The following is a 57,671-nucleotide window of genomic DNA, read 5'->3' as shown; positions in this document are numbered from 1 at the left end:
GCCTCGATGCAGGCGCAGACGATTACCTGGTGAAGCCTTTTGCGCTCGCGGAGCTGCAGGCTCGGGTACGAGCGTTGATTCGCCGCTATCAGGGCCATAGTGATAACTTACTGACCGACGGCGATATTACGCTGAATTTGCAAACCCAGCAGGTGCTGCAACAGGATCAAGCCGTAGAGGTGACGCCAAAAGAGTTCGCCTTGCTTACGCGTCTGATTATGCGCAGCGGGCAAACGGTACACCGAGAAACGCTCCAGCAGGATATCTACTCCTGGCAGGACGATCCCGGGTCAAATACCCTTGAGGTCCATATTCATAACCTGCGGCGTAAGCTCGGCAAAGACAGGATCAAAACCGTTCGCGGCGTCGGCTACCGTCTGGAGAGCCAGAAATGAACAGCATGCGTCGGCGTTTGATGGTGCTGCTGGCGGTCATTCTGTTATTTTTCCAGCTGATAAGCGTCATCTGGCTGTGGCATGAAAGCCGTGAACAGATTGGTTTTCTGGTCAACGAAACGCTGTCAGCGAAAGCGCGCAATAATCACGTTGAGAAAGAGATCCGCGAAGCGATTGCCTCGCTGCTGGTCCCTTCCCTGGTGATGGTCGGTTTTACCCTGTTCTTCTCCTTCTGGGCCGTCACCTGGATAACCCGGCCGCTGAATAAGCTCCGCGACAGCCTTGCTAACCGCTCAGCCGATAACTTAACCCCGCTTCCTATGTATTCCGACATGGAAGAAATTGGCGCGGTGACGACCACCCTGAACCAGCTGCTGGCCCGGCTGGATAGCACCATTCAGCAGGAGCGTCTCTTCACCGCAGACGCCGCACACGAGCTGAGAACGCCTCTGGCCGGTATCCGGCTCCATCTGGAGCTGATGTCGCAGTCAGGTGCGCCTCAGGCCGCCACGCTGGTTAGCCGTATCGATCAGCTCATGCATACCGTTGAACAACTGCTGATGCTGGCCCGTGCCGGACAGGCCATGGCGAGCGGCCACTACGAAACCGTGAGCTGGACGGAAAATATCATCGAACCTCTCGGCCTTGGGCATGAAGCCAAAGAGCACACGGTGATTTGGCCCGCTAAAAGCGCGCTCACGGTTCAGGGAGACGCCGTTCTCCTGCGCCTGATGCTGCGCAACCTGCTGGAAAATGCAGGACGCTACAGCCCGGCAGGGACAACGATTACAGTGACGTTAACCGAGGTCGACGGGGGGACGCAGATCAGCGTTATCGATCAGGGCCCGGGGATTGATGAAGCGCACCGGCAGTCCATTACCGAGCCATTCCGCCGTCTTGACCAGCGCTACGGAGGCAGCGGTCTGGGCCTGAGTATCGTACAGCGCATAGTCCAGCTCCACCACGGCAGGCTGACGCTTGAGAATGGCGCTGAAGGCGGTTTAATCGCCAGCTGCTGGCTGCCCGCAACGCTGGAATAAAAAAGCCCCCATAATGGGGGCTTTGAACAGCAATTAGTGCTTGTAGATGAACTCGACGCCTTCTTCGTCGTCTTCATCCCAGTCATCGTCCCAGTCTTCATCGTCTTCTTCCGCTTCCAGCTCTTCGAGCTGCTGGCGGTGGTAGTCATCCCACATGAATTCGACTTTTTCAGGCTGTTTGACTTCTTCCGCCTGAACAATTGGGTTCTCAATGATGAAGGTCATCACATCCCAGCACAGATCTTTCACGCCGACCTGGCTTGCCGCAGAAATCAGGTAGTATTTATCTTCCCAACCCATCGCTTCAGCAATGGCTTTTGCTTTTGCTTCCGCTTCGGCTTTGTCCATCAGGTCGATCTTGTTAAAGACCAGCCAGCGTGGTTTATTTGCCAGTTTTTCGCTGTATTTTTCCAGCTCGCCCACGATGATACGGGCGTTTTCAACCGGATCGGAACCGTCGATAGGATCGATATCGATAAGGTGCAGCAGCACGCGGCAGCGCTCAAGGTGTTTCAGGAAGCGAATACCCAGACCCGCCCCTTCCGCGGCGCCTTCAATCAGACCCGGAATATCGGCAACCACAAAGCTCTTCTCGTTATCCATACGGACAACGCCCAGGCTTGGTACCAGCGTGGTAAACGGATAGTCTGCCACTTTTGGCTTGGCTGCAGAGACGGCGCGAATAAACGTCGATTTACCCGCGTTTGGCATACCCAGCATGCCCACGTCAGCCAGAAGCATCAGCTCCAGCTGCAGGTCGCGCTTATCGCCCGGCGTACCCATCGTTTTCTGACGCGGCGTACGGTTAACGGAAGATTTGAAACGGCTGTTACCCAGACCGTGCCAGCCGCCTTTCGCCACCATCAGGCGCTGACCGTGTTTGGTCATGTCACCCATGGTTTCACCCGTCCCCTGGTCAATCACACGCGTACCGACCGGCACTTTAATGGTGACGTCTTTACCGCGTTTCCCGGTACAGTCACGGCTCTGGCCGTTCTGACCACGTTCAGCGCGGAAGGATTTTTCGAAACGGTAGTCGATCAGCGTGTTGAGGTTCTCATCCGCCTCCAGCCACACGTCACCACCATCCCCACCGTCGCCGCCATCAGGACCGCCACGAGGGATATACTTTTCACGGCGGAAGCTCACGCAACCGTTGCCGCCATCACCAGCCACGACCAGGATCGTCGCTTCATCAACAAACTTCATTTTACTCTCCGTAACTCATTCGCCTGAACGGGGGACTACTACAACCGCTTCATTTTTGCGCCAACGTCCCCAAAGACGATGACCAATGGCGGAATACATCGCGCCCGCAACCACGACAAACGCACCGAGATAACCCAACAGGTTGAGCATCGGTCTGACGAAGACATCGGGCCAGGCCATTGATAACAAATCTGAAAATAACAGCGTAAACAGCGGAGTAAGCGTAATTAATGCGCTCACCTGTGCTGCCTGCCAGCGCGCCATCGCTTCGGCCAGCGCGCCATAACCGACCAGCGTGTTCAGCCCACAAAAAATGAGGCACGCCAGTTGCCAGTCGCTAAGCTGGGTAATTACGCCCGGCTTCGCTAATGGCAGTAATGCTATTGTACACAAAGTGTACAGCAAAAAGAGGATCTGCTGTGAGGCAAGCCGACGCAATAACACCTTTTGCGCGACGCCATAGCTCACCCAGACCGTTGCTGCCCCCACACCGAAAATGACACCCCATGTGTAATCCGTCAGGCGGGTAAAAATCTCGATCAGACTGGTGTTGAAGAACATCACCAGACCGCACAACAGCATGCTCGCCCCGATAATCTGCGTACCGCGCATCTTCTCCTTGAGGATAAAGACGCTGGCGACCATCATGCCCACCGGCGAAAGCTGACCAATCACCTGCGACGCCGTGGGGCTGAGATATTGCAGGGAAGAGCTGAACAGGATGAAGTTACCGAACAGACCGCCCGTCGCGATAGCCAGCAGCACCAGCCAGCGCGGTTTACGGAAGAGCCGCAAGGGTGGAAGCTTACCTTTGACGGCCAGAATCGCCCCGAGGCCGATGCTTGCCATCAGAAAGCGATAAAAGACCACCGTAGGCGGCTCCATCACTTCCAGTACCTGCTTCATTGCAATTGGCAGCGCACCCCAGCACATTGCGGTTGTGAGCGCCAAAAGAATTCCTATGCCGGCCTGCTGCTTCATGCCCGTTTTCCCTACAGAAAAAATTACCGGGTTTCCAATGTAAAAAGCCCCGCAACAGGGTGCGGGGCTTTAATCCGTTACCGGACCGAGAAAACCTTACTCAGCAACGATGCTGATGTATTTACGGTTGTTCGGGCCTTTAACTTCAAATTTCACTTTACCGTCTGCTTTAGCAAACAGAGTGTGGTCACGACCGCAACCTACGTTGTTGCCAGCGTGGAATTTGGTACCACGTTGACGAACGATGATGCTACCCGCCAGAACGGATTCGCCACCGAAACGCTTAACGCCCAGGCGTTTAGCTTCTGAATCGCGACCGTTACGTGTGGAGCCGCCAGCCTTTTTATGTGCCATTTAAATCTCTCCTCAGGTCTTAGGCGCTGATGCCAGTAATTTTCACATCAGTGAACCACTGACGGTGGCCCTGCTGCTTACGGTAGTGCTTACGACGACGAAACTTAACGATTTTAACTTTCTCGCCACGACCGTGTGCAACAACTTCAGCTTTGATAACGCCGCCATCAACGAAAGGAACGCCGATTTTGACTTCTTCACCGTTTGCGATCATCAGAACTTCTGCGAACTCAACAGATTCGCCAGTTGCGATGTCCAGCTTTTCCAGGCGAACGGTCTGACCTTCGCTTACTCGGTGTTGTTTACCACCACTTTGGAAAACCGCGTACATATAAACTCCGCTTCCGCGCACGTCCTCGTATGAATCAGAGTGCGCTATAAATATTCACAATAGGGCGCGAATATTACGCAAAACGCGAGCCTTTGACAAGTGCTACCGTCAATACATGAAGAAAAAAAACACAACACGTACGGTAACGTTTATCTGAGCCGTTTTTTCAGTACAATCAGCACTACTATTGATTAACCGAAACCCTTCGTTACCCCATTGAAGATGGGATCAACAGGATAAAAAGCCCGGCTTTTGCGATGAATTTAGAAAAAATCAACGAGTTAACCGCGCAAGATATGGCGGGTGTGAATGCAGCAATCCTGGAGCAACTCAACTCTGACGTTCAGCTGATCAATCAGTTGGGCTATTACATTGTCAGCGGCGGCGGTAAACGCATTCGTCCGATGATTGCCATTCTGGCTGCCAGAGCCGTTGGTTATCAGGGAAATGCTCACATCACTATCGCAGCGCTCATCGAATTTATCCACACGGCGACGCTTCTGCACGACGATGTGGTGGATGAATCGGATATGCGTCGTGGCAAAGCCACGGCTAACGCCGCGTTCGGAAACGCCGCCAGCGTCCTGGTGGGGGATTTTATCTATACCCGCGCCTTCCAGATGATGACCAGCCTGGGTTCCCTGAAAGTGCTGGAAGTAATGTCTGAAGCCGTAAACGTCATTGCTGAAGGCGAAGTGCTGCAGCTGATGAACGTCAACGACCCGGATATCACCGAAGAAAACTACATGCGCGTCATCTACAGCAAAACCGCGCGTCTGTTTGAAGCGGCGGCTCAGTGTTCCGGCATTTTGGCTGGCTGTACCGAAGCACAGGAAAAAGGCCTGCAGGACTATGGCCGCTATCTGGGCACAGCCTTCCAGCTGATTGACGATCTGCTGGACTACAGTGCGGACGGCGAAACGCTCGGCAAAAACGTTGGCGATGACCTGAACGAAGGCAAACCGACCCTGCCGCTGCTCCACGCCATGCGTAACGGAACAGCCGATCAGGCGAAAATGATCCGTGAAGCGATTGAGCAGGGAAATGGCCGCCATCTTCTGGAACCTGTGCTGGAAACCATGGCTATCTGCGGATCGCTGGAATGGACGCGGCAGCGTGCGGAAGAAGAAGCCGACAAAGCCATCGAAGCTCTCCAGGTCATTCCCGACAGCCCATGGCGCGAGGCACTGATTGGTCTTGCCCACATCGCCGTTCAGCGCGACCGTTAATCTTGCTTTGTCTCCCCGCGTTCCTGGCGGGGAGATTCCAGTACACACCCGTAAATTCCGCGTTCATCTAAATTCATCGGTTTAGAGACCGCATGAATAAAGCCGTGTCTTATTCTGAATATTCCTTCAAGTAACGCGAACTTTTTAGAACAAGAGTTCGAAATGGGTATAGTAAACCCGTCGTTTCAGAAGAAACGGCGTAGGTGAATCCGAACTTAAGGACGGCGTTATGGATACGAAATTTATCGACTGGCACACGGCTGATATTATTGCCGCACTGCGCAAAAGAGGCACTTCACTGGCAGCAGAGTCCCGCCGCCATGGACTGAGTTCTTCAACTCTGGCAAACGCCCTCACCCGCCCCTGGCCAAAAGGAGAATTAATTATCGCGACGGCGCTGGATACGCATCCGTGGGTGATTTGGCCTTCGCGCTACCACGATCCCGTTACCCATGAATTTATCGACAGATCGCGCATGATTCGCCAGAGAAAAGTAAAAAAAGAACCGCAGGAATAACGCGTTTTTGACAGGAACAGCAACCCCCCGGTCATGTCTGGCAGGGGGCTGCCGGAACGATTACTCGCCCTTCACACGCTCGATATTGGCACCCAGCGCGCGCAGTTTATCTTCAATACGCTCATAGCCACGATCGATGTGATAAATACGATCCACGATCGTTGTACCTTCCGCGATACAACCCGCCAACACCAGGCTGGCAGACGCACGCAGATCGGTAGCCATCACCTGAGCGCCGGACAGTGTCTCAACGCCATGGCAAATCACGGTATTACTTTCGATTTCAGCACGTGCCCCCATGCGGATCAGCTCCGGTACGTGCATAAAGCGGTTCTCGAAAATGGTTTCAGTGATGAAGCCAGTCCCTTCGGCGACCAGGTTCAACAAGGTGAACTGCGCCTGCATGTCCGTTGGGAACGCCGGGTGTGGCGCCGTACGCACATTGACCGCTTTTGGACGCTGTCCATGCATATCAAGGCTGATCCAGTCTTCACCGATTTCGATATCCGCTCCCGCATCACGCAGTTTCGCCAGCACCGCATCCAGCGTATCAGGCTGTGCGTTGCGACAAACAATCTTCCCGCCAGAGATCGCGGCAGCGACCAGGAAGGTACCGGTTTCGATACGGTCCGGCAGTACGCGATAGACACCCCCGCCCAGACGCTCAACGCCTTCGATGGTGATACGGTCTGTACCCTGACCGGAGATCTTCGCACCCAGCGCCACGAGGAAGTTGGCGGTATCCACAATTTCCGGTTCGCGCGCGGCGTTTTCGATGATAGTAGTCCCTTCTGCCAGCGTTGCCGCAGACATAATGGTTACCGTTGCGCCTACGCTCACTTTGTCCATAACAATGTGCGCGCCTTTCAGACGACCATTGACGGACGCTTTAACGTAGCCTTCTTCCAGCTTGATCTCTGCGCCCAGTTTTTCCAGACCAAAGATGTGCAGGTCAACCGGACGCGCACCGATGGCGCAGCCGCCCGGCAGCGAAACCTGACCCTGACCGAAACGCGCCACCAGCGGGCCAAGCGCCCAGATGGAAGCACGCATGGTTTTCACCAGATCGTAAGGCGCAGAGAAGTTGTTCACCTTGCTGGCATCGATCCAGACGGAACCGTTACGCTCGACTTTCGTGCCCAACTGGGTGAGCAGCTTCATGGTGGTGTCGATATCTTTCAGCTTCGGTACGTTCTGAATCTCTACCGGCTCTTCCGCGAGCAGCGCAGCAAAGAGGATGGGCAGCGCGGCGTTTTTCGCGCCAGAAATTGTGACTTCGCCCTGGAGACGCGTTGGCCCCTGTACACGAAATTTATCCATTGTGTGCTCTCTTATAAATTCAACCGTGCTGCGGGCCTGTCGCCCTCAGCTCAAAAACCGTTTAGTTTGCGATCGCGTGCCCACTCTTGCGGGGTGAACGCTTTAATCGACAGGGCGTGGATGCGGTTATCCGCAATATATTCCATCAGCGGCGCGTACACAGCCTGCTGTTTCTTCACGCGGCTCATACCGTCGAACATCTCACCCACAGCAATAACCTGGAAGTGACTGCCATCGCCAGTGACGTGGGCTTCCTGAAGGGAGAGTGCATTCATCAGCACTGTCTGGATTTCATGATTTTCCATGGGTTCTTAATCATCTGATAGTGAAAACAAGCCCAACATCTTAGAGCAAAGTGGCGTCGTCTTAAACAAGCAAAAAGCCCCGACGATGAAACTGTCAGGGCTTTCGGAAGTAACGCACTGAAAATATTAACGAGGCAATACGTCCTGAGGGAGATTGTAGAGCTGCGCAAGGGTCACGACATTCTCGCTCGCGCCGCGAAGCGTGACGCTCGCCCCCTGCTTTTTCCCTACTGCAACCAGATGGGCCAGCAGCGCAACGCCTGCCGTATCCACCCGCGTGACGTCAGTTAAGTCAATGAGCGTCACGCCCTGCATGGCCTCATGGCGTTTATCCCATAAGGGGTTCAGCAGATCCTGATCCAGCTCACCGGACAGCTTTAACGTCTCGCCTTCACGCGACCAGCTGAGTTGCTGTGACATTACTTCTTCTCGTCCAGCGTGATTTTCTGACGAGCAATGGACTGCAGCTGCGCGGTCAGGCCATCAATCCCCTTGGTGCGCAGCAGGTCACTCCACTCGTTCTGTTTGGTGGTGATCATGCTTACACCTTCGGCGATCATGTCATACGCCTGCCAGTGGCCGGTCTGGCTGTTTTTACGCCACTGGAAATCCAGACGCACCGGCGGACGGCCGTTAGGATCGTTGATCGTTACGCGAATAGGGACGATGGTCGCATCACCCAGCGGCTGCTCAGGGGCGATCTGATAGGTCTGACCGTGGTACATCGCCAGCGCCTGACCATAAGCCTGCTTCAGGTATTCACGGAAAGCGGCAAAATAGGCCTCACGCTGCGCCGGGGTCGCGTCTTTGTAATAGCGGCCCAGCACCAGCGCTCCCGCATATTTGATCTGCACATACGGCAGCAGCTCCTGGTCAACCACGTCACGCAGGTAATCAGGATTAGCACGAATCTTAGGCTGCTCGTTTTTAAGACGATCGAAGGTTTTCTTCGCGGCCTCGTCCATCAGTTTGTACGGGTTACTCTGATCCGCCGCGTGCACCGCGGTGAGAGGGGCGATGACCAGCATGGCAACCATTAACAGTCGTTTAAACATGAATGACTTCTCCTGATATTAATTCGCAGCACCTGGGGTCGGCGCGGCGTTGGTATGGTCTTCACTCTGCGCAGGGGCATTGTCAGACTTTTTATCATCCCCTTTACTGTTGTAAAGGAACTGACCAATCATATCTTCCAGCACCATGGCGGACTTGGTGTCCTGGATCACGCTCCCGTCCTTAAGGATAGTCGTTCCCAGCTCGGGGTCTTCAAAACCGACGTTAAGCGCCAGATATTGTTCGCCCAGCAGACCGGAAGTCCGGATAGACAGAGAGCTGGTGTCCGGAATGTGGTTGTAACGCTCTTCGATATCCATCGCGACGCGCGGCAGATAGGTCTTCTCATCCAGCGTAATGTCAGATACGCGGCCGATCACCACGCCGCCAATACGGACCGGTGAACGCGCCTTCAGCCCGCCGATGTTATCGAAGGTGGCATAGATGCGATACGTCGGCTCGGTGCGCACAGACGTGATATCTGCCGCTCTCAGGCAGATAAATAGCGCGGCCAGCAGCGCCAGCAGCAGGAATACACCGACCCAAATTTCATTTTTTCTCGTTTGCATGAACTCAATTCCCAAACATCAGTGCGGTGAGCACAAAATCCAGACCCAGTACGGCCAGCGACGAATGAACGACTGTACGTGTAGTAGCGCGGCTAATGCCCGCCGACGTCGGAATCGCATCGTAACCATTAAACAATGCAATCCAGGTAACCGTAATGGCAAAGACCACGCTCTTAATCAGGCAGTTAACCAGATCCATTCGCAGGTCAATAGCGTCCTGCATGGCAGACCAGAAGAAACCGGCATCAATGCCTTTCCAGTGCACGCCAACCAGCGAACCGCCCCAGATACCCACGGCGACAAACAGTATCGTCAGCAGCGGTAAAGAGATGACCCCCGCCCAGAAACGCGGCGAGATCACGCGACGCAGCGGATCGACCGCCATCATCTCCATGCTGGAGAGCTGCTCAGTCGCGCGCATCAGGCCAATTTCAGCGGTTAAGGCTGACCCCGCGCGACCGGCGAATAACAGCGCCGCCACAACGGGCCCCAGTTCACGCAGCAACGAGAGCGCCACCAGCATCCCGAGGCTGGTTTCCGCACTGTAGGTTGTCAGAACCAGGTAACCCTGCAGACCCAGCACCATCCCGATAAACAGACCGGAGACAATGATGATGAGCATCGACAGCACGCCGACATTATAAAGCTGGCGCACCAGCAGCGGCGCGTGCTTACGGAATTCCGGCTTGCCGACCAGCGCGTTGAATAACATCAATCCGGCACGCCCGAACGTCCTGATGGTTTTTATGCCACGGTGTCCGAGAGCGGCCAACGCATTTAACAGCATGAGTGGCTTAACTCCCTATTCCCAGTAAATCGTCACGATAGTCGCCCGCCGGGTAGCGGAACGGCACAGGGCCATCGGCAATACCGTCAAGGAACTGCCGCACGCGTGGATCGCAATTTTCCTGCAGCGCCTGGGCGCTACCGTGTGCGACGATCTTTTTGTCCGCTACGATGTAGGCGTAATCGGCAATGCTCAGCACTTCAGGTACATCGTGAGATACAACAATGCAGGTGACGCCAAGCGCACTATTCAGTTCAGAGATGAGCTTCACCAGCACGCCCATCGTGATGGGATCCTGCCCGACAAACGGTTCGTCGAACATGATTAAATCAGGTTCTAGTGCGATGGCGCGCGCCAGCGCGGCACGACGCGCCATCCCGCCGGATAGCTCCGAAGGCATCAGTTTCGCGGCGCCCCGCAGCCCGACGGCTTCAAGCTTCATCATCACCGTGCTTTTCAGCAGCGCAGGCGGCAGGCTGGTATGCTCGCGCAGCGGATAGGCAACGTTATCAAAGACGTTCATGTCGGTGAACAAAGCCCCCGACTGAAAGAGCATGCTCATGCGTTTGCGAACAGTATACAAGCGCGAGCGCGACATCTCCGGGATGTTTTCGCCGTCAAAGAGGATTTCACCGCTATCCGGTGGGATCTGCCCACCAATAAGGCGGAGCAGGGTCGTTTTACCGATCCCGGAGGGCCCCATGATGGCAGTAATTTTGCCACGCGGCACGGTCAACGAAATATCATCAAATATCAATCTGTTGGCGCGAGAAAAACTCACCCCGCGGACATCGACTAAATTCGCCATGGTTTGGCTCATTTATGGTTCCTTTCTTATCCTGCTCACGTTAAGGCATGTAGCCTGAATCAGCCCTAAACTCCGCATTTTTACAGAATAATAACCGTAGAGGTTAGCGAAAGCTGGCATTTGTTTTACTTTTCCGGCGCATAAAGTCAAAATTAGGAATTCGTTACGCCTCAGACTGTATGCAGTCCAGCCATTCCCGTGTGATGGACCGATGAGTATACCTGAAGAAAGGACTTTTGATGCTTTTAGCAACAGCACTGTTAATAATTGGTTTACTGTTGGTGGTCTACAGTGCTGACCGTTTAGTGTTTGCTGCATCTATCCTGTGTCGCCTGAGTGGCGTACCGCCAGTTGTCATCGGGATGACCGTGGTCAGCGTAGGAACGTCACTTCCTGAAATCATCGTCTCTGTCTCAGCATCGCTGCATGGTCAGGTAGACCTGGCAGTCGGCACCGCTATTGGCTCTAACATCGTCAATATTTTATTGATTTTGGGCCTGGCCGCGCTGCTCCATCCATTTCGCGTGCATTCTGATGTTCTGCGCCGTGAATTGCCGCTAATGTTACTCGTAAGCCTGCTGGCAGGGTGCGTATTTTACGATGGCGTACTGAGCTACAGCGACGGCATTTTCTTGCTGGCGCTGGCCGTTATTTGGCTGCTGTATAGTGTTAAAATCGCCCGTCAGGCTGAAAAGCAGGGTCAGGATAGCCTCACGCGTGAGCAGGTCGCCGAGCTTCCGCGAGAAGGCACGCTGCCTGTTGCCTTGCTCTGGCTGGGCGTGGCGCTGATCATCATGCCGATGGCAACGCGCATGGTCGTGGATAACGCGACGGTGCTGGCGAACTATTTTGCCATCAGCGAGCTGACCATTGGCCTGACGGTGATTGCCATCGGTACCAGCCTGCCGGAGCTGGCCACCGCCATTGCGGGGGCGCGTAAAGGTGAGGATGACATTGCCATTGGTAATATCATCGGCTCTAACATTTTTAATATCGCCATTGTGATGGGCCTGCCAGCCCTGATTTCGCCAGGGCCCTTTAATCCCCTGGCGTTCTCACGTGATTACGGCGTGATGTTGTTGGTCAGCGTGATTTTTGCCCTGCTCTGCTGGCGGCGGCAACGACAGATCGGTAAAGGCGCAGGCGCGCTGCTGACGGGTGGATTTATCGTATGGATGGCGATGCTGTACTGGCTCTCGCCTCTTCTCTCTGGGTAAACGGAAACGCATTATGTCGCAAATAGAATTGCAGCCGGGTTTTGACTTTCAGAAAGCAGGCAAAGACGTTCTGGAGATTGAACGTGAAGGTCTGGCGCAGTTAGATCAGTACATAAATCAGGATTTTAGTCTGGCATGTGAGAAGATATTCTACTGTGCCGGCAAAGTCGTGGTGATGGGGATGGGCAAGTCTGGCCACATTGGACGCAAAATGGCGGCAACCTTTGCCAGTACCGGTACCTCGTCCTTCTTTGTCCACCCGGGGGAAGCCGCGCACGGGGACCTGGGTATGGTCACGCCGCAGGATATCGTCATCGCACTCTCCAACTCCGGTGAGTCAAATGAAATCCTGGCGCTGATCCCGGTACTGAAGCGACTGCAGGTGCCGCTGATTTGCATGACCAGCCGTCCGGAAAGCAGCATGGCGCGCGCAGCCGATATTCACCTGTGCGTGAAAGTGCCCAAGGAGGCCTGTCCGCTCGGCCTGGCGCCGACCTCCAGCACCACCGCCGCGCTGGTTATGGGCGATGCCCTTGCCGTGGCGCTGCTGGAAGCCCGTGGCTTTACGCCGGAAGATTTCGCGCTGTCCCACCCGGGCGGTGCGCTGGGGCGCAAGCTGCTGCTTCGGGTAAACGATATTATGCACACCGGGGATGAGATCCCCCACGTCAGTAAAGAAGCCTCCCTACGTGATGCGCTGCTGGAAATCACCCGCAAGAATCTGGGGATGACGGTCGTGTGCGACGATCTGATGAAAATTCAGGGGATCTTCACCGATGGCGACCTGCGTCGCGTGTTCGATATGGGTGTCGATGTCCGCACGCTCGGTATTGCCGACGTGATGACGCCCGGCGGTATCCGCGTGCGTCCGGGTACGTTGGCCGTGGACGTGCTGAACCTGATGCAGTCCCGCCATATCACCTCCGTTATGGTTGCCGATGGCGACCAGTTGCTGGGTGTGGTACATATGCATGATCTGCTGCGCGCAGGCGTAGTGTAATGAAGGATAAGACAATGAGTAATGCGGGTGCATCCCTTGCAACCTGTTATGGGCCGGTCAGTACACAGATGATGGCAAAGGCGGAAAACATTCGTCTGCTGATCCTGGATGTGGATGGGGTCCTCTCCGACGGCCTGATTTACATGGGCAATAATGGTGAAGAGCTGAAGGCGTTTAACGTTCGCGACGGCTACGGTATCCGCTGTGCGCTCACCTCGGGGATTGAGGTAGCGATCATCACCGGGCGAAACGCTAAACTGGTAGAAGATCGCTGTGAAACCTTAGGTATTACCCATCTGTATCAGGGCCAATCCGATAAGATGGCGGCGTTCAATGATTTACTGGGTAAACTGGCTATCGCACCGGAAAACGTGGCCTACGTCGGGGACGACCTGATTGACTGGCCGGTGATGGCTGAAGTCGGGCTGAGCATCGCCGTTGCCGATGCGCATCCGCTGCTGATCCCGCGCGCCGACTACGTTACCCACATCAACGGTGGCCGCGGCGCTGTCCGTGAAGTCTGCGATCTGCTTCTGCTGGCGCAGGGCAAGCTTGATGAGGCCAAAGGGCAATCGATATGAGTAAAACCAGACGTTGGATTATCATTTTGCTTTCGCTTGTCGCACTGGTATTGATTGGCGTGAACCTTGCCGATCGCGACGATACGCAAACGGAAGTGATCAACAATACCGATCCAACCTATAAAAGCGATCACAGCGACACCGTGGTCTACAGCCCGGAAGGCGCGCTGAACTATCGCCTGATTGCCCAGCATGTTGAATATTTTTCCGATGATGGCGTTTCATGGTTTACCCAACCTGTGATGACCACATTTGATAAAGACAAAGTGCCGACGTGGTCAATTAAGTCAGATCGGGCAAAACTGACAAATGACCGTATGCTTTATCTGTATGGTCACGTTGAAGTCAACGCCCTGACCGCCGACTCGCAACTGCGAAAAATTACGACGGATAATGCCCAGATCAACCTGGTAACCCAGGACGTGACGTCGCAGGATCTGGTCACACTCTATGGCACAACATTTAATTCCAGCGGTTTGAGAATGCGCGGGAACTTACGCAGCAAGAACGCCGAGCTGATTGAAAAGGTTAGAACCTCCTATGAAATTCAAAACAAACAAACTCAGCCTTAAAGTAATTATCGCCAGCGCGATGCTGGCGACCAGTCTCCCCGCGCTTGCTGTAACGGGCGATACCGACCAGCCGATCCATATCGAGTCCGACACCCAGTCTCTCGATATGCAGGGTAACGTCGTCACCTTCACGGGTAACGTCGTCATGACCCAGGGCACCATCAAAATCAACGCCGACAAAGTGGTCGTGACCCGTCCGGGTGGCGAGCAGGGCAAAGAGATTATCGATGGCTATGGTAACCCGGCGACCTTCTACCAGATGCAGGACAACGGCAAGCCGGTGAAAGGCCGCGCCACGCACATGCACTATGAGCTGGCGAAGGACCTGGTCATCCTGACCGGAAATGCCTATCTGGAACAGCTGGACAGCAACATTACCGGCGACCAGATTACCTATCTGGTGAAAGAGCAAAAAATGCAGGCCTCCAGCGAGAAAGGCAAACGCGTCACCACCGTACTGGTTCCGTCGCAGCTGCAGGACAAAGGCAAAGGCCAGGCCCCGGCACAGAAGAAGAGTAACTAATTCGTTATGGCAACATTAACTGCAAAAAATCTCGCAAAGGCCTATAAGGGCCGCCGTGTCGTAGAAGATGTCAGTCTGACCGTCAACTCCGGCGAAATCGTGGGGCTGCTTGGCCCTAACGGTGCGGGTAAAACGACAACCTTCTACATGGTCGTGGGTATTGTCCCGCGCGATGCCGGCAACATTATCATTGACGATGAAGACATCAGCCTTCTGCCGCTGCACGCGCGAGCGCGTCGCGGGATCGGCTACCTGCCGCAGGAAGCCTCCATTTTCCGTCGTCTCAGCGTTTACGACAACCTGATGGCGGTCCTGCAAATTCGTAACGACCTGACCAACGAACAGCGTCAGGATCGTGCCAACGAGCTGATGGAAGAGTTCCACATCGAGCATCTGCGCGACAGCCTCGGTCAGGCTCTCTCCGGGGGCGAACGCCGCCGCGTTGAGATTGCCCGTGCGCTGGCCGCAAACCCGAAGTTTATCCTGCTGGATGAACCGTTTGCGGGCGTTGACCCGATCTCGGTTATCGACATTAAACGTATCATTGAACACCTGCGCGACAGCGGGCTTGGCGTACTGATCACCGACCACAACGTGCGTGAAACGCTGGCCGTGTGTGAACGCGCCTATATTGTGAGCCAGGGCAATCTGATCGCCCACGGCACGCCGCAGCAGATCCTCGAAGACGATCATGTTAAGCGCGTCTATCTTGGGGAAGACTTCAGACTCTGATAGGGTAGAGGTAACGTAACGCCGAACCGGAGAAAAATGCTCTGAACATGAAGCAAGGTTTGCAATTAAGGCTCAGCCAACAACTGGCGATGACGCCGCAGCTACAGCAGGCAATTCGCCTGCTGCAACTGTCCACGTTAGAACTTCAGCAGGAGCTCCAGCAGGCGCTGGACAGCAACCCCCTGCTGGAACAAACCGATCTTCATGACGAGGTAGATACCCAGCAATCGCAGGATACAGAAGCGCTCGACACCGCGGATGCACTCGAACAAAAAGAGATGCCGGACGAGCTTCCGCTGGATGCCAGCTGGGATGAAATCTACACCGCCGGAACCCCTTCCGGTACGCGTGCAGACTACCAGGATGATGAGCTACCGGTCTACCAGGGCGAAACCACCCAGTCACTGCAGGATTACCTGATGTGGCAGGTGGAACTTACTCCCTTCTCCGATACCGACCGCGCGATTGCCACCTCAATTGTCGATGCCGTTGACGACACTGGCTATTTGACCGTCACGCTGGACGATATTCTGGAAAGCATGGGCGATGACGAGATAGAGCTTGAGGAAGTTGAAGCCGTTCTGAAGCGCATCCAGCGTTTCGATCCGGTAGGCGTGGCCGCAAAAGATCTGCGCGACTGCCTGCTGATCCAGCTTTCTCAGTTCAGCAAAGAGACGCCGTGGCTCGACGAGGCGCGCGTAATCATCAGCGATCATCTGGATCTGCTGGCGAACCACGATTTCCGCTCCCTGATGCGCGTCACGCGCCTGAAGGAAGAGGTGCTGAAAGAAGCGGTGAATCTGATCCAGTCGCTCGATCCGCGCCCGGGACAGTCGATCCAGACCAGCGAGCCCGAGTACGTCATCCCGGATGTGCTGGTCAGAAAACATAATGGCCGCTGGGTCGTTGAACTGAACTCTGACAGCATCCCTCGCCTGCAAATCAACCAGCAGTATGCCTCCATGTGCACCAGCGTGCGTAACGACTCCGACAATCAATATATTCGTAGCAATTTGCAGGAAGCGCGATGGCTGATCAAAAGTCTGGAGAGCCGAAATGATACGCTGCTACGCGTCAGCCGCTGTATTGTCGAACAGCAACAGGCGTTCTTTGAGCAGGGCGAAGAGTATATGAAACCGATGGTGCTGGCGGATATCGCCCAGGCCGTCGAGATGCATGAATCAACCATTTCCCGTGTCACCACGCAGAAGTATCTGCACAGTCCACGCGGTATTTTTGAGCTTAAGTATTTCTTCTCCAGCCATGTGAATACCGAGGGCGGCGGCGAAGCGTCGTCCACGGCCATTCGTGCCCTGGTGAAGAAGTTGATCGCCGCGGAGAACCCCGCGAAGCCGCTAAGCGACAGTAAGTTAACCACCATGCTGTCCGATCAGGGTATTATGGTGGCACGTCGTACTGTTGCGAAGTATCGAGAGTCTTTATCCATTCCGCCGTCCAACCAGCGTAAACAGCTGGTCTGACATAACCGATAAGGAAGACACTATGCAGCTCAACATCACTGGACAAAACGTCGAAATTACTGAGGCTTTACGCGACTTTGTGAACACGAAGTTTGCAAAACTCGAGCAGTATTTCGAAAGGATCAATCAGGTCTATATTGTGTTGAAAGTGGAGAAAGTGACTCATATCTCGGATGCCACCCTGCATGTTAACGGGGGTGAACTGCATGCCAGTGCGGAAGGGCAAGACATGTACGCTGCTATCGACGGCTTGATTGATAAGCTTGCGCGACAGCTCAATAAACATAAAGATAAACTGAAACAACACTAATTGTCCGGGCAGTTAACGGGTGCAGGACGGCCTGTTGTGAAACACAACAGGCCATTTGTACAGTTAGCGCTTAGGTGAAATTATGATGAACAACGATTCCGCTCTTCAACTGAGCAATGTCCTTAACCAGGAATGTACCCGCAGTGCGGTTCACTGCCAGAGCAAAAAACGTGCGCTGGAGATCATCAGTGAACTGGCCGCAAAACAGCTGGGCCTGCCGCCGCAGGTGGTGTTCGAAGCGATTCTGACCCGTGAAAAGATGGGCAGTACCGGTATCGGCAACGGCATCGCGATCCCGCATGGCAAACTGGAAGAGGATACCCTGCGTGCCGTCGGCGTGTTTGTGCAGCTTGAAACACCGATCGCCTTCGATGCCATTGATAACCAGCCCGTCGATCTCCTCTTCGCGCTGCTGGTGCCTGCTGACCAGACGAAAACCCATCTGCATACGCTGTCGCTGGTCGCCAAGCGTCTGGCTGACAAAACCATTTGCCGTCGACTGCGCTCGGCTCAAAGTGATGAAGAGCTCTATCAAATTATCACTGAAGCAGAAGGCAATCAGGATGATGCATAACCAGGAGATGGCCTTCACATCTGTTGTCCTGAGGAGAAACGGAACATGGTGCTGATGATTGTCAGTGGCCGTTCAGGGTCGGGGAAATCCGTTGCTCTGCGCGCGCTGGAAGACATGGGTTTTTACTGCGTCGATAACCTGCCGGTCGTGTTGTTGCCCGACCTGGCCCGTACGCTGGCGGAGAGACAAACCTCGGCCGCCGTCAGTATCGACGTTCGTAACATGCCGGAATCGCCAGAGATCTTCGAACAGGCCATGAGTAACCTGCCCGACGCATTCTCGCCGCAGCTGCTGTTCCTTGATGCAGACCGTAATACCCTGATCCGCCGCTACAGCGATACCCGTCGTTTGCACCCGCTTTCCAGTAAGAACCTCTCTCTGGAGAGTGCTATCGATGAAGAGAGCGATCTGCTGGAGCCGCTGCGTTCTCGTGCCGACCTGATTGTCGACACCTCTGAGATGTCCGTTCACGAGCTGGCAGAAATGCTGCGTACCCGGTTGTTGGGTAAACGCGAGCGCGAACTGACGATGGTGTTCGAATCCTTTGGCTTCAAGCACGGTATCCCGATCGATGCGGATTATGTTTTCGACGTGCGCTTCCTGCCGAACCCGCACTGGGATCCGAAACTGCGTCCCATGACCGGTCTGGATAAACCCGTTGCGGCCTTCCTCGACAGGCACACAGAAGTTCACAATTTTATCTACCAGACGCGAAGCTACCTTGAGCTATGGTTACCTATGCTGGAGACAAACAATCGTAGCTACCTGACGGTAGCGATTGGCTGTACCGGCGGTAAACATCGTTCGGTTTATATCGCCGAACAGCTGGCCGACTATTTCCGCTCGCGCGGGAAGAACGTTCAGTCCCGTCATCGCACGCTGGAAAAACGTAAAACATGACCGTAAAACAGACCGTTGAGATCACCAATAAGCTGGGCATGCATGCGCGCCCGGCGATGAAGCTGTTTGAGCTGATGCAGGGTTTCGATGCAGAAGTTCTGCTGCGGAATGACGAAGGTACCGAAGCGGAAGCGAACAGCGTGATCGCGCTGCTGATGCTGGATTCCGCCAAAGGGCGTCAGATTGAAGTCGAAGCCACCGGCCCTCAGGAAGAGGAAGCGCTGGCGGCGGTGATTGCGCTGTTTAACGCGGGGTTCGACGAAGATTAAGGTCTCTCCCCTTCAGGCGGGTGGCGCTGCGCTTACCCGCCCTACATAAGTTTGTTGCTCTCCATAAACCCTTCTCCTCCCAACTGACGCATCTGGCGCATAATCCACGCCTGACGGCTTCGCACGTACCCTGACGGGGCACTGGCTTTAAAACGGATGGGATTAGGCAGAACAGCCGCGAGCAGCGCCGCCTCAGACATGCTCAGCTTGCTGGCGGGTTTATTAAAATAGCGTTGTGATGCAGCTTCGACACCAAATACCCCATCGCCAAACTCGGCAACGTTGAGATACACGGTCAGAATGCGCTTTTTGCTCCAGACCGTTTCCATGCCCAGGGTTAATACCGCTTCCAGCCCCTTTCGCACCCAGCTGCGGCCGTCCCACAGAAACAGATTTTTGGCCGTCTGCTGCGACAACGTTGACGCGCCGCGCACGCGGTTTTCATGACGTTCGTTATGCGCCAGCGCCTTCTCAATCGCGGCCACATCGAATCCCCAGTGCTCCGGGAATTTCTGATCCTCCGCTGCGATGACCGCCAGCCCCATGAACGGCGAGATCTCGTCCATGCTTACCCAGTCAGAATGGGCGACATAGCCGAAATCACCGCTGAGCCACGCACCGAGCTGACGCTCAACCATCACGGCGGAGAACGGGACCGGCATAATGCTAAACAGGGCGAGTCCACCGCCCCAAAACACCGCCAGCACCAGAACGATGCGCAATAAAGTACGTTTTACCCACGCACCTGCGCCGGATTGACGACTCATTCAGCCAGCACCAGCACGCGGGCGACCAGCTTTTCGATTCCCGTGGCCGCTTCTGCAATATTCTGCGCCAGCATATAGGCCGGCGTGGTGACAATTTTATTATCTTCATCAACCACAATGTCATCCACCGGGCACGGAACGTGTTCGCCCCCCATATCCTCGACGATCTCTGCGGTATCAATATCCGTCCCGATGGTCAGGCGCAGCGGGAAATCAAAAATCTTAGGCAACATCGCCGGTGCGATGCAGATAAAGCCCAGCGGTTTTCCTGCCGCATGCATAGCCTGTGACAGCGCTTTCAGATGAGGATCGATCTGACACTCCGCGCCCTGCGCAGCAAAAGTACTGAGATTTTTGGCCGCGCCAAACCCACCCGGCACAATGAGCGCATCAAGCTCTGTAGGGTCTGCCTGAATAAGAGGATGGATATCACCTCGCGCAATACGCGCGGCTTCAATCAGTACATTACGGGTTTCCGCCATCGGCTCACCGGTCAGATGGTTAATCACATCCGCCTGATTTTTGTCGGGCGCAAAACAAATCACCTCTGCTCCCTGCTTAGCCAGGGCCAACAGCGTGATGACGGCTTCGTGTATCTCAGAACCATCGTAAACACCACATCCGCTGAGCACGACACCAATCTTTTTCATCATGACAATCCTTTTCTGCAACTTGCTGAAGCACATTAATAATTTTGATTAAAACGCTATGCTTCACACATTTCACTGATTCATGTAACAAACCATTTAAGATTTGCTATCTTATCTGCGTGCGGCCTAAATTTTTCAGGCAGCGCCTTTTCGAAAATAACGTTTAAAAACAGGCGCAGCCACGATTTCCCTGGTGTTGGCGCAGTATTCGCGCACCCCGGTTAATCCGGGGTCATTTTTTTCTGGCGTCAACCCAGGCTTTAAGCACCGCAACATCGTTTTGCCACTCTTGCTTCATCTCTTCAACCCAATCACCCACGTTATCTTCCCATGCAGGTAAATCAGGCGACTGAATCTGTTGCCCCAGCTGCTGCAGGTGGCGTAAGCCAACCGAGCCGGCTGCACCTTTGATTTTATGTCCTTCTTCCACGATCCCCTTCTGGTCACGGGCCGTCAGGTTGGATTCCAGCACGCTCAGATAGCCCGGCATCATTTTTTCGAACACGGCCAGACCGTCGGTAATCAGTTTCGGCCCCACCAGATCGATATACTGCTCCAGCATCGCGGTATCGAGTATCGTTTGGGCTTTTGCGCTATCAACAGACGTCATGGTGCTCTCCTCTTCATCATGGGTATCCCAGAACTTTTTGATCATAGCGGTCAGAGCAGGCACCGCCAGCGGCTTGCTGAGTACATCGTCCATACCGGCATCGAGATACTCTTTTTTATCTTTCAGCACGTTTGCCGTCAGGGCAACCAGCGGCGGCAGTTCGTCGGCCGCGTACTGACGCGTCAGCTCGCGCGAGATATCCAGCCCGGTCATATCCGGTAATTGAATATCCAGCAGAACAAGATCGTATTCGCCGGGTTTAAACATCTCCAGCGCGGCTTTGCCGGTCATCGCGACATCCACGCTGTTGCCCAGTTTTTCCAGCACCGAGCGCGCCACGATCACGTTCAGCTCAATATCTTCCACCAGCAGGACGTGCAGGGCTGGCAGCGGCATATCGTCATTTTCAAAGGTATCTTCTACCTCTTCCGCCACCGCTGGCGCATGGACCGTCAGCGTGAAGGTTGACCCTTTACCCGGCTGGCTGGCTACGGTGATATCACCGCCCATGCTCTTCGCCAGACGTTTAGAGACCGCCAGGCCAATGCCTGTTCCGGTCGCCGGTTTCCCGCCGTTGCTGTCTTTCACCTGGTAGTACATGGCAAAGATCTTGTCCTGCTCCTCCTGCGGAATACCAATTCCGGAGTCCTCTACCTCGAAGTGCAGCATGTCGCCTTCGTCATAGCGGATACGCACCGCCACCTGTCCCTTCTGGGTGAATTTCACCGCGTTGCTGATCAGGTTCCACAGGATCTGGCGCAGCCGCGTGCCGTCAGTCACCACTTTATGCGGCAGCGGCAGGGTGGGCTCCATAACAAAGCTCAGTCCCTTCTGCTGCGCCTGCAGGCCGGACAGGTTTTCCAGATCGGCAAGGAAGCTGGTGAAATCAACCGGCTGGTTATCAAGCTGAACTTTACGGCGCTCCATCTTATCCATATCAATAATATCATTGAAGATATTACCCAGCGTGACCGCTGAGACATGGATAGTCTTGAGGTATTTTTCCTGCTCTGCAGTCAGGTCGGTATCCAGCAGAATACGGCTCAACCCGACGATGCCGTTGAGCGGCGTACGCAGCTCGTGGCTGATGGTGGAGATAAAGGTGGTCTTGTCGCGGCTGGCACGCTCAAGGGCATCCTGGTAGCGCTTACGCTCGGTAATGTCGCGGCCAAAGCCCATCAGGCCGTGGCGTTTGCCCACGCGGTCATAGTAGGGCACCTTACGGATCTCAAAGCAGGCTTTGCGTCCGTCCGGGTAATCCAGCCACTGTTCATAGGTCAGCGAGACGTTATGACGGAAGACTTTTTCGTCGGTCTCCATGACCTTGGCCGCCGCCTCTTCAGAGTAAACGTCCTGCGGCTTCAGGTGAATCAGCTGCTTCTCGCTTTTCCCGGTGAGCAACTCCATCGCCCGGTTACAGCCGGAAAACTCTTTATCTTCATTGCGGTAAAACACCAGGTCCGGCGACGCATCGAGGAACGACCGCAGGAAGGAGGATTGCTGCTCAAGCTGGATCTGCGTGACCTCGCGCTCTTTCATTTCGATTTTCAGCTGCTCCAGGGTGGCCTGACGCTCGGCCTCCGCCTTCTCACGATCTGAAATTTCCTGATTCAGCTGCGCAATGTTGTCTTTGAGCTGGACGTTGAGCTTCAGGTCGCGCTCGCGCATCTCTTCCAGTTTATCGACCAGCTTAGATAAACGCTGACGGGACTCTTCCAGCTGTTCAACCACTACGGAAAGGAAATAGACCGCCCAGGGCGTAATAAGCAAGCCAAAGAAGATGGAGCGGATGACGTCGATACTCTCGACCTGACCATGCAGAACCATGGTAACCGCCATTTGCACGACAATGGCCAGAACGACCAGCGCCAGCGCAAGCAGCATGGAAAAACGCACCAGCCCAAGCTTCATCATCAGGTCGACGTAATACTGGGCAAGCATTCGAATTTGCTTCATAGAGGATCCCTTCACGACGTTATCGCTCAATAATACTCAAATTCGCGGCGGGACGTTGAAGCTTGTGAGAAAAAGTGCGGGGTGAAACAGGAGATTAGCCTCGCTCCCGGGCAACCGGAAGCGAGGAGAGGTCAATCAGGAGCGTTTCAACAACAGCCAGAGACTGATCAGGAGGAAGCTGGCGCTTGGCAGCAGCGCACCGATAATCGGCGGAATGCCATAAACCAGCGTCAGCGGACCGAAGATCTGATCGAGCACGTAGAACACAAAGCCGAAGCTGATGCCGGTCACGACGCGAACCCCCATCGGCACGCTGCGCAACGGGCCGAAGATAAACGACAGCGCCATCAGCATCATTACCGCCACGGACATCGGCTGGAAGATTTTGCTCCACATGTTGAGCTGATAGCGTCCCGCATCCTGTCCGCTCGACTTCAGGTATTTCACATAGTTGTGCAAACCGCTGATGGAGAGCGCGTCAGGATCCAGCGCCACGACGCCGAGCTTATCGGGCGTCAGGTTGGTTTTCCACGTACCGGTTACCGTCTGAGAACCCGTAATCTGTTTCGGATCGGTCAGGTCAGATTCATCAACCTGGGACAACCGCCACTGCTTATGTTCGGCGTCAAACTTCGCCGAAGAGGCGTGGCGAACGGACTGCAGACGGCGCTGGTCATCAAAAGCATAGATGCTCACCCCGCCCAGTTCATCATTCCCCTTCACCCGTTCGATGTAGACGAAGTTTTTACCGTCTTTCGCCCATAAACCTTGCTGAGTCGAGAGCAGTGAGCCGCCGTACATCGCCTGAGCACGGTAGTTACGCGCCATCTGTTCGCCCTGCGGCGCGACCCACTCGCCAATCGCCATGGTCAACAGCACCAAGGGGATCGCGGTTTTCATTACCGACAGCGCGACCTGCATGCGGGTAAAACCCGAGGCCTGCATAACGACCAGCTCGCTGCGCTGCGCCAGCATCCCCAGCCCCAGCAGCGCCCCCAGCAGGGCCGCCATCGGGAAGAAGATCTGCACATCTTTCGGCACACTGAGCAGGGTATACATCCCCGCGCCCAGCGCGTCATAGCTCCCCTGCCCGGCTTTTTTCAGCTGATCGACAAATTTGATAATGCCGGAAAGCGACACCAGCATGAACAACGTCATCATGATGGTGGTAAAAATGGTTTTACCGATATAGCGATCAAGAACGCCAAACGCCTGCATTAGATGGCTCCTTTACGCGAGAATCGGGCACGTATGCGGCGCACAGGCACCGTATCCCACAGGTTTAACCCCAGCGCCAGTAAGATGTACAGGCTGTTGACGAACCATGTCCAGACCATAGGGTCCAGCTTACCCTTCGCGCCGTTAGAACGAATCGAGGTTTGCAGCAGGAAATAGATCAGGTAAAGCAGCATCGCCGGCAGCATAGAGAGCACGCGTCCCTGACGCGGGTTCACCACGCTCAGCGGAACGACAATCAGCGCCATCATAAACACAGTGAAGACGAGCGTAATACGCCAGTGGAACTCTGCGCGCGCTCGGTTGGTATCGGTATTCCAGAGGGTACGCATGTCCATTTGCTCGGTATCCGTTGGATCGAGCGCCACGGTCTGATGGCCGATAATGGCCTGATAGTTCTGGAAATCCGTAATGCGGAAGTCACGCAACATCGCGGTGCCTTCGAAACGGGTGCCTTTGTTCAGCGTCACGACCTGAGAACCATCTTTACGCTGAGCCAGCTGACCGGAATCTGCCACCACTACGGAAGGACGTGCGTTACCTTTAGGACGCAGCTGCGCCAGGAAGACATCGTTGAATTTGCTGCCGTCAACGCTCTCAATAAACAGCACGGAGTTGCCGTCGGTCGCCTGCTGGAACTGTCCCTGGGCTAACGCCGCCATGCCGGGGTTGGCTTTCGCTTCGGCCAGCACTTCGTCCTGATGGCGAGAAGACAGAGGACCCGCCCACATCACATTCACCGCCGCAACGATACCCGTGAACAGCGCCAGTATCATGGCCGCTTTCACCAGGACCGCTTTGCTCAGGCCGCAGGCATGCATCACCGTGATTTCACTCTCGGTGTAGAGTTTCCCGAGCGTCATGAGCAGGCCGAGGAAAAGACTTAGCGGCAGGATGAGCTGCGCCATTTCCGGGATCCCTAAACCAAGCAGGGAAAGCACCAGATTTGTTGGAATTTCGCCGTCAACGGCCGCACCGAGGATCTTAACCAGCTTCTGACAGAAAAAAATCAGCAGCAGGATAAAGAGGATCGCCAGTTGGCTTTTGAGCGTCTCCCGCACCAGATATCTTATGATTATCACTTTAAATACGCCCGTAAAAACCCGTCTCTTTGCAGGAATTTCGCTTGTTTCATGGCTTAAACGTCATTTATTCTCTTGAGTCGTCGAAATCATCGCTAAGATTAAAACATTTAGCGGATTCACGCTTCAGGACTTTTTCTGACGTGTCGAAACCGTAGTAACGTAAGATTAACACGAAGTCACCACAACAGCGGACATGAGTTACGAAAGGTTTCAATTCTATCCGTAGCAGCCGCCGTTGTCTTTAAGATTCAGGAGCGTAGTGCATGGAGTTCAGTGTAAAAAGCGGTAGCCCGGAGAAACAGCGGAGTGCCTGCATCGTTGTGGGCGTCTTTGAACCACGCCGACTCTCCCCGATCGCCGAGCAACTCGATAAAATCAGTGACGGCTATATTAGCGCCCTGCTGCGCCGTGGCGAACTGGAAGGCAAACCTGGGCAGACGCTGTTACTGCACCATGTTCCGAACGTACTCTCAGAGCGCATTCTGCTGATTGGCTGCGGCAAAGAACGCGAGCTGGATGAACGTCAGTATAAGCAGGTGATTCAGAAAACAATCAATACGCTGAATGATACCGGTTCAATGGAAGCCGTCTGCTTCCTGACCGAGCTGCACGTTAAAGGGCGTAACACCTACTGGAAAGTGCGTCAGGCGGTCGAAACGGCAAAAGAGAGCCTGTACAGCTTCGATCAGTTGAAGACCAATAAAAGCGAGCCGCGTCGTCCGCTGCGTAAAATGGTCTTCAACGTGCCAACCCGCCGCGAACTGACCAGCGGCGAACGCGCGATCCAGCACGGTCTGGCGATTGCTGCCGGCATTAAAGCGGCTAAAGATCTCGGCAACATGCCACCCAACATCTGTAACGCGGCGTACCTGGCCTCTCAGGCACGTCAGTTGGCCGACGCCTACAGCAAAAACGTCATTACCCGCGTCATCGGCGAACAGCAGATGAAAGAGCTGGGAATGCACTCTTACCTGGCAGTCGGTAACGGCTCGCAGAACGAATCCCTGATGTCCGTCATCGAGTACAAGGGCAACCCGGCCGAAGACGCGCGCCCTGTCGTGCTGGTCGGTAAAGGCCTGACCTTCGATTCCGGCGGTATCTCCATCAAGCCTGCCGAAGGCATGGACGAGATGAAGTATGACATGTGCGGCGCGGCGGCGGTTTACGGCGTCATGCGCATGGTCGCGGAACTTCAGTTGCCCATCAACGTGATCGGCGTTCTGGCGGGCTGCGAAAACATGCCTGGCGGTCGCGCTTATCGTCCGGGTGACGTCCTGACCACCATGTCCGGCCAGACCGTTGAAGTACTGAACACCGACGCCGAAGGCCGTCTGGTACTCTGCGATGTGCTGACCTACGTTGAGCGCTTCGAACCTGAAGCGGTCATTGACGTCGCCACGCTCACCGGCGCCTGTGTGATTGCGCTGGGCCACCACATCACCGGCCTGATGTCGAACCACAATCCACTGGCGCACGAGCTGATTGGTGCCTCGGAGCAGGCCGGTGACCGCGCATGGCGTCTGCCGCTGGGCGACGAATATCAGGAGCAGCTGGAGTCTAACTTCGCGGATATGGCGAACATCGGCGGACGTCCTGGCGGGGCGATCACCGCGGGCTGCTTCCTGGCGCGTTTCACCCGTAAGTACAACTGGGCGCACCTGGATATCGCGGGTACCGCATGGCGCTCCGGCAAGGCCAAAGGCGCAACCGGTCGTCCGGTAGCGCTGCTGTCGCAGTTCCTGCTCAATCGTGCGGGTTTTAACGGCGACGAATGATATAAAATGCAGGGTGGCGGCTTCGCCTTACCCGGCCTACAACGTCATTCAACCGTAGGCCGGGTAAGCGTAGCGCCACCCGGCTTTGCATTTGAATCCAAAACTAAGAAGCCCCATATATGAAGAATGCAACGTTCTACCTTCTGGACAACGACACCCATCAGGATGGCCTCAGCGCCGTCGAACAGCTGGTGTGTGAAATTGCCGCAGAACGTTGGCGCGCAGGCAAACGCGTGTTGATCGCCTGTGAAGATGAGCAGCAGGCCATTCGTCTCGATGAAGCGCTGTGGGCTCGCCCGCCGGAGAGTTTTGTTCCGCATAACCTGTCAGGCGAAGGGCCACGCGGCGGGGCACCGGTTGAAATTGCCTGGCCGCAAAAGCGCAACAGCAGCGCGCGCGACATTCTGATTAGCCTGCGGATAGATTTTGCAGATTTTGCCACCGCTTTCACAGAAGTGGTAGACTTTGTCCCTTACGAAGAATCTTTGAAACAACTGGCGCGCGAACGCTATAAAGCGTACCGCCTGGCTGGTTTTAACCTGAATACGGCAACCTGGAAATAATGGAAAAGACATATAACCCACGCGATATCGAACAGCCGCTTTACGAGCACTGGGAACAGCAGGGCTATTTCAAGCCTAACGGCGACGAAAGCAAAGAGTCCTTCTGCATCATGATCCCGCCGCCGAACGTCACCGGCAGTTTGCATATGGGTCATGCTTTCCAGCAGACCATCATGGACACCATGATCCGCTACCAGCGCATGCAGGGCAAAAACACCCTGTGGCAGGCGGGGACTGACCACGCGGGTATCGCGACCCAGATGGTGGTTGAGCGTAAAATTGCCGCTGAAGAAGGGAAAACCCGCCACGACTACGGTCGCGACGCGTTCATCGACAAAATCTGGCAGTGGAAAGCGGAATCCGGCGGCACGATTACCCGTCAGATGCGCCGCCTCGGCAACTCCGTGGACTGGGAGCGCGAGCGCTTCACCATGGATGAAGGCCTCTCCAACGCCGTGAAAGAAGTCTTCGTCCGTCTGTACAAAGAAGACCTGATTTACCGTGGCAAACGCCTGGTCAACTGGGATCCGAAACTGCGCACCGCAATTTCTGACCTGGAAGTGGAAAACCGCGAGTCCAAGGGCTCCATGTGGCATATCCGCTATCCGCTGGCCGACGGCGCAAAAACCGCCGACGGTAAAGATTACCTGGTGGTCGCGACCACCCGTCCGGAAACCCTGCTGGGCGATACCGGCGTGGCCGTTAACCCGGAAGATCCGCGTTATAAAGATCTGATTGGCAAATTCGTGGTGCTGCCGCTGGTAAACCGCCGTATTCCGATTGTGGGCGACGAACACGCCGACATGGAAAAAGGCACCGGCTGCGTGAAAATCACCCCGGCGCACGACTTCAACGACTATGAAGTGGGTCGTCGTCACGCCCTGCCGATGATCAACATTCTGACCTTCGACGGCGATATCCGCGAAAGCGCAGAAGTGTACGACACCAAAGGCAACGAATCCGACGTTTATTCCAGCGACATCCCGGCCGAGTTCCAGAAGCTGGAACGCTTTGCCGCGCGTAAAGCGATTGTGGCTGCCGTTGACGCACTGGGCCTGCTGGAAGAGATCAAGCCTCACGACCTGACCGTGCCGTACGGCGACCGTGGTGGCGTGGTTATCGAGCCAATGCTGACCGACCAGTGGTACGTACGTGCTGACGTGCTGGCGAAACCGGCAGTGGAAGCGGTTGAAAACGGCAGCATTCAGTTCGTACCGAAGCAGTACGAAAACATGTACTTCTCCTGGATGCGCGATATTCAGGACTGGTGTATCTCCCGTCAGCTGTGGTGGGGTCACCGTATCCCGGCATGGTACGACAACGACGGCAACGTTTACGTTGGCCGCAGCGAAGATGAAGTGCGCCAGGAAAACAACCTGAGCGCAGACGTAGCCCTGCGTCAGGACGAAGACGTGCTGGATACCTGGTTCTCCTCCGCGCTGTGGACCTTCTCCACCCTCGGCTGGCCAGAAAACACCGACGCGCTGCGTCAGTTCCACCCAACCAGCGTGATGGTGTCCGGCTTCGACATTATCTTCTTCTGGATTGCCCGCATGATCATGATGACCATGCACTTCATCAAAGACGAAGACGGCAAGCCGCAGGTTCCGTTCCATACCGTCTACATGACCGGTCTGATCCGCGACGACGAAGGCCAGAAGATGTCCAAATCCAAGGGTAACGTCATCGACCCGCTGGATATGGTTGATGGTATCTCTCTGGAAGAGCTGCTGGAAAAACGCACCGGCAACATGATGCAGCCGCAGCTGGCGGAGAAAATCCGCAAGCGCACCGAGAAGCAGTTCCCGAACGGGATTGAGGCTCACGGTACCGACGCCCTGCGTTTCACCCTGGCGGCGCTGGCCTCGACCGGTCGTGACATCAACTGGGACATGAAGCGTCTGGAAGGTTACCGTAACTTCTGTAACAAGCTGTGGAACGCCAGCCGCTTCGTGCTGATGAACACCGAAGATCAGGATTGCGGCTTCAATGGCGGCGAGATGACCCTCTCCCTGGCTGACCGCTGGATCCTGGCGGAATTCAACCAGACGGTGAAAGCGTTCCGCGAGGCGCTGGACAGCTACCGCTTCGACATCGCGGCGGGCATTCTGTATGAATTCACCTGGAACCAGTTCTGTGACTGGTATCTGGAGCTGGCGAAGCCGGTCATGAACGGCGGCACTGAGGCAGAGCTGCGCGGTACGCGCAACACGCTGATTACCGTTCTGGAAGGCCTGCTGCGCCTGGCGCACCCGGTTATTCCATTCATCACCGAGACCATCTGGCAGCGTGTGAAGGTGATTGCAGGCATCAACGCCGACACCATCATGCTGCAGCCGTTCCCGGCATTCGATGCGGAGAAAGTCGATGAAGCGGCGTCTGCGGATACCGAGTGGCTGAAGCAGGCGATCGTGGCGGTACGTAACATTCGTGCTGAAATGAACATCGCCCCGGGCAAACCGCTGGAGCTGCTGCTGCGCGGGTGCAGCGAAGCGGCCGTTCGTCGCGTCACCGAGAACAACACCTTCCTGAAAACCATGGCGCGTCTGGAAAGCATCACCGTGCTGCCTGCGGATGATAAAGGTCCGGTTTCCGTGACCAAAATCATCGACGGTGCCGAGCTGCTGATCCCGATGGCAGGTCTGATCGACAAAGACGCCGAGCTGGCTCGTCTGGCGAAAGAAGTGGCGAAAGTCGACGTGGAAATTGGCAAAATCGAAAGCAAACTGGCGAACGAAGGCTTTGTTGCCCGCGCGCCGGAAGCGGTCATCGCGAAAGAGCGTGAGCGTCTGGTTGCCTTCGCCGATGCGAAGACCAAGCTGATTGAGCAGCAGGCGGTTATCGCTGCCCTGTAATGCTTTTACCCCTTACGCTTCAGGGCGTAAGGGGTAACCTTCCTGAAAACTCCTCGCTTGCACTCCCCTTTCTGCGGTGCTATTAACAGCAGTTATGTGTCAATTTTTGTAATGAGTAATGCTATGAGCGTGATTACCCCCGTCGCGACGACGATGCGCCGGATCGCTGAGCAGGATAACCCGGCTATCGCCGCCGTTATTCGCACCGTTTCTGCCGAATATGGCCTGACGGCTGACAAGGGCTACACGGTTGCCGACCCGAATCTGGACGCGCTTTTCCAGCTCTACAGCCAGCCTGGTCATGCCTACTGGGTCATCGAGCAGAACGGCCAGGTAGTCGGCGGCGGCGGCGTGGCGCCCCTCAGCTGCAGCGAGCCGGATATCTGCGAACTGCAAAAAATGTATTTCCTGCCAACGGCACGCGGACAAGGACTGGCCAAAAAGCTGGCGCTGATGGCGCTGGACCACGCGCGCAAGCAGGGCTTTACCCGCTGCTACCTGGAAACGACCGCCTTCCTCAAAGAGGCCATCGGCCTGTATGAACATCTGGGCTTTGAGCATATCGATGCGCCGCTGGGCTGTACCGGCCACGTTGATTGCGAAGTCAGAATGCTGAAAAGTCTGTAACTTTCGTTCCTGCCCTCTTCTGTTAAGCGGCTGTAAACTGAATGCTCTACACTCTCAGTTCACACCACAACGGGGGAAACACGATGTCGAAGATAAAAAGCTACGCCGCACCGCAGGCGGGTGCAGAACTAGAGCTGTACGAGTACGATGCGGGCGAACTAAAAGCAGAAGACGTCGAAGTACAGGTTGATTACTGCGGGATCTGCCACTCGGATCTCTCGATGATCGACAACGAATGGGGCTTCTCCAGCTATCCGCTGGTTGCCGGACACGAAGTCATTGGTCGCGTCGTGGCGCTCGGTAGCGCCGCGCAGGACAAAGGGCTGAAGGTTGGCCAGCGCGTGGGCATTGGCTGGACGGCACGCAGCTGTGGTCACTGCGATGCCTGTATCAGCGGCAATCAAATCAACTGCCTCGAAGGCGCCGTTCCCACCATTCTCAACAAAGGCGGTTTTGCCGATAAACTGCGCGCCGACTGGCAATGGGTTATCCCGCTGCCGGAAAGCATTGATATCGAATCCGCCGGCCCGCTGCTGTGTGGTGGTATCACCGTCTTCAAACCGCTGCTGATGCACCATATCACCGCCACCAGCCGCGTCGGCGTCATCGGTATCGGCGGACTGGGGCATATTGCCATTAAGCTGCTGCACGCGATGGGCTGCGAAGTCACGGCGTTCAGCTCGAACCCGGCGAAAGAGAAAGAAGTGCTGGCGATGGGGGCGGATAAAGTGGTGAACAGCCGCGATCCGCAAGCGCTGAACGCGCTGGCGGGCCAGTTTGACCTGATCATCAACACCGTTAACGTCGATCTCGACTGGCAACCGTACTTTGAAGCGCTGGCCTATGGCGGTAACTTCCACACCGTGGGTGCGGTGATGAAGCCGCTGCCGGTTCCGGCGTTTACCCTGATCGGTGGGGATCGCAGCGTGTCAGGCTCCGCGACCGGTACGCCGTTTGAGTTGCGCAAACTGATGAAATTCGCCGGACGCACCAAAGTGGCGCCGACTACCGAACTGTATCCGATGTCGAAAATCAACGAAGCGATCCAGCACGTGCGCGACGGCAAAGCCCGTTACCGCGTGGTGTTGAAAGCAGATTTCTGATGTGAGTTTGCCGGGTGGCGGCTTCGCCTTACCCGGCCTACTTTCACTGCTACGCCAATACGTTAAATACTTCCGCTACCGCAACCGCTCCCGGATCCATTACCCCATCCAGATTCTCTTTATTGACATACGACGAGCGTCCCGCGCCGGCTTTCGCCATTTTCGACGTTGCTTCTGCGCCCTGCTGCGCGGCCTGCGCTGCCGCCTGAATATTGCCTTTCTGTAACGCTTCCAGCGCCGGTTGCAGCGCATCGATCAGCGTGCGATCGCCAAGATCCGCTCCGCCGTACTGCTTCATCTGCGCCAGCCCGCTGAGCAATGCCTCGGGTAGCGGCTGACCATCGTGAAGCTTTTGCCCGGCGGCCGTGAAGAAGATCGACATTAATACGCCACTCGATCCGCCCATTACCATTGCCAGCCGTTCCCCCACCAGCAATAACAGCGCCGGCAGATCGTTAAGCGGGAGTTTCCCCGCCTCCAGATACTGCGCAATATCCCTCGCCCCTTGCGCAAACGTGGAGCCGGTATCGCCATCACCCACTTTGGCATCCAGCGCGTTCAGGCGGTTTTCGAGTTGGATCAGGGTCCTCGTTACCGAGGAGACATACTCACCCACCTGCGGATTGTCAGACGGGGTGTATTCCACGCGATCGTGAATAGCGCTATGCGCCACGGTGCGCAGCGGCGCAAACGCCACGGGCTTCTGCCAGCCCAGCGTTTCCACCTCTTCATGTAGCGCTTTCTCAAACAGATCGTTGAGCTTCAGCAACGTCAGAGAAAAGCCCTTCATATCCAGGGCGCTCACCAGCGGCGCAGGGCCAATCAGGTACGCGATATTCTCTTTCAGCGCCGAGTGTGCCAGCTCTTTGGTCAACAGCGCCATCTCCAGCGCCGATACGCCGCCAAGATTGTTAATCAGCACCGCAAAACGCCCCTCACCCGCCTGCGCGCGTAGCGGCGTCACCAGGGTGTCGATAATGGCTTTGCTGTTTTGCGTATCTACCACGGAAGCCCCGGGCTCGCCGTGAATGCCCAGACCCAGCTCGACATGGCCTTGCTTAATGCGCCCCTCTTCATCGTCGCTGCCCGGCAGGTTGCAGGTTTGCATCGCCACGCCCAGGCTCCAGAGGTTATCGCAGGCCTGTTGCGCAATATCCCGCACCTCGCTCAGCGATTTCCCCTGTTCCGCCGCATAGCCCGCAATCTTGTGCACCAGTGCCGTACCGGCAATACCGCGCGGCTGCTTGTTATCCGGCAGCGCGATATCGTCTGCCACAATCACCATCTCCACCTTCAGGCCGTAGCGCTTGGCCTTTTCGGCCGCCAGGCCAAAGTTCAGGCGGTCGCCGGTGTAGTTTTTCACGATCAGCAGACAGCCGCGATCGCCCGTGACCGCGACAATGGCATTCAGTACCGCATCCACGCTCGGCGAGGCAAAAAGATCGCCGCACACTGCCGCCGTCAGCATCCCTTTGCCAACAAACCCGGCGTGTGCGGGTTCGTGGCCTGAGCCGCCGCCGGAGATCACCGCCACGCGGCTTTTGTCCCAGTCGCCGCGTGCGACGATCCTGATGGCCGGATCGATATCAAGCTTGACGAGATTGGCATGTGGCGCAGAAAGCAGTATGCCTTCAATGGCATCGTTGACCAGCTGTTTGCGATCGTTAAAGAAGAATCTGGACATAGTTTCCCACTATTTTGTGAACCGTATGCAAAAGCATAGTCCGCGCTGGATAATGCGCCGCAAAGTCAGCAATTTACTCAGCCGTTTTACCGTCAGGTTGCCTATACTCCACCCAGGACTACGAGAGGAAGCGCATCATGAGTACACCACTATTAATTGCCCGGACGCTGGAAAAAGAGCTCTATTTACTGCCCGCGATGGCGAATCGCCACGGTCTGATCACCGGTGCGACCGGGACGGGGAAAACGGTCACCCTGCAAAAGCTGGCGGAGTCGCTTTCAGAGATTGGCGTACCGGTCTTTATGGCTGACGTAAAAGGCGATTTAACCGGTGTGGCTCAGGAGGGTACCGCCTCTGAAAAACTGCTCGAACGGCTGAAGAATATCGGCATCACAGACTGGACGCCTCATAACAATCCGGTGGTGGTGTGGGATATTTTTGGTGAGAAAGGCCACCCGGTGCGCGCCACCGTCTCCGATCTCGGTCCCTTGCTGCTGGCCCGTTTGCTTAACCTCAACGACGTGCAGTCCGGCGTGTTGAATATCATCTTCCGCATTGCCGATGACCAGGGGTTGCTGCTGCTCGATTTCAAAGATCTGCGCGCCATTACGCAGTACATCGGCGATAACGCCAAATCCTTCCAGAACCAGTACGGCAACATCAGCAGCGCCTCAGTGGGCGCTATTCAGCGTGGCCTACTGACGCTGGAGCAACAGGGTGCCGAGCACTTCTTCGGCGAGCCGATGCTGGATATCAAAGACTGGATGCGCACCGACAGCAGTGGCAAAGGGATTATTAACATCCTGAGCTCAGAGAAGCTCTACCAGATGCCGAAACTCTACGCCGCCAGCCTGCTGTGGATGCTCTCCGAACTCTATGAACAATTACCCGAAGCAGGCGATCTGGAAAAACCGAAGCTGGTGTTCTTCTTTGACGAAGCTCATCTGCTGTTTAACGATGCACCTCAGGTCCTGCTAGATAAAATTGAACAGGTTATTCGCCTGATCCGCTCCAAAGGCGTCGGCGTCTGGTTTGTCTCGCAAAACCCGTCGGATATCCCCGACAACGTGCTCGGGCAGCTCGGCAACCGCGTGCAGCATGCCCTGCGCGCCTTTACGCCGAAAGATCAGAAAGCGGTGAAAGCCGCCGCGCAAACCATGCGCGCCAATCCTGCCTTTGATACCGAAGCGGCGATTCAGGCGTTAGGCACCGGTGAAGCGCTGATCTCGTTCCTGGATGCGAAGGGCAGCCCGTCCGTGGTGGAACGCGCCATGGTGATTGCGCCCTGTTCGCGCATGGGGCCGGTTACCGACGATGAACGTAACGGCCTGATTAACCACTCTCCGGTTTACGGGAAGTACGAAGACGAGGTGGATCGCGAGTCCGCTTTTGAGATGCTGCAAAAAGGGGTACAGGCGACCACCGAATCGCAGGATGCGCCCGCCGCTAAAGGGCAGTCTGTCGCCGTGGATGACGGTATTCTCGGGGGGCTCAAAGACATTCTGTTCGGCAGCACCGGGCCGCGCGGCGGCAAGCGCGACGGCGTGGTACAGACCATGGCGAAAAGCGCGGCGCGACAGGTCACCAATCAGATCGTGCGCGGCATGCTGGGGAGTCTGTTAGGCGGCCGTCGCCGGTAGACGGGGAACCCACGGGCGGCCCAGCGCCGAACCCTGCACACCGTGCTCCTGCAGATAGCGGTCGATTTCCACCATCCCCGTCCAGCGGTTCTCACACCATAGCGGTGCCAGAAGCGTTGGGCGGCGGGCGCTGGCCGAGATGCGGTGGTAGACAATCTCCGGTGGCGTGTGGCGAATCATCTCCCCCGCCGTCACCGTATAGTCCTCAAGCTCGATACCGCTTAACCGCCCGGCCTCCCAGGCTTTCGCCATAATGCTGCCTTTCACGATGTGCAGCGGATGCAGCTTGATGCCGTCCACGCCGGTTTCAACCACCCTTTCCAGCGTTTCAAGGCCATGCTGTTGACCTTCGCCGGGTAACCCAACAATCAGGTGCGAACAGACCTTCAGCCCGCGCTCGCGGGCCAGGCGCGTGGTGCGCTGGTAGCAGGCAAAATCATGCCCACGGTTAATGCGGTGCAGCGTTTTGTCATGTGCTGTTTGCAAGCCCAGCTCCAGCCAGATCTCGTAGCCTTGTTCTTTGTACTCGCTGAGCAGGTCCAGCACCGCGTCCGGTACGCAGTCCGGGCGCGTTCCCACGCACAGCCCAACGATACTGGCCTGGCTGACGGCCTGCTGATACATCGAACGCAGTACCTGCACCTCCGCCCACGTGCTGGTATAAGCCTGAAAATAGGCCAGATACTGCTTCGCGCGGTTCACCAGGCTGGCCTGATGCGCGAGCTGTTCCGCGATCGATTTGTGCTGCTGCGCTTCGTCAGCAAAGGAGGCCACGTTACAGAAGGTGCAGCCGCCGCGCCCGATGGTGCCGTCGCGGTTCGGGCAGCTAAACCCGCCATGCAGCGTCAGCTTATGAACCTTTTGCCCGTACCGCTGCAAAAGATCCCCACCAAACATATTGACTAATTTCTGTAACTGCATAATCTGATAGACCGTCCCGGAGAAAGGGGACAAGCCTGCCATTTTTAGCCTCTGTCGGCGATGACCTGGATCAATCGCCCTGGACGGCCTTTATCTATATGAATAAATACTCAGGATTACTGCAATTTCATTCACGCCGTACGTGATTACTTTTCCTTATGTTCTGATTGTTTTTTTCATTTATAGCGCCAGCACTGAAAAACAGTGTGTTTATGCGGGTTTGCAGACAATGCCAGATTATTATTCTGCTATAAAACCGCTATTCAGCACGCTACATTGATAATACCGCTTTCATATAGTGAGTCAGATCACACTCCGCTGCGCTCTTTCAGGGCATTCAATCAATATAAAACTAGTTAAATACCCTTTAAATACAATCAGATAATCTCTCTTTAGCACATTTTTGTATAAATAAGATTGCCATTTGACCTGTGTACCAATTCCCGATAAGTTGGAAATCCGCTGGAAGCTTTCTGGATGAGCGGCCTGCTCATCATATTTATGCAGTAATTGAGATTCCCTCTGAAGCAAGTCCTCAAACTTGTTTACCTGCGCGAAAGGATGAAAAAGAGGGCGAATGCGAGGTCCGCGTATGAAACGCAAACCCCGTCGCCATGCTCTTTCTGTGCCTGTGCGCCACGGTAAAGTTCAGTGGGAAGCCCGACGAGCCTGGGGAGGTTCACTGATATGTTGTACGATAAATCCCTTGAGAAGGATAACTGTGGTTTCGGCCTGATCGCCCACATAGAAGGCGAACCTAGCCACAAGGTAGTGCGTACTGCTATTCACGCACTGGCCCGTATGCAGCACCGTGGCGCCATCCTTGCCGATGGTAAAACCGGCGACGGTTGCGGCCTGCTGCTGCAAAAACCGGATCGTTTCTTCCGCATCGTGGCGGAAGAGCGCGGCTGGCGTTTAGCCAAAAACTACGCTGTCGGCATGCTGTTCCTGAATCAGGATCCTGAAAAGGCTGCCGCCTCACGCCGCATCGTCGAAGAAGAACTTCAGCGTGAAACCCTGTCGATTGTCGGCTGGCGCGATGTGCCAACCAACGAAGGGGTGCTCGGTGAAATCGCCCTCTCCTCGCTGCCTCGTATTGAACAGATTTTCGTCAACGCGCCTGCGGGCTGGCGTCCGCGTGATATGGAACGCCGTCTGTTTATTGCCCGTCGCCGCATTGAAAAACGTCTCCAGGACGATAAAGAGTTCTACGTCTGTAGCCTCTCTAACCTGGTGAACATCTATAAAGGTCTGTGTATGCCGGCTGACCTGCCGCGCTTCTACCTGGACCTGGCGGACCTGCGTCTGGAGTCGGCCATTTGCCTGTTCCACCAGCGCTTCTCCACCAACACCGTACCACGCTGGCCGCTGGCTCAGCCGTTCCGCTACCTGGCGCACAACGGCGAGATCAACACCATCACCGGTAACCGCCAGTGGGCCCGCGCCCGTACCTATAAATTCCAGACGCCGCTAATCCCCGATCTGCACGATGCCGCACCGTTCGTGAACGAAACCGGCTCGGACTCCAGCTCGATGGATAACATGCTGGAACTGCTGCTGGCGGGCGGGATGGATATCGTTCGCGCCATGCGTCTGCTCGTACCGCCGGCCTGGCAGAACAACCCGGATATGGATCCTGAGCTGCGCGCGTTCTTCGACTTTAACTCCATGCACATGGAGCCGTGGGACGGCCCGGCGGGCATCGTCATGTCCGACGGTCGTTTCGCTGCCTGTAACCTGGACCGTAACGGCCTGCGTCCGGCGCGCTACGTCATCACCAAAGACAAGCTCATCACCTGCGCCTCTGAAGTCGGCATCTGGGATTACCAGCCTGACGAAGTGGTCGAGAAAGGCCGCGTCGGTCCGGGCGAGCTGATGGTTATCGACACCCGCGGCGGGCGCATTCTGCACTCCGCCGAAACCGACAACGATCTGAAGAGCCGCCATCCGTACAAAGAGTGGATGGAGAAAAACGTGCGTCGTCTGGTGCCGTTTGAAGATCTGTCGGATGAAGAAGTGGGCAGCCGTGAGCTGGACGATGACACCCTCGCCAGCTACCAGAAGCAATTTAACTACAGCGCGGAAGAGCTGGACTCCGTCATCCGCGTGCTCGGTGAAAACGGCCAGGAAGCGGTCGGCTCGATGGGTGACGATACCCCGTTTGCCGTGCTCTCCAGCCAGCCGCGCATCATCTATGACTACTTCCGTCAGCAGTTCGCGCAGGTGACTAACCCGCCAATCGATCCACTGCGTGAAGCACACGTGATGTCGCTGGCCACCAGCATCGGTCGCGAGATGAACGTCTTCTGCGAGGCCGAAGGCCAGGCGCACCGTCTGACCTTTAAATCGCCGATCCTGCTGTACTCCGATTTCAAACAGCTCACCACCATGAAAGAGGAGCACTACCGCGCTGACACGCTCGACATTACCTTCGACGTGAACGAGGCGAGCCTCGAAGAGACGGTGAATGCGCTGTGTGACAAAGCCGAACAGATGGTGCGTAACGGTACCGTGCTGCTGGTATTGTCCGACCGCAACATCGCGAAAAACCGTCTGCCGGTACCGGCCCCGATGGCGGTAGGCGCTATCCAGACGCGTCTGGTCGATAAGAGCCTGCGCTGCGACGCCAACATCATTGTTGAAACCGCAAGCGCCCGCGATCCGCACCACTTTGCCGTGCTGTTAGGCTTTGGCGCGACGGCGATCTATCCGTACCTGGCCTACGAAACGCTGGCCCGTCTGGTGGATACCCGCGCGATCGACAAAGATTACCGCGCGGTGATGCTGAACTACCGTAACGGCATCAACAAAGGTCTGTACAAGATCATGTCCAAAATGGGCATCTCGACCATTGCCTCCTACCGCTGCTCGAAGCTGTTTGAAGCGGTCGGCCTGCATGACGAGGTCGCCAACCTCTGCTTCCAGGGCGTGGTCAGCCGCATCGGCGGCGCCGGTTTTGCTGACTTCCAGCAGGATCTGGTGAACCTGTCCAAACGCGCCTGGCTGGCACGTAAGCCGCTGGATCAGGGCGGTCTGCTGAAATACGTTCACGGTGGCGAATACCACGCCTACAACCCGGACGTGGTGCGCACGCTGCAGCAGGCGGTTCAGAGCGGCGAATACCGTGATTATCAGCAGTACGCTGAGCTGGTGAACAACCGTCCGGCGGCAACGCTGCGCGACCTCATTGCCCTGAATCCGGGTGATGAAGCGGTCAGCATTGACGACGTTGAGCCGGCATCCGAACTGTTTAAACGCTTCGATACCGCGGCGATGTCCATCGGCGCCCTGAGCCCGGAAGCTCACGAAGCGCTGGCGGAAGCCATGAACAGCATCGGCGGTAACTCTAACTCCGGCGAAGGCGGTGAAGATCCGGCCCGTTACGGCACCAACAAGGTGTCCCGTATCAAGCAGGTGGCATCCGGTCGCTTTGGCGTGACGCCAGCGTACCTGGTCAACGCCGACGTGATTCAGATTAAGGTCGCGCAGGGTGCAAAACCGGGCGAAGGCGGTCAGTTACCGGGTGATAAAGTCACGCCGTACATCGCCAAACTGCGCTACTCGGTGCCGGGCGTGACGCTGATTTCCCCGCCGCCGCACCACGATATCTACTCTATCGAGGACCTGGCGCAGCTGATTTTCGACCTGAAGCAGGTCAACCCGAAGGCGATGATCTCCGTGAAGCTGGTTTCCGAACCGGGCGTCGGCACCATCGCGACCGGCGTGGCGAAGGCCTATGCGGACCTTATCACCATCGCCGGTTATGACGGCGGTACCGGCGCAAGCCCGCTCTCTTCCGTGAAATATGCAGGCTGTCCGTGGGAGCTTGGCCTGGTGGAAACTCAGCAGGCGCTGGTGGCTAACGGTCTGCGTCATAAGATCCGCCTGCAGGTGGATGGCGGTCTGAAAACCGGCCTCGATATCATCAAGGCGGCGATCCTCGGCGCGGAAAGCTTCGGTTTCGGTACCGGTCCAATGGTCGCGCTGGGCTGTAAATACCTGCGTATTTGCCACCTGAACAACTGCGCAACCGGCGTGGCAACCCAGGACGAGAAGCTGCGTAAGAACCACTATCACGGCCTGCCGTTCAAAGTGACCAACTACTTTGAGTTCATCGCCCGCGAAACCCGCGAGCTGATGGCGCAGCTGGGCGTGAAGCGTCTGGTAGACCTGATTGGCCGCACCGACCTGCTGAAAGAGCTGGAAGGCTTCACCGCCAAGCAGCAGAAGCTGGAGTTGAGTAAGCTGCTGGAAACCGCGCAGCCGCACCCTGGCAAAGCGGTCTACTGCACCGAGAACAACCCGCCGTTCGATAATGGCGTGCTGAACGCGCAGCTGTTGCAGCAGGCGAAGCCGTATGTGGACGACAAGCAGAGCAAAACGTTCTGGTTTGATATCCGCAACACCGACCGTTCCGTGGGTGCCTCCCTCTCCGGTTACATCGCGCAAACGCACGGTGACCAGGGGCTGGCGGCCGATCCGATTACCGCGCACTTCAGCGGTACCGCGGGTCAGAGCTTCGGCGTGTGGAACGCAGGCGGCGTTGAGCTATACCTGACCGGCGATGCCAACGACTACGTCGGCAAAGGCATGGCTGGTGGTCTGCTGGCGGTGCGTCCTCCGGTCGGCTCAGCCTTCCGCAGCCATGAAGCCAGCATTATCGGTAACACCTGCCTGTACGGCGCGACCGGTGGTCGTCTGTTCGCAGCAGGTCGTGCGGGCGAGCGTTTTGCGGTGCGTAACTCCGGTGCCATCACCGTGGTGGAAGGCATTGGCGATAACGGTTGTGAATACATGACGGGCGGGATTGTTTGCGTTCTGGGTAAAACCGGCGTGAACTTCGGCGCAGGCATGACGGGTGGTTTTGCCTACGTCCTGGATGAAGACGGTGAGTTCCGCAAACGCGTGAACCCGGAGCTGGTGGAAGTGCTGGACGTTGACACGCTGGCTATCCACGAAGAACACCTGCGCGGTTTGATTACCGAACACGTGCAGCATACCGGTTCTTCGCGCGGCGAAGAGATCCTGGCGAACTGGCCGGCGTTCTCTGCGAAATTCGCGCTGGTTAAGCCGAAGTCCAGCGATGTTAAAGCCCTGTTGGGTCACCGTAGTCGTAGCGCAGCAGAGCTGCGCGTGCAGGCGCAGTAAGGAATTCAGATGAGCCAGAACGTATACCAGTTTATCGACCTGCAGCGTGTTGATCCGCCAAAGAAACCGCTGAAGATCCGTAAAATTGAATTTGTTGAAATCTACGAGCCGTTTTCAGAAGGCCAGGCCAAAGCACAGGCAGACCGCTGCCTGTCCTGCGGTAACCCTTACTGCGAATGGAAATGTCCGGTACACAACTACATCCCGAACTGGCTGAAGCTGGCCAACGAAGGACGTATTTTTGAAGCCGCCGAGCTCTCTCACCAGACCAACACCCTGCCGGAAGTGTGCGGCCGCGTGTGTCCTCAGGACCGTCTGTGCGAAGGTTCCTGTACGCTGAACGACGAGTTCGGCGCGGTGACCATCGGCAACATCGAGCGCTACATCAACGATAAAGCGTTTGAGATGGGCTGGCGTCCGGACATGACCGGCGTGAAGCAAACCGACAAGCGCGTGGCGATCATCGGCGCGGGCCCGGCGGGCCTGGCCTGTGCGGACGTGCTGACCCGCAACGGCGTGAAGGCGGTGGTCTTTGACCGCCATCCGGAGATCGGCGGTCTGCTGACCTTCGGTATCCCGGCCTTTAAGCTGGAAAAAGAGGTTATGACCCGTCGCCGTGAAATCTTCACCGGCATGGGTATTGAGTTCAAACTGAACGTGGAAGTGGGCCGCGACGTGCAGCTCGACGATCTGCTGAAGGATTACGACGCCGTGTTCCTGGGCGTGGGCACCTATCAGTCCATGCGCGGTGGTCTGGAGAACGAAGACGCGCCAGGCGTGTACGACGCGCTGCCGTTCCTGATTGCCAACACCAAGCAGATCATGGGCTACGGCGAAACCGCCGATGAGCCTTTCGTCAGCATGGAAGGCAAACGCGTGGTGGTGCTGGGCGGCGGTGATACCGCGATGGACTGCGTGCGTACCTCCATTCGTCAGAATGCGGCACACGTAATCTGCGCCTACCGTCGTGACGAAGAGAACATGCCGGGCTCCAGGCGCGAAGTGAAAAACGCGCGTGAAGAGGGCGTGGAGTTCCAGTTCAACATCCAGCCTCTGGGTATTGAAGTGAATGCCAACGGTAAAGTGAGCGGCGTGAAGATGGCGCGTACCGAGATGGGCGCACCGGATGCGAAAGGCCGTCGTCGCGCCGAGATCGTGGCCGGTTCTGAACACGTGATCCCGGCCGACGCCGTGGTGATGGCGTTCGGTTTCCGTCCTCACAGCATGGAATGGCTGGCGAAGCATAGCGTTGAGCTGGATTCACAAGGCCGTATTATTGCGCCAGAAGGTAGCGATAACGCGTTCCAGACCAGTAACCCGAAAATCTTCGCCGGTGGCGATATCGTTCGCGGTTCCGATCTGGTAGTGACGGCGATTGCCGAAGGGCGTAAAGCGGCTGACGGTATACTGAACTACCTGGAAGTGTAAAAGACAAGCCGGATGGATCTCCATCCGGCTTTTTTTATGCGGTTAACAGGCTGGCACGAACCTTCACAACGGCTTTTTTAATCTCCCCCGCCGATTCAGCTATGCACCCCGGCTTATGGGGCTCTCCTGGCATAAAAATGACAAACATTCCCGGTTTGAGCACCACCGATTGCTCTGCTTCAATGCGGCTGCAAAGCTGATAATCTTCATCGTGATGCATCTCCTCGCTGTCGCGCGCAGAGCCCACAACACCAAACGCAATGCGCTCAGCCCCGGTTAGCAGCAGTTGGATATCGATATACTGTGCATGCAGTTCGGCCTTCTTCTGCGCCGGCTCTTGTGTGGCAAACTGCATGACGTTCATAAAGACGTCATCGCCCTGTAGTGCATAATGGCCAGGCGATTTTTCCTGCGGTCTTGCAGCAACGGCAAGCGTTAGCGCATTCACCAGAACAGCGGGCAGACCCGATGATGCCAGCGACTGTAATTCTCCCATCATCATAATGCCTCTCCTTGTACTAACAGCGCCGCACCCAGTAGCCCGGCGTCGTGGCGGTAGTGGGCCGCCCTAAGTGGAACCTGATACACGTCAGGCTCCTGTGAAAGATACTCTGCGACCAACGGCAAATACCCTTCTGCCAACCCAACGCTGCCGCCCACGACGACCACCTGACAGTCGGTGACGGCTTTCGTGTCGGCGATAAGGCGCGCCAGCGTGTGTGCAGAATTCGCCACCAGCTTGCGTGCCTGAGGAATACCCAGCGCGGCACGGTTGAATATGGCTTTTGCATCCAACCCGGCTAAATCGCCCTGCGCCTGGGCGGCAATGCCTCTGCCGGATGCGATGGCCTCAACACACCCTCTTCGTCCACAACCACAAAACGGCCCGGCAGGGTCGGCCAGCGTATGCCCCAAATGCCCCGCCAAACCGCCGCAGCCCGTCTGCAGCTTTCCGTTGAGGACAATGCCGCCGCTCACGCCGGTTGATACCGTCAGGAAGACCATATCGTCTTCACCCGGCAGCGCGCAGTACTCAGCCCAGGCGGCAGCCTGCGCGTCGTTTATCGCCGTAACCGGTAATTGTGTGGTCTCCTCCAGAAATGTGACCAGCGGAAAGTGCGCCAGCCCGCCCAGATTGGCCGGATTAATGGCGGTCAGTATTCCGTTGTGAATAATCCCTGTCGAGGCCACCGCCACGCGCCGGGCGTGGGTAACCAACGGTGAAACCAGAGTACGCAGCGCCTCCTCCAGCGCACCTGGCGTATGGCTGGCGGGGGTTGGGCACTCCCTGCGCATCGACAGACTGTTCCCCTCCAGCAGGGCAGCGGCGAGCTTTGTGCCGCCAATATCAATCGCCAGCGTCGTCATTTCACCACCTGCTCGCTTTTGACACTGCCCGCGGAGAAAGCGCCACTCAGCGGTTTACCGTCGATAGCGTCGTGAGTGCGCAGTGCTTCGGGTCTGATCCAGCGCTGAACGCGGGACGGCATATCCAGACCAATCAACAGGATCACCACAAACGTCAGGCCAAAAGAGAGCGAGCCGAGAGCGGTGCCCAGCGCCATATCCTGCGACAGCAGCGCGCCAATCACCGGCGCTATCGCCCCGCCCAGCGCCCCGACATTGTAGGTAAAGCCGAGGCCAGCGGCACGCTGGTCGGTATCGAAATAGCCGCCGATGAGTTTGGGTAAGATCCCTGATATCCCCTGCCCCAGCATTTGCTGGAAAAAGAGGAGCAGGCCCAGCACCCAGACATTTGCGCCACCAATCGCAAATACGGGGATGATAAGCAGCTGTGAGGCCAGCAGGCTGCAGACGTAAGCCTTGCGCGTCCCCAGCCAGTCACCAAGGAAACCGCCCACACAGCAGCCCAACGCTGCACCGAAACCGCTAAAGAACAGAACCTTCGCCACGGTAGACGGGTCATACGCCAGATCGGTTTTCAGATAAGTAGGGAGTAACGCCTGAATCGGCCATGAGTAGAGGAAGGCAAACAGTACGACGACCATCAGCGTGACCCCTGTGGGCCAGCGTTTACCGCTGCTTTGCACCATAAAACTGATAAAAACAATGGCGCATAGCAGGCCAAGAATGACGACCAGCCCTGCGTTATTGAGTTCACCGGCGAAACAGAGCCATAGTGCCGTTCCGGCAAACAGCGTCATCGCGACGTTGATAACGCGGTATTTGCCGCGATAAAGGATATCGACCATCGTTCGCACCGGGGCTTTGCCTTCGTGCTTCGCTTTCCAGTCCTCCGCCTCCGGGATGTTTTTACGCAGCCACAGGGCAAACACGATGGGCAAGATGCCAATAAAGAACAGTGCGCGCCAGCCCCATACGGGGACCACGAGGCTGTAGACCTGGGCGGCGAGCACGGCACCGACGGAGAAGCCGGAAATTAAAAAGCCGCTCGCCTTATTACGCAGATGCTTCGGCCAGCTTTCAATGACGTAGGTTGCGCTGGAGCCGTATTCGCCCGCCATCCCCATGCCAATCACCATCCTGGCGATAAACATCGTGACATAGCCCGGCGCAAAACCACAGGCCAGCGTACCGCAGGAAAAGAGGACAATACTGGTGATCATCGCCAGCTTACGGCCGTAGCGATCGCCCATTGCCCCCAGTAACAGCCCGCCGAACCAGCGTGAAATAAAGGCCGCCGAAATCAGGCTCGCCGCTTCCACCGTCGTCAGGCCAAATTCACTTTTTACTTCTGTCAGGACCAGGGCAATCAATACAAAATCGAAGCCATCAAGCAGGTATCCCAGCCAGGCAGCGGAAAACGCACGCCACTGTGGACGGGTAAGATGGCGGTACCACGGGATGCTTTGGGTAGACTTACTCATTTCACTCTCCCGACGATTTCTTTGTCGTTTTGCCGGATGGCGTCTACGCCTTATCCGGCCTACGTATCGCGTTTTTGTAGGCCGGGTCAGCGGAGCGCCACCCGGCAATGCGTTAGCGTTTTTCCGCCATTAACTGCTCCGCCAGGGCTTTCAGCTCCGGCAAGAATTTTTCGTCCACAGGGGCAAACGGTTTGCGACACAGCGGTACCGATACCACATCCATATAGTGCAGCACTGTTTTTAGCCCACGGAAGACACCGGCTTTGATCAGCAAGTCGATGACCTTATTGCACTCGCTTTGCAGGCGTTGTGCGGTGGCGTTATCCCCTTCACGAACGGCGTTGGCAATCGCCTGATAGCGCCAGCCCATGATGTTGTACGTGCTGCCGATCCCGCCGTCTGCCCCTGCCAACAGGCCGGAGGCGAAGATCTCGTCGTAGCCGTTGTAGAGCACAAGATCCGGATGCGCGCGGCGGATCTGCTCCATCTGGAACAGATCGCCAGAGGTTTGCTTCAGCGCCCCCACCCCCGGCAGCGTCACCAGGGTATTGATCTGATCCAGCGTTAACTTCACGCCGCTTAACGCCGGAATGTTATAAACCACCATCGGCAAACCATCCGCAGAATCAATAATTGCACGGTAGTGGTCGCAATGTTCTTCAAAGCTGAAGGGATAGTAAAACGGTGTGACGGCGGACACGGCGTCAAAGCCAAGTCGCGCCGCAGAGGCTGCGAGCTGCTGGCTTTCCGCCGTGCTCACGCAGCCGACGTGGGCGATCAAGGTGATTTTCCCCTTCGCCTCATCCGCCACAATCTCCATCACCTCTTCGCGTTCGGAGAGGCTTTGCACAAAGGCTTCCCCCGTTGAACCTCCGACATACAGACCGTCGATACCCTGCGTAATATTGAACTGCACCAGACGGCGCAGGCTCTCTTTATCCAGCGCCTGTTGGCGGGTGAAGGGGGTCAGGAGTGCGGCCATTACGCCGCGTAATTGCGTTGCCATAGATACCTCAATTGATCGTGTGTTTGTTATAACGACATACCTTTATACCTGTTATACCAGATCAATTACGCAGCAGTGGAATACAGATCGCTTATATTGCGATCGACTTCACTAAAGGAGATCGTTATTTTTTGGCTTTGGAACTCTGGCCGAAGGCGTGCCAGGTCGCAGACACGCTATTGAGGTGGGTTTGTAGCGCGCGGTCAGCCTCATCAGGATCGCGACGGCGGATCGCATCAACGATCGCGATATGCTGGCGATAGCTGACTTCATTATGCTTATACAGCTCAGCCTCCGGCACTGTTGGACGTGCGGCAATCAGCCAATCCAGCAATGCAACGTGGATCGCGTTAAAGATCGGGTTGCCGGGGATCTCCGCCAGCACGCGGTGAAAGTCGACATCGGAGCGAATAAACAGCGCATTATCATCAAGCGACTGGCTATTGATCTCCAGCGCTTTTGTCAGGCGATCGATTTGCTCGTCAGTGGCAAATTCAGCGGCAAAGCGAACAAGGCTGGATTCGAAAAACAGACGCAACTGCTCGAAATGGGCAATGCCCCCTGGCTGGGTCAGGAAATCTTTTGCCATGCCGGAAAGCTCGCTGATGATGGTATCGGCAGAAGGCATGGTAACGCGGGCGCGTTCACCGTTGTTAATCTGCACCAGACCTTTACGCTTCAGCGCCGCCAGCGCCTCACGCACCGAGGGGCGACCGACGTTGAAGAATTCCATCAGTTCGCGCTCGGAGGGCAATTGTTCTCCCTGCGCAAATTCCTTCCGGCGGATCATCTGCTCCAGCTCTTCTTCCACCATATCGGACAACTTCTTGCGCGCCAGCGGACGACGTCGCAGGCTGCGGCCAATGGTTTCATCAGAGTTTTCAGCTTTAAGATCAGTCGTTTTCATTGCAGTCCGGTGCCGGAAAGGAAGAAAAATTTATCATAACACAGGAAATAACAGGTGGCGAAAAGGGGCAGAAAGCAAAACAGGCCCTATGGGCCTGTTTGATTACTTCACGACGCGAAGTGCCGGACGACCACCGCGCGGAGGCGGATCGTCATCAGGGTCATTGTCATCTTGATGATCGGGTTTGTCGCCATCGATAATTGACATCACCGTGTCGCTTTCACGCTCATCAGATGCGTTGTCATCATTCAGGCTGGCAACGTCTTCATCATATGCCGCTTCCGGCTCGAACATGGTACCCGCACCGTTTTCACGCGCGTAGATAGCCAGCACAGCAGCCAGCGGTACGGAAACCTGGCGCGGTACGCCGCCGAAACGCGCGTTGAAGCGTACTTCATCGTTTGCCAGCTCCAGGTTACCCACCGCGCGTGGGGCGATGTTCAGTACAATCTGTCCGTCACGTGCGTATTCCATTGGAACCAGCACGCCCGGCAACGTCACATCCACAACCAGGTGCGGCGTGAGCTGGTTATCCAGCAGCCATTCATAGAAGGCGCGCAGCAGATACGGACGGCGTGGGGTAAGTTGTGACATTTCCACAGTCATTAGCCTCGGCCGAGACGCATTTCACGTTCCGGTTCAGTTAAGGATGCCAGGAAAGAGTCGCGCTCAAAGACGCGAGTCATGTAGCCTTTCAGCTCTTTCGCGCCAGGACCGCTGAACTCTACGCCCAGGGTTGGCAGACGCCACAGCAGCGGTGCAAGGTAGCAATCTACCAGGCTGAACTCATCGCTCAGGAAGAACGGCTTCTGACCAAACACCGGGGCGATTGCCAGCAGCTCTTCACGCAGTTGCTTACGCGCAGCGTCGGCTTCGGCAGCGGATCCGCTGGTAATCACGTTCATCAGCGAATACCAGTCTTTCTCGATACGCTGCATGTACAGGCGGCTTTCACCACGCGCAACAGGGTAAACAGGCATCAGCGGCGGATGTGGGAAACGCTCATCCAGATATTCCATAATGATACGGGATTCCCACAGGGTCAGCTCGCGATCCACCAGCGTCGGTACGCTTTGGCTCGGGTTGAGATCGATCAGATCCTGAGGCGGGTTATCCTTTTCCACATGCTCGATCTCAAAACTGACACCCTTCTCGGCCAGCACGATACGAACCTGATGGCTATAAATGTCAGTAGGACCAGAAAACAGCGTCATTACCGAACGTTTGTTGGCAGCGACAGCCATGAAAACCTCCAGGTATATTCAGAATTTTTACTGCTACCAGCCCAACAGGGGCCAGCCAGATGTTGTATCGCCCATCCCAGAGAAGACACATTGTTCAAGAATCGAACAAAAATCGAGTATTCACCGATATTTGGGCAGAAAATTGGATGATAGTTTACCAGATTTTGATGGCTTTGTGGTGAGGGGATTCTGGAAATGTGGAAAAAGAGAAGATATATGCATGGATATTGTGGATAACCTGCGCATTATCCATAAAAAAACCCGCCGAAGCGGGTTTTTCGCCAATCGTTCTGCGTAAGCAGAATGGATTAACGTTTGGAGAACTGTGGACGACGACGTGCTTTACGCAGACCCACTTTCTTACGTTCAACCTGACGCGCGTCACGAGTAACGAAGCCAGCTTTACGCAGTTCAGAACGCAGGGATTCGTCGTACTCCATCAGAGCGCGGGTGATACCGTGACGGATCGCACCTGCCTGACCGGAGATACCACCACCTTTAACGGTGATGTACAGATCCAGTTTTTCTACCATATCAACCAGTTCCAGCGGCTGGCGAACTACCATGCGGGCAGTTTCGCGACCGAAGTACTGTTCCAGAGAACGCTGGTTGATTACGATTTTACCACTGCCCGGTTTGATGAAAACGCGAGCTGCGGAACTTTTGCGGCGACCAGTGCCGTAGTATTGATTTTCAGCCATTGCCTATAATCCCGATTAGATGTCAAGAACTTGCGGTTGCTGTGCCGCGTGGTTGTGCTCGTTGCCTGCGTAAACTTTCAGTTTACGGAACATAGCACGACCCAGCGGGCCTTTTGGCAGCATGCCTTTAACCGCGATTTCAATCACACGCTCAGGACGGCGAGCAATCATCTCTTCAAAGGTCGCTTCTTTGATACCACCGATGTGGCCGGTGTGGTGGTAGTACATTTTGTCAGTACGCTTGTTGCCGGTTACAGCAACTTTATCAGCGTTCAGAACGATGATGTAATCACCGGTATCAACATGCGGAGTGTATTCCGCTTTGTGCTTACCGCGCAGGCGACGAGCCAGTTCAGTAGCCAGACGGCCCAGAGTTTTACCGGTCGCGTCAACAACATACCAGTCGCGCTGTACGGTTTCTGGTTTAGCTGTAAAAGTTTTCATTAAAAGCTTACCCAAATAATAAGTTACACGTTGGTGAACACCCAAACGTTTAGTCAGTTGAGGTTCACACGACAAAGTCCGGCAAACCTACCCCTTCGAATAGCTCATGCCGACACATAGAAAGTTTCGGGAAAAAAACCTTCTCGTAACGTGGGGTCGCAAGATTATAGAGAAGTCAGGGTCAAAGATCGACCCCTTTTTCGAGGAGGTGAGGGGAAAGAGCATCCCCCCACCGAAAGGCGATTAGAATGTTTTCTTCACGCTGAACATAAACCCTTTGTCACTGATACCGTCTTCCTTCCACTGATAAGCATCCAGGTTCAGGCTGGTTTCATAGGCATTGTACTTCACGCCCACCGTCGCCATACCATTAACCCCGCCACCCTGCTGACCATCATCGACGTTGAACTGCTGCCCTGCGGCCCCCTGAAGCGTGGCGTAGCGCTGGTTCTTGCTGTAGCTCAGGTTTGGCCCGCCTTCCAGCGTTGCACTTGCGCCCCAACTGTTTTTCCCGGCGTAGTTCAGCGTCAACCCTGCGATGGCGTCCACCGCAGTTTCGCTCCCTGCGTTCATCGACAGGTTGAAATCTCCCGCACTACGCTCCTGATAACCATCCTCCAGCGTGTGGCGAACCTTCACCCCCGCATACGGCGTGATGTTCAGCGCATCGTCCAGCATGGTAAAGGTTTTCGCGCCTTCACTGCGGAATTCAAGATACTGCTGTCGCGCGTCAGAGTCAGCCACCTTGTTAACGTCGCCATAAGACACCAAACGGCTGCTGTCGAGGTTATGGACATCATAACGCAGGGCGTTATTCCAGCTTAAACCGTCGTCATTTAGCGCAAGCTTATGCTTCAGGCCGAAGAACTGGCTGTAACCGCCGGTAACGCCGTTGTCACCCGCCGTGTTCGCGCCGTTGCCGTCAATACGGGCGATACCGTACTCCAGCGTCAGGCTCTGGCGGTCTGTGAGATCGAGCTTTTGACGCAGCGCCAGCATGTCATACTGTGTGTCATTTCCCAGTTCCGCACGCGGATCGCCTTTCGCCACGACATTGAAGGCCAGCCCATCACCCACCTGCGGCGCGGCATCAGCCAGCATAGTAAAGCGATTGCTCATGACGCGCGCTTCACGGAATACCGTTGTCGCCTGGCTACCGCTGACCTGTTTCAGGGCACTGTTCAGTTCAGCAGAGGTACCAACGTTGAGGCTGGTGTACAGCTCGTTGTTGGTGTAGCCCGCATCCAGCGCCTGTGCCACGCTACCCACGCTGCTATCTGTGGCGACATCGGCGTAGGCGTTTTTGGTCATGGTGACGTCAACGTTGCCATTCGCATCATTGCTACCCTGCGCGTTCCATACCACGCTGGTGGAGGTGATGTTTTCCGCCCCCTGAATATTGCTGCCGGTAAACGCGTTGTCCACGACAACGGTCGTGTCTGCCGTACCGGCGGTAAAGCCGGTGCCCACCTTCACGTTATCGCCAATCACCAGATTATTGGCTTTCAGCGTGCCAGAACTGCCGTCAGCATTGGTACCGACAATATAATTGGAGAGCATCTGAGGCGCGTTTGGATCGGCAGGTGGCGTCGGAACGTTGCCCTGAGCAGGTGCGGTAGCCGCATCTGGAATGACGATATCCGCAGTGCCGTCGGCATTGTGCTGCGTGCCGGTGGTGCCCGGCGCATAGATATCGCAGCCGCTATCGCACAGCAGGTTGATCTCACCGTTGTTGATGATGGCTTTGGTTTGGCCGCCAAAGGCGTATGAATCATCCGCATAAACGTTGATCACGCCGTCAGCAGTATTGTTGATGGTGGTATCTTTGCCGTTGCCTTTGATGCCGATAAGCCCGGTACCGTTGGTACCGTCCGCTTTACCCTGCTCTGTACCGACGTTAATCGTACCGCTGTTGACCAGGTTAATTTCATAGCTGCTGGTGCCACCGCTGATGGCTACCGCATTGTCACCCTGGATGTTAATTGTACCTTCGTTACCGAAGTTATAACCGCGACCGAGGTTAATCAGCGGCGCATCAGGATTGATGCCGTTGATCACGCCGGTTTCGGTATTCCAGATCCATTTCGGGCTGTTGCTGCCGTTAGCGGTAGTAATTGCGCTGTAGCCGTTGGTGGCGGTAATGGTGCCGCTATTAACCTGCGTCAATGAGTCGTTAGCGCGCGTCATATTGATGATGGTGTTTTCGCCACCTTCCGTTGCGCTACCACTGTTACTGAGCGTCGCACCTTCCTGGTTATAGAAGTAGAAGCTGCCGGACGCTAGGGATTTACCGTCTTCCGCTACCGTCATATTACCGGTGTTGACGATCTCCTGCTGGTAGCTGGTTGCCGCAATGGAACCGGTAAAATCGCCATCGTTGAAGAAGGTCGTGTTGCCATTAAGGGTTAACAGATCGGTGGTGATACTGCCGCTATCGCGGTTATAGACATTCCCCCATGAAGAGAGCGTACTGGTCTCTAGGCCCCCCTGGTTTTCCAGACCGCCAGTGTTAACCAGAAGCTCGCCATTGACGGTGAGATGGGCATCAGCTTCGTTATACAGCCAGCCGTTAGCATCCACATCACCGTTAATCGTGGCAGTGCCGTAGTTGGCTAACGCTTCTGACGTGAAGAATCCGGTCGCAGAGGTTTTATCCAGACTTTCGCCGCTACCTGCCAGCGCTTGCAGCCACACCTGATCGGTTGGTGTCGACCCCATATGGGTATCGCTCTCGTCCATCGGGCTGCCGTTCAGGTTAATGGCCCCGTTGTTGATGATATAACCGGAGCCATCGGTGTAGAAAGCCTGACCGTAATCGGCATCAATATTGATGGTGCCCGTCGTGTCATTGATGACCACGCCGCCATAAAGCGCTGCCATGCCGACAAGCTGGTTTTCCTCGCCGGAAATACCCTCATCGGCAGTCAGATTAATTGTTCCCTGGTTAATCGCTGTACCGCCGGACATTGCGGTCATGCCATAACCGGCGTTGTTGACGGTAATTGTGCCGGTGTTGATGGCCGTGGCGTCTCCCGATCTGTATGTCATGTCTGTACCAGCCACCATCCCGGCGCTGGGCAGTTCAACGTGATTGGTATCCCAGAAGTATTCATCCGTAATATTTCCATCACTGTCGAGAGTACGGGCAAAACCATCAATGTAAATATCGCCCGCATTTTGCACAGTACCTATGGTAGCACCCATGCCATATACACCTGCGCCAGACATTGAAATACTGGCTCCGACGTCGTTAATAGCAGTTGCGTTATCATATGCCAGCATCCCATAAATAATATTCGTATATGGATCCATGGGATACATCGGGTCGCCCGTATGCTCCCCCAGATAGCTTGGCGTTGAACCCGTGGTTACAGCGATACTGCCGCCAGCGGCATTTTCCACCACTGACTCTTTACTGTCGCTGGCGGCCATAATGGCGCTGGTAGCATAGGTATTATCATTGGTTACTACTGTAATATCACCGCTGTTTTTACCCTGAGCACCATCAGTAGCGCGGATAAAAAACATCGTACCGCTGGCATCAATAATACCCTTGTTGTCAATTGATGACCCTGTACCACTGGCAAGTAATAGTGCGTTGCTGGTGTTGTCGAAATAACTATAAAGCGTATTGATATCAGCGGACATCACAGAATTTTCATCCAACACAAGAGAACCGCCGTTGGTCACTCTTGCCAGCGACACACTCCCACCTTCTATGTCAGTAGTCGTGATATTAGATTCCCCGCTCAACGTAACATCACTATTGCCACTGACATTAATGCCGATAACGCTGCTCATATAGCTATCCGGCGAAGCGGAATAATTGATATCAACGCCGCCGGTTATATTGACGATATTGCCATCGCCCTGAATATCGAAACCAGTTGTATTAAGCAATTGTCCGTCAATAGCGCTCAGATCCTCAATATTGATGCCAAGCGTACCGACAAGATCCAACTCATTATCGTCACCAATGATGCTGATACCTGTCAGGGTGTCACTGTATGCCATCAGACTGTCGGCGGCATAAGCACCATTAAGCGTGGCATTGCCGACAATATTGGTCGTGGTATGGTTCCCCGTAACTGAAATACCCGTCGCACCGCGATAGACACCACTATCGTCCTGTTCTGAATTGACATTGATATCCCCGCTCAGATTGACCAGCGAATTGTCGCCGCTGACCAATGTACCTGTACCATTGAGGCTAACATTGATATCGCCTTTGTTGTTGAAGCTGTTCTGTTTACCCGCAACCACAAAGCCGACGGAATTTTCATCGCGCACGACGGTGTGCCCATCGTTAGTAGACTTGTTGCCTTCGCCGTAGAGGATAATACCCAGCGCCCCATTGGTGATCAACAGGTCACCGTTTTGCGTCAGGTTGGCATCATTACCGTTGACGACGACGCCTGCGGAACCTGCGCCGTCTACGTTGATATCGCCGGTATTGATCAGGCGGGCATTGTCGCCATTGATATACTCACTTACGCCTCCATCAGAAACTGTCTGATTCCCTTCATTGATAACGATTGAGTTATCGCCGTCGAGAATCAAGGCGATCGAGCCGTTTCCGCTGACAGTAGAATCACCCTTGTTGTCAATAACGGTACCATCGCCAGTAATTTTACCTCCAGTGCCACCGTCAGTAATGGTCATATGACCATCGTTGCTGATGTGGGCGTTATCGCCTGTGATAATGGAACCGGTAGAGCCTTGACCACTTATATTGGAGGTACCGGTATTATCCACTGTGACTTTATCGCCATCGATAATCAGCGCTGTTCCGCCACCGGAAACGTTGATGCCACCAGAAATATGAGTGACCGAATCATCACCAGAAATCAGTGCGCCGGTGGCACCATCAACGGTAGATTGCCCCGAAATAGTGTTCACCGTATTATCACCACTGATCACCAGGCCCGTAGCGCCATTCGAAACAGTAGAATCCCCACTCAAGGTATTATGGGTTTTATCACCCGAGATAATTACACCAGTATTATTTTGCCCATTGACATCAAGCCCACGATCGGTGGTATGGGTTTCCCCCTCTCCGCTAAGTACCTGTGTGTTTTCATCCGCGAGAATCAAATAGCCTTTACTGTCATATTTCCAGTACAGACCATTTTGCGTGCCTTCAATAACGGCAGCCTGAGTTTTTGTTACATTCCAGTCAGCGACCAGTAGCGTTTGGCCATCCTGTGTGTTCAGTTGCCATTGATTATCCTGCCCAGTGTAGCTGAGCGTTGCCGGGCCGAGCTTTTCACCATTATCCAGTTTGATGTCATCAAAATGCAGCGTATCTGCACCTTTATCCAGCGTCACGCCGTTACTGAAAGACACGACGGAAGTGTCGTCAGGCGGTGTTGGTGTGATATCGCCACCATCATCCGGTGGTACAGGTGTGACATCGCCGCCATCATCCGGTGGCACAGAGGTATTCGAATCGTGATGAGAGTCGTCATCGTTGTAGACAATGGCCCCAACTGCGGCACCTACCGCAGCAACACCACCGGCCAGCCAACCCCATTCTTCGGAAGACTGCTGTCGACATTGTTCAGCGAGCTTGTTTTTTTCCTCCTGATTCAGGGAAGCATTATCAGAAGCTGTGCAATTTGTCTCTTCCGTTGTGTCGTCTATCGTTGTGGCGGCATAAACAGGAGATTGCAATGCAACAGCAATGCACGCGGCAAGTATCCTTTTCTTTTGCATAATGGCAGCTCTCGAATAGCAGAAAATAAATAAAAGGGTGACAACAGAGATGATGTGGATAATATCACGCCAGTCATGTATTATTTTCCGCACGAATTGTTCATTAGCTTGCCCGCCAAAAATAAAAACCCAGTCAGCACAAATAAAAAATCAATCAACAAACTGATTTAAAATGGGAAAAAACAACATTAAGAAAAACAACCGAATTCAAATTAAGATTAACTTAAAAATCAATTTAAAATATATAATATAAATCCAACTTTTATTTTCTAGCTATTCATTCAATGGGAAAATAAATAATCAACCCATTAAAAAAGCCGCAAAGTTTTTGCGGCTTTTTTTTACATTTTAATAACGCTTAAGGCATATGTTCACGACGGAGATACTCTTCACTTTGCATCTCCTGTAGACGTGACAGACAGCGCTGGAACTCAAACTTCAACCGCTCGCCCTGATAGATCTCATATAAAGGCACCGCTGCGCTAACAACCAGCTTGACGTGGCGTTCGTAAAATTCATCCACCAGCGCGATAAAACGGCGTGCTTCACTCTCCATCAGCGGCGTCATCACCGGCACATCCAGCAGCATCACCGTGTGGAACAGGCGTGAAAGGGCGATGTAATCATGCTGGCTGCGGGCATCCACACACAGTGTCACAAACGAGACCGCCAAAGTTTGATTCTCTACGCCCTGTGTTTGTAAGGGCCGGTGGTTAATCTCAAGCATTGGTGCGTTATCACGTTTTGCACCGGCCAGAGCCAACCACAGTTTATCCATCTGGCAGTGCGTTTCATCATTTAACGGTGAAAGCCACAAATGAGCCTGAGTCAGCGTACGCAGACGATAATCCACCCCTGCATCAACATTCATAATGTCGCAGTGCTGCTTGATAGCATCAATGGCTGGCAGAAAACGCGCCCGCTGCAAACCATTTCGGTAAAGCTCGTCAGGGGGAATGTTCGATGTGGCCACCAGCGTAATCCCACGCGCGAACAGCGCTTTCATCAGGCCACCCAGCAGCATGGCATCGGTGATATCGGAAACGAAAAACTCATCGAAACACAGCACATCCGTTTCGGCTTTGAATCGTTCGGCAACAATGTCCAGCGGATCGCTCTGCCCTTGTAGCGCCGTCAGCTCTTCATGAACACGCAGCATAAAACGGTGGAAGTGCAGGCGCTGTTTACGCGTTCCCGGCAGGCTTTGGTAGAACATATCCATCAGCCAGGTTTTACCGCGCCCAACGCCTCCCCACATATATAAGCCACGAACTGGTGCACTCACGTGCGGCTCTTTTTTTCCGAGCAACCGTCCAAATGCCGCTTTTAACCCACCGCTTTGCACTACGTCTGCGGGTTTTGCCGTGAGCTCCTGGTAAATCGTATCCAGTCGGTTTACCGCTTCACGCTGAACGTCATCCGGCTGATGCGAGCCCTCATTCAGGGCCTGTTGGTATCGCGATGAGGGGGAAAGGCTTTGCATGATATTGTTGTTATTCCTTCAGTTAATGCTCATCAGTGTGCATGACTGATGAAAAAAAGGCCGTTCTACACTACGCGATGATACGTCAGGATTCCACTTCTGCGGAAATAGCGGTTATAGTGGCATTATCAGGCACAGGCAGGAGCCGAGCCAACACCCTACGGAATCACAAGACAACGGGAGAAGTTCATGACCTGGGAATATGCGCTAATTGGTT

The 57,671-nt window shown here is 55.3% G+C and carries 53 protein-coding genes (2 of these 53 running past the window's edge); 24 read left to right on the top strand and 29 right to left on the bottom strand.

Annotated elements, in window-relative coordinates:
* Positions 1-395 carry the 3' portion of a two-component system response regulator PmrA gene (pmrA, locus tag CWR52_RS15105; protein ID WP_104950017.1) on the top strand. It extends 268 nt beyond the left edge of the window, so 395 of the gene's 663 nt are visible here — the last part of the coding sequence; its start codon lies beyond the left edge, outside the window; it ends in the stop codon at positions 393-395.
* A complete protein-coding gene (pmrB, locus tag CWR52_RS15100; protein WP_104950016.1) occupies positions 392-1,435 on the top strand; it encodes a two-component system sensor histidine kinase PmrB in 1,044 nt (347 codons plus the stop codon). The genes pmrA and pmrB overlap by 4 nt, the downstream gene beginning before the upstream one ends.
* Positions 1,436-1,468: 33 nt before the next feature.
* Here the strand turns inward: pmrB and cgtA are convergent, their stop codons facing one another.
* From cgtA to rplU, 4 genes are all read right to left on the bottom strand, one after another.
* The gene (gene cgtA / locus CWR52_RS15095) at positions 1,469-2,644 is read right to left on the bottom strand and encodes an Obg family GTPase CgtA (protein WP_021242261.1); all 1,176 of its coding nucleotides are present in this window, start codon (positions 2,642-2,644) and stop codon (positions 1,469-1,471) included.
* A 15-nt stretch (positions 2,645-2,659) separates the two neighbouring features.
* Complete coding sequence (locus CWR52_RS15090) at positions 2,660-3,625, bottom strand: DMT family transporter (RefSeq protein ID WP_014833443.1); 966 nt, start codon at positions 3,623-3,625, stop codon at positions 2,660-2,662.
* A 96-nt stretch (positions 3,626-3,721) separates the two neighbouring features.
* Entirely contained in the window at positions 3,722-3,979 is a 258-nt protein-coding gene (gene rpmA / locus CWR52_RS15085) for a 50S ribosomal protein L27 (RefSeq protein ID WP_004385076.1), read from the bottom strand.
* A 19-nt stretch (positions 3,980-3,998) separates the two neighbouring features.
* Positions 3,999-4,310, bottom strand: coding sequence for a 50S ribosomal protein L21 (gene rplU, locus CWR52_RS15080; RefSeq protein WP_003025032.1), 312 nt, complete (start codon positions 4,308-4,310; stop codon positions 3,999-4,001).
* A 257-nt stretch (positions 4,311-4,567) separates the two neighbouring features.
* Here rplU and ispB point away from each other — a divergent pair, with 257 nt between their 5' ends.
* Together ispB and sfsB are read left to right on the top strand one after the other, a co-directional pair.
* Positions 4,568-5,539 (top strand): octaprenyl diphosphate synthase, encoded by a 972-nt coding sequence (gene ispB / locus CWR52_RS15075; protein WP_008501461.1) that lies wholly within the window; start codon positions 4,568-4,570, stop codon positions 5,537-5,539.
* A 229-nt stretch (positions 5,540-5,768) separates the two neighbouring features.
* The gene (gene sfsB / locus CWR52_RS15070; protein WP_048028843.1) at positions 5,769-6,056 is read left to right on the top strand and encodes a DNA-binding transcriptional regulator SfsB; all 288 of its coding nucleotides are present in this window, start codon (positions 5,769-5,771) and stop codon (positions 6,054-6,056) included.
* 60 nt (positions 6,057-6,116) lie between these two features.
* Here sfsB and murA read toward each other — a convergent pair whose 3' ends face one another.
* The 7 genes from murA to mlaF form a co-directional block, all read right to left on the bottom strand.
* Positions 6,117-7,376 carry a UDP-N-acetylglucosamine 1-carboxyvinyltransferase gene (gene murA / locus CWR52_RS15065; protein WP_045910105.1) on the bottom strand — a complete coding sequence of 420 codons (1,260 nt, stop codon included), beginning with the start codon at positions 7,374-7,376 and terminating at the stop codon, positions 6,117-6,119.
* Between the two features lie 50 nt (positions 7,377-7,426).
* On the bottom strand, positions 7,427-7,681 hold the full coding sequence (gene ibaG, locus CWR52_RS15060; RefSeq protein ID WP_008501458.1) for a BolA family iron metabolism protein IbaG: 255 nt from the start codon (positions 7,679-7,681) through the stop codon (positions 7,427-7,429).
* 126 nt (positions 7,682-7,807) lie between these two features.
* Positions 7,808-8,101, bottom strand: coding sequence for a lipid asymmetry maintenance protein MlaB (gene mlaB, locus CWR52_RS15055; protein WP_048028841.1), 294 nt, complete (start codon positions 8,099-8,101; stop codon positions 7,808-7,810).
* Positions 8,101-8,736 (bottom strand): phospholipid-binding protein MlaC, encoded by a 636-nt coding sequence (gene mlaC / locus CWR52_RS15050; RefSeq protein WP_045910107.1) that lies wholly within the window; start codon positions 8,734-8,736, stop codon positions 8,101-8,103. The genes mlaB and mlaC overlap by 1 nt, the downstream gene beginning before the upstream one ends.
* Positions 8,737-8,754: 18 nt before the next feature.
* Positions 8,755-9,303 (bottom strand): outer membrane lipid asymmetry maintenance protein MlaD, encoded by a 549-nt coding sequence (gene mlaD, locus CWR52_RS15045; RefSeq protein WP_008501455.1) that lies wholly within the window; start codon positions 9,301-9,303, stop codon positions 8,755-8,757.
* Between the two features lie 4 nt (positions 9,304-9,307).
* Positions 9,308-10,090, bottom strand: a complete 783-nt coding sequence (gene mlaE, locus CWR52_RS15040) for a lipid asymmetry maintenance ABC transporter permease subunit MlaE (protein WP_010436044.1) — start codon at positions 10,088-10,090, stop codon at positions 9,308-9,310.
* A gap of 7 nt (positions 10,091-10,097) precedes the next feature.
* On the bottom strand, positions 10,098-10,910 hold the full coding sequence (gene mlaF / locus CWR52_RS15035; RefSeq protein ID WP_008501452.1) for a phospholipid ABC transporter ATP-binding protein MlaF: 813 nt from the start codon (positions 10,908-10,910) through the stop codon (positions 10,098-10,100).
* A gap of 227 nt (positions 10,911-11,137) precedes the next feature.
* Here mlaF and CWR52_RS15030 point away from each other — a divergent pair, with 227 nt between their 5' ends.
* The 11 genes from CWR52_RS15030 (at position 11,138) to npr (ending at position 19,057) form a co-directional block, all read left to right on the top strand.
* Entirely contained in the window at positions 11,138-12,115 is a 978-nt protein-coding gene (locus tag CWR52_RS15030; RefSeq protein ID WP_045334591.1) for a calcium/sodium antiporter, read from the top strand.
* A 13-nt stretch (positions 12,116-12,128) separates the two neighbouring features.
* Complete coding sequence (gene kdsD, locus CWR52_RS15025; protein ID WP_008501450.1) at positions 12,129-13,115, top strand: arabinose-5-phosphate isomerase KdsD; 987 nt, start codon at positions 12,129-12,131, stop codon at positions 13,113-13,115.
* 14 nt (positions 13,116-13,129) lie between these two features.
* Positions 13,130-13,696 (top strand): 3-deoxy-manno-octulosonate-8-phosphatase KdsC, encoded by a 567-nt coding sequence (gene kdsC, locus CWR52_RS15020; RefSeq protein WP_008501449.1) that lies wholly within the window; start codon positions 13,130-13,132, stop codon positions 13,694-13,696.
* On the top strand, positions 13,693-14,268 hold the full coding sequence (gene lptC, locus CWR52_RS15015) for an LPS export ABC transporter periplasmic protein LptC (protein ID WP_021242266.1): 576 nt from the start codon (positions 13,693-13,695) through the stop codon (positions 14,266-14,268). The genes kdsC and lptC overlap by 4 nt, the downstream gene beginning before the upstream one ends.
* Entirely contained in the window at positions 14,237-14,791 is a 555-nt protein-coding gene (gene lptA / locus CWR52_RS15010) for a lipopolysaccharide ABC transporter substrate-binding protein LptA (protein WP_020883526.1), read from the top strand. The genes lptC and lptA overlap by 32 nt, the downstream gene beginning before the upstream one ends.
* A gap of 6 nt (positions 14,792-14,797) precedes the next feature.
* Positions 14,798-15,523, top strand: a complete 726-nt coding sequence (gene lptB, locus CWR52_RS15005) for an LPS export ABC transporter ATP-binding protein (protein WP_008501446.1) — start codon at positions 14,798-14,800, stop codon at positions 15,521-15,523.
* Positions 15,524-15,570: 47 nt separating this feature from the next.
* Positions 15,571-17,004 carry an RNA polymerase factor sigma-54 gene (rpoN, locus tag CWR52_RS15000; RefSeq protein ID WP_104950015.1) on the top strand — a complete coding sequence of 478 codons (1,434 nt, stop codon included), beginning with the start codon at positions 15,571-15,573 and terminating at the stop codon, positions 17,002-17,004.
* Between the two features lie 22 nt (positions 17,005-17,026).
* Complete coding sequence (gene hpf / locus CWR52_RS14995) at positions 17,027-17,314, top strand: ribosome hibernation promoting factor (protein WP_013098943.1); 288 nt, start codon at positions 17,027-17,029, stop codon at positions 17,312-17,314.
* A gap of 82 nt (positions 17,315-17,396) precedes the next feature.
* Positions 17,397-17,888, top strand: coding sequence for a PTS IIA-like nitrogen regulatory protein PtsN (gene ptsN / locus CWR52_RS14990; protein WP_008501443.1), 492 nt, complete (start codon positions 17,397-17,399; stop codon positions 17,886-17,888).
* Positions 17,889-17,933: 45 nt separating this feature from the next.
* Positions 17,934-18,788, top strand: coding sequence for an RNase adapter RapZ (rapZ, locus tag CWR52_RS14985; RefSeq protein WP_014885397.1), 855 nt, complete (start codon positions 17,934-17,936; stop codon positions 18,786-18,788).
* Positions 18,785-19,057 (top strand): PTS phosphocarrier protein NPr, encoded by a 273-nt coding sequence (npr, locus tag CWR52_RS14980; protein ID WP_003861872.1) that lies wholly within the window; start codon positions 18,785-18,787, stop codon positions 19,055-19,057. Before rapZ ends, npr begins: the two co-directional genes overlap by 4 nt.
* Positions 19,058-19,098: 41 nt before the next feature.
* On the opposite strand, the gene mtgA is transcribed toward npr, so the two are convergent.
* From mtgA to lptF, 5 genes are all read right to left on the bottom strand, one after another.
* Positions 19,099-19,824 carry a monofunctional biosynthetic peptidoglycan transglycosylase gene (gene mtgA / locus CWR52_RS14975; protein ID WP_104950014.1) on the bottom strand — a complete coding sequence of 242 codons (726 nt, stop codon included), beginning with the start codon at positions 19,822-19,824 and terminating at the stop codon, positions 19,099-19,101.
* Positions 19,821-20,474 carry an isoprenoid biosynthesis glyoxalase ElbB gene (gene elbB / locus CWR52_RS14970; protein WP_104950927.1) on the bottom strand — a complete coding sequence of 218 codons (654 nt, stop codon included), beginning with the start codon at positions 20,472-20,474 and terminating at the stop codon, positions 19,821-19,823. The genes mtgA and elbB overlap by 4 nt, the downstream gene beginning before the upstream one ends.
* Before the next feature lie 232 nt (positions 20,475-20,706).
* Positions 20,707-23,040, bottom strand: a complete 2,334-nt coding sequence (arcB, locus tag CWR52_RS14965) for an aerobic respiration two-component sensor histidine kinase ArcB (RefSeq protein ID WP_048225127.1) — start codon at positions 23,038-23,040, stop codon at positions 20,707-20,709.
* A 135-nt stretch (positions 23,041-23,175) separates the two neighbouring features.
* Positions 23,176-24,258: an LPS export ABC transporter permease LptG gene (gene lptG / locus CWR52_RS14960; protein ID WP_008501437.1), complete on the bottom strand. Its 1,083-nt coding sequence runs from the start codon at positions 24,256-24,258 to the stop codon at positions 23,176-23,178.
* Positions 24,258-25,358: an LPS export ABC transporter permease LptF gene (gene lptF, locus CWR52_RS14955; protein ID WP_021242268.1), complete on the bottom strand. Its 1,101-nt coding sequence runs from the start codon at positions 25,356-25,358 to the stop codon at positions 24,258-24,260. Before lptF ends, lptG begins: the two co-directional genes overlap by 1 nt.
* Positions 25,359-25,624: 266 nt before the next feature.
* On the opposite strand from lptF, the gene pepA reads away from it, so the two are divergent.
* From pepA to ahr, 5 genes are all read left to right on the top strand, one after another.
* On the top strand, positions 25,625-27,136 hold the full coding sequence (gene pepA, locus CWR52_RS14945; RefSeq protein WP_024906344.1) for a leucyl aminopeptidase: 1,512 nt from the start codon (positions 25,625-25,627) through the stop codon (positions 27,134-27,136).
* A gap of 119 nt (positions 27,137-27,255) precedes the next feature.
* A complete protein-coding gene (gene holC, locus CWR52_RS14940; protein WP_008502815.1) occupies positions 27,256-27,699 on the top strand; it encodes a DNA polymerase III subunit chi in 444 nt (147 codons plus the stop codon).
* Positions 27,699-30,554, top strand: coding sequence for a valine--tRNA ligase (locus CWR52_RS14935; protein WP_104950013.1), 2,856 nt, complete (start codon positions 27,699-27,701; stop codon positions 30,552-30,554). The genes holC and CWR52_RS14935 overlap by 1 nt, the downstream gene beginning before the upstream one ends.
* Positions 30,555-30,677: 123 nt before the next feature.
* Positions 30,678-31,181 (top strand): GNAT family N-acetyltransferase, encoded by a 504-nt coding sequence (locus CWR52_RS14930; RefSeq protein WP_008502817.1) that lies wholly within the window; start codon positions 30,678-30,680, stop codon positions 31,179-31,181.
* A gap of 83 nt (positions 31,182-31,264) precedes the next feature.
* Positions 31,265-32,284, top strand: a complete 1,020-nt coding sequence (gene ahr, locus CWR52_RS14925; RefSeq protein WP_104950012.1) for an NADPH-dependent aldehyde reductase Ahr — start codon at positions 31,265-31,267, stop codon at positions 32,282-32,284.
* Between the two features lie 49 nt (positions 32,285-32,333).
* Here the strand turns inward: ahr and CWR52_RS14920 are convergent, their stop codons facing one another.
* On the bottom strand, positions 32,334-33,968 hold the full coding sequence (locus CWR52_RS14920) for a dihydroxyacetone kinase subunit DhaK (protein ID WP_104950011.1): 1,635 nt from the start codon (positions 33,966-33,968) through the stop codon (positions 32,334-32,336).
* 137 nt (positions 33,969-34,105) lie between these two features.
* On the opposite strand from CWR52_RS14920, the gene CWR52_RS14915 reads away from it, so the two are divergent.
* Positions 34,106-35,608, top strand: coding sequence for a helicase HerA-like C-terminal domain-containing protein (locus CWR52_RS14915; RefSeq protein WP_023309371.1), 1,503 nt, complete (start codon positions 34,106-34,108; stop codon positions 35,606-35,608).
* Here the strand turns inward: CWR52_RS14915 and CWR52_RS14910 are convergent.
* Complete coding sequence (locus CWR52_RS14910; RefSeq protein ID WP_104950926.1) at positions 35,588-36,529, bottom strand: TIGR01212 family radical SAM protein; 942 nt, start codon at positions 36,527-36,529, stop codon at positions 35,588-35,590. The two genes, CWR52_RS14915 and CWR52_RS14910, sit on opposite strands and share 21 nt — an antisense overlap.
* A gap of 687 nt (positions 36,530-37,216) precedes the next feature.
* Here CWR52_RS14910 and gltB point away from each other — a divergent pair.
* Together gltB and gltD are read left to right on the top strand one after the other, a co-directional pair.
* Positions 37,217-41,677, top strand: a complete 4,461-nt coding sequence (gene gltB, locus CWR52_RS14905) for a glutamate synthase large subunit (RefSeq protein WP_048225139.1) — start codon at positions 37,217-37,219, stop codon at positions 41,675-41,677.
* 9 nt (positions 41,678-41,686) lie between these two features.
* A complete protein-coding gene (gene gltD, locus CWR52_RS14900) occupies positions 41,687-43,105 on the top strand; it encodes a glutamate synthase subunit GltD (RefSeq protein ID WP_104950010.1) in 1,419 nt (472 codons plus the stop codon).
* 34 nt (positions 43,106-43,139) lie between these two features.
* Here gltD and nanQ read toward each other — a convergent pair whose 3' ends face one another.
* From nanQ to zapE, 11 genes are all read right to left on the bottom strand, one after another.
* Positions 43,140-43,607, bottom strand: a complete 468-nt coding sequence (gene nanQ, locus CWR52_RS14895; protein ID WP_104950009.1) for an N-acetylneuraminate anomerase — start codon at positions 43,605-43,607, stop codon at positions 43,140-43,142.
* Positions 43,604-44,473, bottom strand: coding sequence for an N-acetylmannosamine kinase (gene nanK / locus CWR52_RS14890; protein ID WP_104950008.1), 870 nt, complete (start codon positions 44,471-44,473; stop codon positions 43,604-43,606). Before nanK ends, nanQ begins: the two co-directional genes overlap by 4 nt.
* Positions 44,470-45,954, bottom strand: a complete 1,485-nt coding sequence (locus CWR52_RS14885; protein ID WP_104950007.1) for an MFS transporter — start codon at positions 45,952-45,954, stop codon at positions 44,470-44,472. Before CWR52_RS14885 ends, nanK begins: the two co-directional genes overlap by 4 nt.
* A 112-nt stretch (positions 45,955-46,066) precedes the next feature.
* A complete protein-coding gene (gene nanA / locus CWR52_RS14880) occupies positions 46,067-46,960 on the bottom strand; it encodes an N-acetylneuraminate lyase (RefSeq protein ID WP_104950006.1) in 894 nt (297 codons plus the stop codon).
* 124 nt (positions 46,961-47,084) lie between these two features.
* Complete coding sequence (gene nanR / locus CWR52_RS14875) at positions 47,085-47,867, bottom strand: transcriptional regulator NanR (protein ID WP_104950005.1); 783 nt, start codon at positions 47,865-47,867, stop codon at positions 47,085-47,087.
* Positions 47,868-47,969: 102 nt separating this feature from the next.
* Complete coding sequence (gene sspB / locus CWR52_RS14870) at positions 47,970-48,467, bottom strand: ClpXP protease specificity-enhancing factor (protein ID WP_025912562.1); 498 nt, start codon at positions 48,465-48,467, stop codon at positions 47,970-47,972.
* 5 nt (positions 48,468-48,472) lie between these two features.
* Complete coding sequence (gene sspA, locus CWR52_RS14865) at positions 48,473-49,111, bottom strand: stringent starvation protein SspA (RefSeq protein WP_025756674.1); 639 nt, start codon at positions 49,109-49,111, stop codon at positions 48,473-48,475.
* A gap of 308 nt (positions 49,112-49,419) precedes the next feature.
* Positions 49,420-49,812: a 30S ribosomal protein S9 gene (gene rpsI / locus CWR52_RS14855; protein ID WP_003860436.1), complete on the bottom strand. Its 393-nt coding sequence runs from the start codon at positions 49,810-49,812 to the stop codon at positions 49,420-49,422.
* 15 nt (positions 49,813-49,827) lie between these two features.
* A complete protein-coding gene (rplM, locus tag CWR52_RS14850) occupies positions 49,828-50,256 on the bottom strand; it encodes a 50S ribosomal protein L13 (protein WP_003860434.1) in 429 nt (142 codons plus the stop codon).
* 243 nt (positions 50,257-50,499) lie between these two features.
* Complete coding sequence (locus CWR52_RS14840) at positions 50,500-55,971, bottom strand: autotransporter domain-containing protein (RefSeq protein WP_104950004.1); 5,472 nt, start codon at positions 55,969-55,971, stop codon at positions 50,500-50,502.
* Positions 55,972-56,329: 358 nt separating this feature from the next.
* The gene (zapE, locus tag CWR52_RS14835) at positions 56,330-57,454 is read right to left on the bottom strand and encodes a cell division protein ZapE (protein WP_104950003.1); all 1,125 of its coding nucleotides are present in this window, start codon (positions 57,452-57,454) and stop codon (positions 56,330-56,332) included.
* A 189-nt stretch (positions 57,455-57,643) separates the two neighbouring features.
* On the opposite strand from zapE, the gene zapG reads away from it, so the two are divergent.
* Positions 57,644-57,671: the beginning of a Z-ring associated protein ZapG gene (gene zapG, locus CWR52_RS14830; protein ID WP_008502832.1), read on the top strand. 371 nt of this gene lie beyond the right edge of the window; the window shows 28 of its 399 coding nt (coding positions 1-28); the start codon lies at positions 57,644-57,646; its stop codon lies beyond the right edge, outside the window.

Origin of the sequence: Enterobacter sp. SGAir0187, from assembly GCF_002952735.2 — a bacterium.
Taxonomy (GTDB): domain Bacteria; phylum Pseudomonadota; class Gammaproteobacteria; order Enterobacterales; family Enterobacteriaceae; genus Enterobacter; species Enterobacter quasiroggenkampii.
Note: the sequence above shows the minus strand (reverse complement) of the source record. Positions and strands in the feature narration are given on the sequence as shown.

Bases quoted from the DNA above. Each gene is read 5' to 3' on its own strand.
- pmrB (WP_104950016.1), top strand. From the start codon at position 392: ATGAACAGCATGCGTCGGCGTTTGATGGTGCTGCTGGCGGTCATTCTG.
- cgtA (WP_021242261.1), bottom strand. From the start codon at position 2,644: ATGAAGTTTGTTGATGAAGCGACGATCCTGGTCGTGGCTGGTGATGGC.
- CWR52_RS15090 (WP_014833443.1), bottom strand. From the start codon at position 3,625: ATGAAGCAGCAGGCCGGCATAGGAATTCTTTTGGCGCTCACAACCGCA.
- rpmA (WP_004385076.1), bottom strand. From the start codon at position 3,979: ATGGCACATAAAAAGGCTGGCGGCTCCACACGTAACGGTCGCGATTCA.
- rplU (WP_003025032.1), bottom strand. From the start codon at position 4,310: ATGTACGCGGTTTTCCAAAGTGGTGGTAAACAACACCGAGTAAGCGAA.
- ispB (WP_008501461.1), top strand. From the start codon at position 4,568: ATGAATTTAGAAAAAATCAACGAGTTAACCGCGCAAGATATGGCGGGT.
- sfsB (WP_048028843.1), top strand. From the start codon at position 5,769: ATGGATACGAAATTTATCGACTGGCACACGGCTGATATTATTGCCGCA.
- murA (WP_045910105.1), bottom strand. From the start codon at position 7,376: ATGGATAAATTTCGTGTACAGGGGCCAACGCGTCTCCAGGGCGAAGTC.
- ibaG (WP_008501458.1), bottom strand. From the start codon at position 7,681: ATGGAAAATCATGAAATCCAGACAGTGCTGATGAATGCACTCTCCCTT.
- mlaB (WP_048028841.1), bottom strand. From the start codon at position 8,101: ATGTCACAGCAACTCAGCTGGTCGCGTGAAGGCGAGACGTTAAAGCTG.
- mlaC (WP_045910107.1), bottom strand. From the start codon at position 8,736: ATGTTTAAACGACTGTTAATGGTTGCCATGCTGGTCATCGCCCCTCTC.
- mlaD (WP_008501455.1), bottom strand. From the start codon at position 9,303: ATGCAAACGAGAAAAAATGAAATTTGGGTCGGTGTATTCCTGCTGCTG.
- mlaE (WP_010436044.1), bottom strand. From the start codon at position 10,090: ATGCTGTTAAATGCGTTGGCCGCTCTCGGACACCGTGGCATAAAAACC.
- mlaF (WP_008501452.1), bottom strand. From the start codon at position 10,910: ATGAGCCAAACCATGGCGAATTTAGTCGATGTCCGCGGGGTGAGTTTT.
- CWR52_RS15030 (WP_045334591.1), top strand. From the start codon at position 11,138: ATGCTTTTAGCAACAGCACTGTTAATAATTGGTTTACTGTTGGTGGTC.
- kdsD (WP_008501450.1), top strand. From the start codon at position 12,129: ATGTCGCAAATAGAATTGCAGCCGGGTTTTGACTTTCAGAAAGCAGGC.
- kdsC (WP_008501449.1), top strand. From the start codon at position 13,130: ATGAGTAATGCGGGTGCATCCCTTGCAACCTGTTATGGGCCGGTCAGT.
- lptC (WP_021242266.1), top strand. From the start codon at position 13,693: ATGAGTAAAACCAGACGTTGGATTATCATTTTGCTTTCGCTTGTCGCA.
- lptA (WP_020883526.1), top strand. From the start codon at position 14,237: ATGAAATTCAAAACAAACAAACTCAGCCTTAAAGTAATTATCGCCAGC.
- lptB (WP_008501446.1), top strand. From the start codon at position 14,798: ATGGCAACATTAACTGCAAAAAATCTCGCAAAGGCCTATAAGGGCCGC.
- rpoN (WP_104950015.1), top strand. From the start codon at position 15,571: ATGAAGCAAGGTTTGCAATTAAGGCTCAGCCAACAACTGGCGATGACG.
- hpf (WP_013098943.1), top strand. From the start codon at position 17,027: ATGCAGCTCAACATCACTGGACAAAACGTCGAAATTACTGAGGCTTTA.
- ptsN (WP_008501443.1), top strand. From the start codon at position 17,397: ATGATGAACAACGATTCCGCTCTTCAACTGAGCAATGTCCTTAACCAG.
- rapZ (WP_014885397.1), top strand. From the start codon at position 17,934: ATGGTGCTGATGATTGTCAGTGGCCGTTCAGGGTCGGGGAAATCCGTT.
- npr (WP_003861872.1), top strand. From the start codon at position 18,785: ATGACCGTAAAACAGACCGTTGAGATCACCAATAAGCTGGGCATGCAT.
- mtgA (WP_104950014.1), bottom strand. From the start codon at position 19,824: ATGAGTCGTCAATCCGGCGCAGGTGCGTGGGTAAAACGTACTTTATTG.
- elbB (WP_104950927.1), bottom strand. From the start codon at position 20,474: ATGAAAAAGATTGGTGTCGTGCTCAGCGGATGTGGTGTTTACGATGGT.
- arcB (WP_048225127.1), bottom strand. From the start codon at position 23,040: ATGAAGCAAATTCGAATGCTTGCCCAGTATTACGTCGACCTGATGATG.
- lptG (WP_008501437.1), bottom strand. From the start codon at position 24,258: ATGCAGGCGTTTGGCGTTCTTGATCGCTATATCGGTAAAACCATTTTT.
- pepA (WP_024906344.1), top strand. From the start codon at position 25,625: ATGGAGTTCAGTGTAAAAAGCGGTAGCCCGGAGAAACAGCGGAGTGCC.
- holC (WP_008502815.1), top strand. From the start codon at position 27,256: ATGAAGAATGCAACGTTCTACCTTCTGGACAACGACACCCATCAGGAT.
- CWR52_RS14935 (WP_104950013.1), top strand. From the start codon at position 27,699: ATGGAAAAGACATATAACCCACGCGATATCGAACAGCCGCTTTACGAG.
- CWR52_RS14930 (WP_008502817.1), top strand. From the start codon at position 30,678: ATGAGCGTGATTACCCCCGTCGCGACGACGATGCGCCGGATCGCTGAG.
- ahr (WP_104950012.1), top strand. From the start codon at position 31,265: ATGTCGAAGATAAAAAGCTACGCCGCACCGCAGGCGGGTGCAGAACTA.
- CWR52_RS14920 (WP_104950011.1), bottom strand. From the start codon at position 33,968: ATGTCCAGATTCTTCTTTAACGATCGCAAACAGCTGGTCAACGATGCC.
- CWR52_RS14915 (WP_023309371.1), top strand. From the start codon at position 34,106: ATGAGTACACCACTATTAATTGCCCGGACGCTGGAAAAAGAGCTCTAT.
- CWR52_RS14910 (WP_104950926.1), bottom strand. From the start codon at position 36,529: ATGCAGTTACAGAAATTAGTCAATATGTTTGGTGGGGATCTTTTGCAG.
- gltB (WP_048225139.1), top strand. From the start codon at position 37,217: ATGTTGTACGATAAATCCCTTGAGAAGGATAACTGTGGTTTCGGCCTG.
- gltD (WP_104950010.1), top strand. From the start codon at position 41,687: ATGAGCCAGAACGTATACCAGTTTATCGACCTGCAGCGTGTTGATCCG.
- nanQ (WP_104950009.1), bottom strand. From the start codon at position 43,607: ATGATGATGGGAGAATTACAGTCGCTGGCATCATCGGGTCTGCCCGCT.
- nanK (WP_104950008.1), bottom strand. From the start codon at position 44,473: ATGACGACGCTGGCGATTGATATTGGCGGCACAAAGCTCGCCGCTGCC.
- CWR52_RS14885 (WP_104950007.1), bottom strand. From the start codon at position 45,954: ATGAGTAAGTCTACCCAAAGCATCCCGTGGTACCGCCATCTTACCCGT.
- nanA (WP_104950006.1), bottom strand. From the start codon at position 46,960: ATGGCAACGCAATTACGCGGCGTAATGGCCGCACTCCTGACCCCCTTC.
- nanR (WP_104950005.1), bottom strand. From the start codon at position 47,867: ATGAAAACGACTGATCTTAAAGCTGAAAACTCTGATGAAACCATTGGC.
- sspA (WP_025756674.1), bottom strand. From the start codon at position 49,111: ATGGCTGTCGCTGCCAACAAACGTTCGGTAATGACGCTGTTTTCTGGT.
- rpsI (WP_003860436.1), bottom strand. From the start codon at position 49,812: ATGGCTGAAAATCAATACTACGGCACTGGTCGCCGCAAAAGTTCCGCA.
- rplM (WP_003860434.1), bottom strand. From the start codon at position 50,256: ATGAAAACTTTTACAGCTAAACCAGAAACCGTACAGCGCGACTGGTAT.
- CWR52_RS14840 (WP_104950004.1), bottom strand. From the start codon at position 55,971: ATGCAAAAGAAAAGGATACTTGCCGCGTGCATTGCTGTTGCATTGCAA.
- zapE (WP_104950003.1), bottom strand. From the start codon at position 57,454: ATGCAAAGCCTTTCCCCCTCATCGCGATACCAACAGGCCCTGAATGAG.